Genomic DNA, 54,843 nt, shown 5'->3' on the forward strand with positions numbered 1-54,843 from the left:
CCTGCTGGGCTGCGGCGTGACCACGGGCCTGGGCGCCGTGAAGAACACCGCCAAGGTGCAAGAGGGCGACACCGTGGCCGTGTTTGGCCTCGGCGGCATTGGCCTGGCCGTGATCCAGGGCGCCAAGCTGGCCAAGGCCGGGCGCATCATCGCCATCGACACCAATCCGTCCAAGTTCGACCTGGCCAAGGTGTTCGGCGCCACCGACTGCGTGAACCCCAAGGACTTCGACAAGCCGATCCAGCAAGTCATCGTGGAGATGACGACATGGGGCGTGGACCACAGCTTCGAGTGCATCGGCAACGTGAACGTGATGCGCGCGGCACTGGAATGCGCGCACCGCGGCTGGGGCCAGAGCGTGATCATTGGCGTGGCGGGCGCGGGCCAGGAGATCAGCACCCGCCCCTTCCAGCTTGTCACCGGCCGCAAGTGGCTGGGCACGGCGTTTGGCGGCGTCAAGGGCCGCAGCGAGCTGCCCGGCATGGTCGAAGACGCCATGGCCGGCAAGATCCAGCTCGCGCCGTTTGTCACGCACACCATGGGCCTCAAGGACATCAACGAGGCGTTTGACCTGATGCACGAAGGCAAGTCGATCCGCTCGGTTGTCAAATACGCCGCCTGAGCCGCAGTGAAGAGCGTTTGAGGCCAAATTGGCCTCCAGCGCTTATCCATCAAGCGCCAACAGCTACTATTTTCAGAGCACCACCATGACCATCTCCCTGGATCTGCTCAGCAGCCACACCTGCTTTGGCGGCGAGCAGCGCTTTTACCAGCACGCCTCGGCCGAGATCGGCCTGCCAATGAAGTTCTCGGTGTACCTGCCGCCCCAGGCCGCACAAGGCCCGGTGCCTGCGGTGCTGTACCTGGCGGGCCTGACCTGTAACGAAGAAACCTTCATGACCAAGGCCGGTGCCCAGCGCATGGCGGCCGAACTGGGCCTGGCCCTGGTTGCGCCCGACACCAGCCCGCGCGGCCCGCAGGTGGAGTCGCTGCCCGGCGCCACCGCCAGCTGGGATTTCGGCATCGGCGCGGGCTTTTACCTCGACGCCACGCAGGAGCCCTGGCGCACCCACTGGCGCATGGAGAGCTACATCGTGCGCGAGCTGCTGCCGCTGCTCGCACAGCACCTGCCCGTGGACGGCGAGCGCATCGGCATCTTCGGCCACTCGATGGGCGGGCACGGCGCGCTCACGCTGGCCCTGCGCCACCCAGGGCAGTTCAAGACCGTGTCGGCCTTGGCCCCCATCTGCGCGCCCACCCAGTGCCCGTGGGGCGAGAAAGCCTTCACCGGCTACCTGGGCGCAGACCGCACCGCCTGGCAGGAGCATGACACCACCGTGCTCATGCAAAACCAGCCCATCGCGCCCTATCCCGCCGGCATCCTCATCGACCAGGGCATGAGCGACAAATTCCTGGCCGAGCAGCTGCACCCGCACCTGCTGGAAGAAGCCTGCGCCGCCATCGGCCAGCCACTCACCCTGCGCCGCCACGCGGGGTACGACCACGGCTACTACTTTGTGCAGACCTTCATGGCCGAGCACCTTCAGCACCACGCCCGGGGGCTTTTGCAGCAGCGCTGATGTACGCCGGATGCCCGCCACCGGGCAGGCCCGTGAAGCGTGGAGCGGGGTGTTAATGCAGGCTTAAGTCTGGGCCGCCACAGTACGCCCATGCCTATGATCCTGCAGCGGCTGCTGCTCCCCCGCCTTGCCCCGGGCACCCAGCCCTCCCCCGCCTCCGCCGCTAAGCGCCACATCCACCCCCTGTGGGTGGTGGTGTTCATCAGCACCTGGCTGGCCACAGCCTGCAACGTGCCGCTGTGGCGTGAAGTGGCACAACTGCCCGGCCAGGGCAGCCTGCGCGGGTGGGGCTTTGCCATCGCGTTTGCGTTCATCGTGGCGGCAGGCAACGCCGCACTGCTGAGCCTGCTGGCCTGGCGCTGGACGCTCAAGCCCGCCGCCGCCTTGCTGGTGGTGATGGCTGCGTTCGGCGCTTATTTCATGCTGGCCTACGGCGTGGCCATTGATGCCAGCATGCTGACGAACGTGCTGCAGACCGATGTGAAGGAAGCGGGCGACCTGCTCAACTGGCGCATGCTGGCCACCGTGCTCGCGCTGGCCGTGCCGCCGCTGTGGTGGCTGCTGCGCCGCCCCGTTTTACGGCTGAGCCTGCTGCGCCACGCGGCGCACAACGGGCTGCTGCTGGCAGGTGCCATCGCCGTCATCGTGGTGTGCCTGCTGCTGGTGTTCCAGGACTTTGCCTCCACCATGCGCAACCACACCAAGCTGCGTTACCTCATCAACCCACTCAACAGCGTGTACGCCTTGGGCAACATCGCCACCAAGCCGCTGCGCATGGACACCAGCAAGCTGCTGCCCGTCGGCCGCGATGCGCAACTGGGCGCCAGCTACGCAGGCCAGGCCAAGCCCCCGCTGCTGGTGCTGGTGCTGGGCGAAACCGGCCGCAGCGACAACTTCGGCATCAACGGCTATGAGCGCAACACCACACCGTTGCTCGCTGCCCGCACCGACCTGGTCAGCGCCCGCAATGCGTGGTCGTGCGGCACCAGCACCGCCGCATCGGTGCCCTGCATGTTCTCGCACCTGGGCCGCACGGGCTACGACGCACGCGCCGCGAACTTCGAAAGCCTGATCGACGTGCTGCACCACGCAGGCCTGGCCGTGCTATGGGTGGACAACCAGTCCGGCTGCAAAGGCGTGTGCGACCGCGTTGGCGAGACCCTCACCAGCGCGCAAAAAAGCCCGGCGCCAGACCGAGCCCTGTGCACCGGCAGCGAGTGCCTGGACCGCGTGATGCTGCAAGACCTGGACACCCGCATCGCCGCCCTGCCCGCCGAGCAGCGCCAGCGCGGCACCGTGGTGGTGCTGCACCAGATGGGTAGCCACGGCCCCGCGTACTACAAACGCTCGGCGCCCGACAACAAGAAGTTTGGCCCCGAATGCACGTCCACGTCCTTGCAGGAATGCGATCGCCAGCAGGTCGTCAACGCCTACGACAACAGCATCGTCGAGACCGACCAGTTTCTCGATTCAGTGCTTAAATGGCTTGCAACGCAAGACAGACAAGCGCAGACAGCTATGGTTTACGTAGCAGATCATGGTGAATCACTGGGCGAGAACAACCTCTACCTGCACGGTCTGCCGTACTCCATGGCCCCCGACGTGCAAAAGCATGTGCCATGGATCACCTGGCTCTCGCCCGCCATGCAGGCGCGCACCCAGGTGGCCACCGGCTGCCTGCAGCACGATCTGGCCGAGCGGCGCATCACGCACGACAACTACTTTCACTCGGTGCTAGGCTTGCTGGACGTAAAGACCGGCGCCTACAACCCCGACCTGGACATGTACGCGGCGTGCAGGCACGCGTCAGCGGCCAAGCCAAAAGCTGCGGGCTGACGCGGGTCGCATGGGGGGTTTGCCGCGCACGCGCAGTCACATACCGGCACAGGCGCGAGCGGCGCGTGGCGCCATACTCAGGCACCCTCCCACCTGCCTGATCCGCAAAGCCATGCCGCACACCATCCAGCACCACGACGACGGCGCGCAAGGCGCCTTCTACCTTGAAGAAAATGGACAGCGCCTCGCCGAGATGACCTACAGCCGCACCAACGCGACGACGGTCATCGTGGACCACACCGAAGTGGACCCGTCGCTCGGCGGCCAGGGCGTGGGCCGCGAACTGCTGGGCGCGCTGGTGCAATGGGCGCGCGCAACGCACACCAAGGTGGTCCCGCAATGCCCCTATGTGAAAGCACAGCTGGACAAGGTGGCGGCTTACCGCGACGTGCTGGCTCTCAGTGCACGCTGAAGTCGATCACGATCGCGCCGGGCTCACGCTGCTGGTACTCCACACCAATACGTCCTCCGTAGCGCTGCGCAATCTGTGCCAGCAGCGGCAAAGGGTCGTGGTCATTGGCAAAGCGCATGGTTTCACCCGGCTGCAGGCTGTCCAGCGCGCCAAAGATGGCAGCGTGCCGAAACCGCTTTGCCACGCCACGCGCGTCGAATGGGTAGATGGTGGCGGCAGACAGGCCGGGATGGGGTTGCGTCATGCAAGCTCCTTGGTTGAAGTTTGAAAAACCTGGCGCTGAGCGTCAGGCACAGGCAATCGGCCCGGCCGCGCGAACGGCGGGCCCTGGTGCCTCGTCACCACAAGGCACCTGCGCGTTGCGCTTTGCCACGCTGGCGGGCTTGCGAAGACTTTGCGGAAACATCACCGGAGCCTCCCCGGGGAGCATGGCGGGACCGGTGGCCGCAAGGTCGATGGGCTCTGTGATATCGGCCAGGGTCATTGCATCGAGCTCGTCGAAGTAGGCCTGGAGCGCGGCGCCGAAGAGCCCCTTGAGGCGGCACGTCAACGACAACGTGCACTGGTTGGAGTCGGGGTCAAAACACTCGACCAACCGGAAATCGGTTTCACAGGCGCGCACCACATCCCCGATGCGCAGCTCGGCCGGGGTCTTCAGCAACCGCAGACCACCGCCCCGCCCGCGCGTGGTGGCCAGCACACCCTGCCGGGCCAGATCGTTGACGATTTTCATCAAATGGTTTCTGGACACCGCGTGGTGCACGGCCAGCTCGCTGATGGTCACCAGCTGCTGCGGGCGCGCCGCGCAGTACATCAGAACGCGCAGTGTGTAGTCGGTGTACTCAGCAAGTCGCATGGATGTCCCTAAAGATGCATGAACTATATTCTTTTAAAGATGCTTTGGATATAAGATTCATATCACGTGCCTATTAAAAGGTTTTTGCAAGGTCCCTCCAACCTGCATTGCCCAACCATCATGTCCAGCCTGCCCTTGCACACCTCGCCCGCCGAGCCCACCGCAGCGCCACAGCTTTCGGGCTGGCCGCTGCTGAGACTGGGCTTCAGGCCCTTCTACGTGGGGGCAGCGGCTTTCGCGCTGCTCTCGATTCCGCTGTGGGTGGCCGTGTACCTGGGCCAATGGAATCTGGCCATGGCGCTGCCACCGCTGCTGTGGCACGCGCACGAAATGCTGTTCGGCTTTGCGGTCGCGGTGATCCTGGGTTTTCTGCTCACTGCGGTCAAAGCCTGGACAGGGCTGGCCACGCCGCGCGGCGCTGCTTTGGGCGCTCTTGCACTGCTGTGGCTCGCGGCGCGGGTAGCGGCCGTGACGGGGCCCTACACGTTGTATGCCGCGCTGGACCTGGCGTTGCTGCCCCTGGTGGCGGCGATGCTCACGCGCCTGCTTCTGCGCGCGCGCAACCGGCGCAACCTGCCGCTCGCCGCGATGCTGATGCTGCTCGCCTTGGCCAACGGTGTTTTTCACCTCGGTCTGATTGGCGTTCTGGATGTCTCCCCGCTGGCCCCTCTGTATGCGGCCCTCGCCCTGATCGTGATGATCGAATGCGTGATTGCAGGCCGGGTGATCCCGGCGTTCTCCATGAGCGCAACCCCGGGTCTGAAGCTCAAGGTGCGCGCGCCCGTGGAACGGGCCGCGCTGGCGCTGACCGCGCTGGCCTTGCTGCTATGGGTGTTTGCTCCGGCAGAGGCAGGCTGGAACATGTTGGGTGGTTTTACATTGGTGCTTGCAGCACTGGCCCAGGTCGGGCGGCTGCTGCAATGGCAGCCTGCCATCACACGCCATCGCCCGATCCTGTGGATCCTGCACCTGTCGTATGCGTGGATTCCCGTGGGTCTGGCCTTGCTCGCAGCGGCCCGTTTCGGCGTGCTGAGCATGTCGGCGGGCGTGCATGCCCTGGCCATCGGCGCCACCGGTGGACTCATCATCGGCATGATGACCCGCACCGCCCGTGGCCACACAGGGCGCGCACTGCAGGTTTCGCGCGCGGAGATTGCAGCGTATGTGCTGGTCATGCTGGCAGCAGCCCTGCGCGTGCTGCTGCCGCTGGCCATGCCGCTCTGGCTGCCACTGGCCCTGGTGCTGTCTGCAACGGGCTGGGCGGCGGCCTTTGCAATCTACCTCTTCATCTACACCCCCTGGCTGCTCAAGACACGCTTTGACGGCAAGGATGGCTGAGCCCGTTTCTCATCCCGCTCGGCTTTCGAGCCGAATCCTTTACCCCCCAACCCCAGGACATTTCAATGAACACGCCCCAAACTCCATCTGCTACCGTGGATCTGCGCAGCGTCGCGCCGCACAACGGCCATTCGCTGGTGTTCACCACGTTCAAAGCCCTGCCACCCGGCGCGGCGCTGGAAATCATCAACGACCACAACCCGCTGCCGCTGCGCGGTCAGTTCGACAGCGGTCTTTTCGGCGCCTTCAGCTGGACCGCGCTAGAGAATGGGCCGGAGCAATGGCGCGTGGAGATCGTCAAACCCGCAGACAGCAAGCCCGTGCACGGGGTGGACTCCTGCTGCGGCGCCTGCGGCGGCTGACCGGGACGCATTGCCATGACCTTCGTGGTCACCGAAGCCTGCATCCGTTGCAAGTACACCGACTGCGTGGACGTTTGCCCGGTGGACGCATTTTGCGAAGGGCCGAACTTTCTGGTGATCAACCCCGACGAGTGCATCGACTGCGCAGTCTGCGTTCCCGAATGCCCGGTGGCGGCGATCTACGCCGAGGAAGACGTGCCGAAAGACCAGCGGGACTTCATCCCGCTCAACGCCGAACTGGCGCGGACGTGGAAACCAATCACCCGCACCCAGCCCGCGCTGCCCGACGCAGACGCCTGGAGCAAGGTGCAGGACAAGCGCGACCGGCTCGAACGCTGAAACTTCAACCGCGCCGGGCCCTTTACAGCCCTAGCGACAACAATGCCCCTTCAGACATCCGGGACCGGTCCCAGGGTGGATCGAACACAAACTCCAGATCCACCTGCGCCACGCGGGGCAATGCCAGCAGTTTCTCGTGGATCTCCTCCACCAGCAGGTCCCCCATGCCGCAGCCGGGCGCTGTCAGGGTCATCTCGATAGACACCCTGAAATCATCACTGCCCTCAAGCGGCAGCACCTCGCACACATAGACCAGGCCCAGCTCCACGATGTCCACTGGAATCTCGGGGTCGTAGCAGGTCTTGAGCGTTTGCCAGACCTGCGTCCGCACACCCTCTGCGTCTTTCGCCTGCGCCAGCACCGGAACCACCGGCACCGGCTTGCCGATGGCGTCGGCGTCCGCGCCGGCCAGGCGCATCAGCTGGCCCTCGACCAGCAAGGTGAACGATGCACCCAGCGCCTGTGTGATCTGCACCAGCGTACCGGCGGGCAGTTCTGCCGGGGTTCCGTCGGGCACGCAAGCCACCTCAACATCGCGGCGGACGATCACCCGCTCGCGCCGGGCGCTCATGGTGTGACCTCCAGCGCGGAGCTGTCGCTCTTGACCTCGGCGGCCAGGGCATGCATCAGGGCATGCCAGCCCAGCAGGGCGCACTTGATGCGGCCGGGGTAGTGGCGTACGCCCGCCAGGCTGACCAGCTTGCCCAGGTGGGCTTCTTCGGCGGGCATCTGGCCAGTCAGCACAGCCCGAAAACGCGCCTGCAGGGCCTGTGCCCATGCCACCTCCTGCCCCAGCACCGCGTCGGTCATCATGGAGGCCGATGCGATGCAGATCGCGCAGCCTTGGCCGTGGAATCGGATGTCGCTCACCCGCCCGTCCCCCACCACCAGGTCCACCTCCAGGTCGTCCCCACATTGCGGGTTGTGGCCACGCGCCTGGTGGGTCGGCGCGGCCAGCGCGCCGAAATGGCGCGGCGCGCGTTTGTGGTCCATCACCACCTCCTGATAGAGGTCGAGTTCGGCGGCAGTTTCTGACGTCATTGCAGTACCTTGAGGGCATGTGCCACGCCGGCGAGCAGGCGCTCCACCTCGGCGTGCGTGTTGTAGAGCGCAAACGAAGCGCGCGTGGTGGGCCCCAGGCCCAGGTGTTCGAGCAGCGGTTGGGCACAGTGGTGGCCGGTGCGCACCGCGATGCCGCGCTGGTCCAGCAGGGTGCCGATGTCGTGCGGGTGCACGCCCTCGGCCACAAACGAGACGATGGCCGATGCGCGGCTGTGCGCCGCCAGCACCGTGACGCCGGGCATCGCGGCCAGGCCCTCCACGGCGTGTTCGCGCAGGGCGCTCAGTTGGGCATGGATGCGGCCACGCCCGATCTGCTCAATGAAGCCCGCCGCAGCGGCCATGCCGATCGCGCCAGCCACATGGGGGGTGCCGCCTTCCAGCCGCGCGGGCAATTCGGCAAAGCTGGCTTCTGTGGCGCTGACCCAGGCCACCATGTCACCGCCGTAGCGCAAAGGCTCCAGGCGTTCCAGCGCAGCACGCCGGCCCACCAGTGCGCCGGTGCCCATGGGGCCATACATCTTGTGGCCCGAGAAGGCCATGAAGTCGCAGGCCAGCGCAGACAGGTCGGGCGCACCGTGGGCCATGGCCTGTGCCGCGTCGAGCACGGTCAACGCACCCGCGTCGGCGGCCAGCTGGAGCAAGTCTTCATAGGGCGGTCGCTCGCCGGTGGCATTGGCACAGGCGGTGAGCGCCAGCACGCGGGTGCGGGCATTGAGCAGGGGGCGCAGGTCAGCGGCGTGCAGACGCCCTTCGCCGTCGGGCCGCAGCACGCGCAGCACGGCCCCGGTGCGCCGCGCAGCCTGCTGCCAGGGCACGAGGTTGGCATGGTGTTCCAGGCCGCTCACCACGATCTCGTCTCCGGCGCGCAGCCATGCGGACCGAATGCCGTTGGTGGAGAGCCCATGGGCCACCATGTTGAGCGCATCAGTAGTGCCCGAGGTGAACACCAGTTCGTGGTCTGCGCCCGCGCCGACAAAGCGCTTGAGCGTGCTGCGCGCGTGCTCGAACGCGTCGGTGGCGCGGTGGCTGAGCGCGTGCACGCCCCGGTGGATGTTCGCCCGGTCATGCTGCTCGAAGGCACGCATCGCATCCTGCACAGGCAGGGCCATCTGGGTCGTGGCGGCGTTGTCGAGGTAAGCCAGCTCCGCACCGTGGATTCGCTGCGCGAGCACCGGGAACTGCGCACGCACCGCATCGGGCGCCAGCGGGTCGATCAAAAAGGCGTCACCCATGTTCTGCCTCCTCTTGGGCAATGGGGGCTGCAGGACCGCCGCCCAGGTGCTGAGCCACCGCTTGGCGCAGCAGGGCCGTGAGGTCCAGCGAGTCGATCAACTGGGGATCGCCGAACGCCCGCGAGAGCAAGGCGCTGGCCATGCCTTCGATGATCAGCCCGCGCGCGCTGCGTTCGTCCAGGCCCCGCTGGCGCGCATAGAACAGCGCGTCCTCGGGCAAGGCGCCCCAGGTGGCGCCGTGGGCGGCCTGCACCTGGTCGTGGTGGATTTCCAGGTGCGGGCGCAGCACCAGGCGGGGCTGGCCGCCAGTGGGCACGCCCGTCAGCCGCTGCCGCACCTCGGCATCGGCTGCGTGCGGGGCAATGCGGGTGTGGGCGTTGACCACCGCGCGCGCCGCGCCGCTGGCCAGCGCCAGTGTCTCGATGGTGCTGTGCGTGCGCTCGCCGGTGTGCAGCATGCGCACCTGTTGTTCGACGTTGGCGCTGGCCGCCAGGAGCAGGCCACCGCTGCGGGCCTGGGCGCGGTCGCCCTCCAACTCAACCTCCTGGCGTTGCAGGTGGTAGCGGCTGCCAGTGGCGAGCAGGCCCTGCTCGTAGCGCGCGCCCTGCCCCAGCTGCAGTTGCAGGTGGTGGGCGACCTGATCGTAGGGCCCGGGGCGCACGCTGCGCAGGTGCTGCAGCGTGGCGCCCGCGCCCAGGCGGATGTGGGCGTGCAGGTTCTGCACCACCGGCTGCTCACAGGCATGAGGTTCACGGTGATGGGTTTCCACCAGCACACAGTGCACGCCGTCCTGCACGTCGATCACCAGCATCGGCGCCTCCACCGCGCTGCGCGGCTGGTGCTGCAGCTGTATCCACACGGTTTCGGCCGCACCGCGGTGGTGGGCCTGTTCACCGCCGATGTGCAGGCGCAAGCCGTGACGGCACAACGCGCGGTGCACCCAGGTGAACGGCGCGGCATCCTGCCGGGCCGTGTCGCCCGGGCGGCCTGCATTGTCCGTGCCGGTCGTCGGCCGCAGCCCGGCGAACAGTTCCTGGCGCTGGGCCGGGTCGGCGGCGTCCAGCCAGCGGGCATCCACGCGGCCTTGCGGCGTGTTGCCGATGGGGTGCAGGGCCCAGCCGGCGCCGCTGAGCGGGCGGGCGTCGCAGCGGGCGGTCACAGCCTCGGATGTCTCGCCCAGCCAGACGGCGGCCGGGGGTGGCGGCAGGTGGCGAAACGCGTCGGCGCTGCGGGGGATCCAGCCGGCGTCTTCCAAGCGGTGGCGGGCGGCCAGGATGTCGGCGCGTGCGGTGTCCATGCTCAGGCCTCCAGCTCGTCGGCCGCGCGCACGAACCCGGTCCGCTCGATCTCGCGGGCCAGCTCCAGGCCGCCGGTCTCGGCGATGCAGCCCTGGTCGAGCCGCAGCACTGCGTCGGGCTGCAGCGATTCGATCAGGTGCAGGTAGTGCGACACCACCACGAAGGCCGTGCCCTGGGCACGCAGCGACTGCACCAGTTCCACCACCGCGCGGGTGCCATCGACGTCCATGCCGGAGTCGATCTCGTCGAGCAGCGCCAGGCGCGGGCGCAGCAGGGCCAGCTGCAGCAGTTCGTTGCGCTTGCGCTCGCCGCCCGAAAAGCCGTCGTTGACGGGGCGCGCCAGCATCGCCTCAGGCAGGCCCAGGCGGGTGGCCGTGGCCCGCGCATCGCCCAGGAAGTCGAAAGCGTCGAGCGGTGCCTCGCCACGCGCCTCGCGCACGGCATTGAGGGCCGTGCGGATGAACAGGTTGTTCTTCACGCCGGGGATCTCGGGCGGCGCCTGGAAGGAAACAAACAGCCCGGCACGGGCACGCGCCTCGGGGCTCAGGGCCAGCAGGTCCTGGCCGGCAAACCGGGCCTGGCCGCCCACCACGCTGTAGCGCGGATGCCCGGCCAGCGTCAGGCCCAGGGTGCTCTTGCCGCTGCCGTTGGCGCCCATGAGCACCACCAGCGCACCGGCCGGTACATCGAGCGAAATCGACTTCAGAACGTGGCGGCCGCCAACGTCAACGCGCAGATCGCGTACGTGCAACAGGGGTTCGGCATGGGTCATGGTGGGTCTCTCCTGGGAAATCGGGGGGTGGGCTCAGCCGACGGCACCTTCGAGCGAGACGGCCAGCAACGCCTTGGCTTCGAGCGCGAACTCCATCGGCAGCTCGTCCAGTACCGCTTGGCAGAAGCCGCCAACGATGAGGGCGGTGGCGTCCTGCGGGTGGATGCCGCGCTGCTGGCAATAGAACAGGCGTTCTTCGGAAATGCGGGTGGTGGTGGCTTCGTGTTCCACCATGGCGTCGTCGCGCGCGGCCTCGATGTAGGGGAAGGTGTGGGCCCCGCAGTCGGGACCGATGAGCAGCGAGTCGCACTGCGTGTGGTTGTGGGCGCCGGCCGCGGTGGGCGCCACGCGCACCAGGCCGCGGTAGCTGTTCTGCGCATGCCCCGCGCTGATGCCTTTGGAGACGATGCGGCTCTTGGTGTTGCGGCCCAGATGGATCATCTTGGTGCCGGTGTCGGCCTGCTGGAAGTGGTTGCTCACGGCAATCGAATGGAACTCTCCGCGCGAATCGTCGCCGCGCAGCACCACGCTGGGGTACTTCCAGGTGATGGCAGAGCCGGTCTCGATCTGCGTCCAGGCGATGTGCGAGCGCTGGCCCGCGCACAGGCCGCGCTTGGTGACAAAGTTGTAGATGCCGCCACGGCCCTGCTCGTCGCCGGGGTACCAGTTCTGCACTGTCGAATACTTGATGTGGGCGTCGTCGTGGGCAACGAGCTCAACCACCGCCGCATGCAGCTGGTGTTCGTCGCGCTGCGGCGCGGTGCAGCCTTCGAGGTAGCTCACATGGCTGCCTTCCTCGGCAATGATCAGCGTGCGCTCGAACTGGCCGGTGTTGGCTGCGTTGATGCGGAAGTAGGACGATAGCTCCATCGGACAACGAACACCTTTTGGGATGTAGACAAAGGAGCCGTCGGAGAACACCGCCGAATTCAACGCCGCGTAGAAGTTGTCGCCCGGCGTCACCACCGTGCCGAGGTAACGCTCGATCAGTTCGGGGTGGTGTTGCACTGCATGCGAGAACGAGCAGAAGATCACGCCGACTTCGGCCAGTTGCTCACGGAAGGTGGTGCCCACCGACACCGAGTCGAACACCGCATCCACCGCCACCCCGGCCAGCCGGGCGCGTTCGTGCAGCGGCACACCGAGCTTTTCGTAGGTCTCCAGCAACTTGGGGTCCACCTCGGCCAAACTCTTGGGGCCGTCCTTGTGCGACCTGGGCGCCGAGTAGTAGCTCAGCGCCTGAAAGTCCACCGGCTCGATGCGAAATTGGCCCCAGTGCGGATGCGCCATGGACTGCCAGCGCTCCAGTGCCGCAAGACGCCACTGCAGCAGGAAATCGGGCTCCCGCTTGCGCCGCGAGATGGCCCGCACGGTGTCGGCATCCAGCCCGGGCGGCAGCGAATCGCTTTCCACGTCGGTCGTGAACCCGTGCCGGTAGGACTGCTGCAAAGCCCGGGTCAGCGGCGGTGCTTGTTCAACGGTGGTCATGGCGTCAATCCTTGAACGATGGGTGGCAGGCCCGACGCCACCGAACGGATTCAATGCCACGGACCTTAAAGATTCATTAATTATGCATCTTTAAACCGCGCGCACAACCTTCGACTCTTGCCCGCTTGCCTTCCAGGGTCATTGGCACCCAGTCGCGGGGCCCTTCAGCCCCCTTCTGCGCCCGTCTATCCCTGAGCGCGCACGTTGCCGTGGGCGAGTGGCGCGTGAACCTCCATGAGTTCGACCACCCAGTCGATGAAAACGCGCAGCCGGGCGCTCATGTGGCGGTTGGGGGGAAAGGCCAGATACAGCGGCATCGGCTCGATGGACCAATCCTCCAGCAGCGGTACGAGCTCACCACTCGCCAGATGCGGCGCAGCCATGTAGTGCGGCAGCCAGAGCGCGCCCAGGCCTGCCACACCGGCTGCCAGATAGGCGTTGCCATCGTCCATCGCAATGGCGTACCGGCCCAGCACCTGCACACATTCGATCCCGCGCCGGAACGTGCAGGGCAGGATGCGGCCGCTTGCCGACCGCAGGAAGCCCACGATGTGGTGGGGCGCAGACTCCAGCGCACCGGGGTGGGACGGTTTTCCCACATCAGCGAGGTACGCAGGCGCTGCATACAGCCCGATGGCCAGGTCACCCACATGCCGCGCCGCCAGTGCGAGATCACCCGGGTCACCGCCGCGCACCACGCAATCGACGTTCTCATCGATCAGATCGACCATCCGGTCGCTCACGCCCATGTGCACCTGGATGTCGGGGTAGCGCGCATGAAAGGCAGCAAACGCTGGCGCCAGGATCATGCGTGCGAGCGGGCTGGGCACATCCACCCGCAAGCGGCCGCGCGGTGCGCTGGAAGCGCGGGTCACGCTGCTCTCGGCATCGTCCATGTCGGCCAGCAGGCGCACGACGCGCTCGTAATAGGCGGCGCCGTCGGCCGTCACGTTCACCCGGCGGGTGGTGCGGTTCAGCAGCTTGACGCGCAGGCGCGCTTCCAGTTGCTGCACCAGCTGGGTCACGGTGGTCTTGCTCATGTGCAGCGTCTGCGCTGCCTGGGTGAAGCTGCGGGTCTCCACCACACGTGCAAACGCCAGCATGGCATCGAAACGGTCCATGGCGGTCCTGCGGATGGGTTCAATTGTTTGAATTATGCAAACAGTCTTGGCAAGACTTTCCTGTTTATCCAAACGATTGGATTTCCTACAGTGCCCTTCTCCAATCCAACAAAGGCATGTGATGACCCCACGCGATGTTGTTTTTCCTGCGGGCCCGCAGGCTCTCTACGAAAAGAACCACTACTCACCGGCCGTCCGGTCCAACGGCTTTCTCTTTGTGTCGGGCCAAGTCGGCAGCCGCGATGACGGCTCCCCCGAGCCGGAGCTGGAGGCCCAGGTGCGGCGCGCTTTCGACAACCTGAATGCCGTGCTGGCTGCTGCCGGCTGCACCTTCGATGACGTGGTCGATGTGACCGTGTTCGTGGTCGATCCGGAGAAGAACCTGGCCCGCATCTGGCAGGTGGTGCCTGAGTACTGGGGCAGCGCTCCGTACCCGGCACTGACCGGCATCGGCGTCACCTGGCTCTCGGGATTTCAGTTCGAAATCAAGGTGATCGCCAGGTTGCCGGGCTGAGCCACCCGGCCTTATGCAGGGCCCATCCACCCCTCCACCTGGCCCATCAGATGCCCGCGGAACACCTCGGCAATGGGTGACAGCTGCTTGCCCCTGGGCCAGACCAGGTGCCATTGCGACCGGATGGGAAAGCCTTGCACGTTGAGCACGGCCAGGCCCTCGTGGTGCGCACCCAGCGCATGGCGCGAAACGATGGACACGCCCAGCTGCCCCTCCACCGACTCCTTGATCGCCTCGTTGCTGCCCAGCTCCAGCACCGCACCGGGGGCAAAGCCCAGCTGGCGCAGATGTGCGTCGGTGGCCATGCGGGTGCCGGAGCCTCTTTCGCGCAGGATGAAGCGCTCTGCCTGCAGCTGGTCGAGCCTGATGCGCTTTTTGAGCGCCAGCGGATGCCCGGCGGGGGCGATGACCACGAGCGGGTTGGGCATGAGGATCTGGTCCTCCAGCGGCAGGTCGGCCGGGGGCATGGACATCACGTAAAGGTCGTCCAGGTTGCTGCGCAGCCGGTGGATGACGTGGTCGCGGTTGAGCACCTCCAGCGAAATGTCGATCTGCGGGTGCAGCTTGCAGAAGCTGCCCAGCAGGCGCGGCACAAAGTACTTGGCCGTGCTGACCACCGCCACCTTCAGGCGGCCGCTGGTGAGGCCCTTGGCTCCCGACACCCGCTGCTCGAACGCATCCCACTCGCCCGCAATCGCGCGCGCGGTGCGGGCCAGGGCCTGGCCGGCCTCGGTAAGGTGCACGCGGCGCGAGATGACTTCATACAGCGGCAGGCCCACGGCCTGCGTCACCTCGCGCAGCTGCATGGACGCGGTGGGCTGGGTGACGTGCATGACGCGGGCCGCCGCGCTGACACTGCCGGTTTCTGCCAGCGCCAGGAAAAGCCGCAACTGCCGGAAGGTGATATTCATAGGTTTCTATCTATAGATAGCCGCGTTCGAATCGATTTTACTTTGCACCTTGCCCTGCCTACCATCGCTGCAAAAGGAGTGAATGATGCAAAGCCTGTTGGACCCTGCGATCCTGTTTTTTGCCCTGGGGGTGTTTGCGGGCCTTGTCCGATCGAACCTGGAGATGCCTGCGGCCATCTCGAAGTTTCTGTCGATCTACCTGCTGATGGCGCTGGGTCTCAAGGGCGGTTTTGCCCTGGCGGCCTCGGGCCTGACGCCGAGCGTGGTGAGCAGCCTGGGCCTGGCCATGCTGCTAGCGGTGGTGGTGCCGCTGGTGGGCTATGTGCTGCTGCGGCGGGTGCTGTCGGGCTTCAACGCGGCGGCGGTGGCGGCCACGTACGGCTCGGTGAGCGCGGTGACCTTTGTGACCGCCACCCAGTTTCTTGAATCGCAATCGGTGCCCTACGGCGGCTACATGGCGGCCGCGATGGCGCTGATGGAGTCGCCCGCCATCATCCTGGCGGTGATGCTGGCCAATGCGCAGCGCCAGCGGCTGGCTGCTGCGGCCAGCACGCCGGCTTCGCTGCGTGCGGTTCACGGCCAGCCGGTGCTGGCCATGGCAGCGACGGGTGGGGGTGGTCTGGCTGCTGGCGCGCCACGCGCGGGCCATGGCGGGCCGGGCCTGTCGATGGGCAAGATCCTGCACGAATCGTTCACCGACGGCACGCAGCTGCTGCTGCTCGGGGCCATGGTGATCGGGCTGGTGACCGGCGATGCTGGCAAGGCGGCCATGCAGCCGTTCTCGGGCGATCTGTTCAAGGGCATGCTGTGCCTGTTCCTGCTGGACATGGGGCTTGCCACGGCGCGCAACCTGCCCGCCGTGCGGCATCAGTCCCCCTGGCTGCTGGCCTATGCCGTGCTGGGGCCCCTGGTGCACGCCACCCTGGCGCTGGCACTGGCCTGGGTGGCCAAGGTGCCCGCGGGCGACGCTGTGCTGCTGATGGTGCTGGCGGCCAGTGCGTCATACATCGCGGTGCCTGCGGTGGTGCGGTTTGCCATCCCCGAGGCAGACCCCTCGCTCTACGTGAGCCTGTCGCTGGGGCTGACGTTTCCGCTCAACATCGTGCTGGGGATTCCGCTGTACACGCAGGTCGTGCTGGGCCTGTGGGGGGCGTGACGCCCAGCGCAGCGGCGCACTACTGTATTGATAGCTGCACGCGCTTTATGGATAAGCGCCGGCGGCCAATTTGGTTCAAAATTTCCAGCGAAATCCGTCAGAACAGGCTGGCCTGCCCTTGCAGAAGCCCGGGCCGGAACTGCGTCAGATCGAGCTCCACCCGCTCCCGGTTCAGCCCCAGCTTTCGGCAGGTGGCGGCAAACCGCTGGCGCAGCAGGTCGGCCCACAGGCCGCTGCCTTTCATGCGCGATACGTAATCACTGTTGTAGGTTTTGCCGGCGCCGCGCTGGGCGTCCGAGAGGTTGTGCAGGTCTTGCACCCGCGCCATCACGCGGGCTGCGCGCTGCGGGTAGTGCACCCCAAGCCATTCGCGGAACAGCGCATCCAGCTCCCAGGGCAGACGCAGCACGGTGTAGAAGGCGCTGCGGGCCCCGGCGTCGTACGCGGCCTCCAGTACCTGTTCCATGTCTTCGGTGATGAACGGGATCTGTGGCGCCACGCTCACCCCCACGGGCACGCCCGCATCGGCCAGCGCCCGGATGGTGCGCAGGCGCCGGTGGGGCGCAGCGGCGCGGGGCTCCATGCGGCGCGCCAGGGTGGCGTCGAGCGTGGTGATGGTGATGTACACGGCGGCCAGCCGCTGGGCGGCCAGCGGGGCCAGCAGGTCCAGATCGCGCTCGACCCCGCTCGATTTGGTGATGAGCGAAAACGGGTGGCGCGCGTCGCGCATCACTTCGATGAGGCTGCGGGTGAGCTTGAGTTCGCGCTCCACGGGCTGGTAGCAGTCGGTGGCCGAGCCGATGTTGAGCAAGCGCGGTACATAGCGTGGCGCGCACAGCTCGGCGCGCAGCAGCGCGGCTATGTTCTCTTTGGCGACGATCTGCGTTTCAAAGTCCAGCCCGGGTGAAAAGTTGAGATAACTGTGCGTGGGCCTGGCGTAGCAGTAAATGCACCCGTGCTCACAACCACGATACGGGTTGACAGACAACTCGAAGAAGATGTCCGGCGAGTCGTTGGCGCAGATGGCGCTGCGGGCGGTTTCCAGGTGCACACGGGTGGCCAGCGCGGGGGCGGCGCCTTCGTCTTCTGCTTCCTGCCAGGGTGGGTGGCCCCAGCCATCGTCCACCACCTCGCGCGCGTCGCGCACAAACCGGTGCACCATGGCCGTGGCCGCACCCCGGCCGCGAATGGCTTGCAGGGGAATATGCACCGCTTCGGGAGCGGGCGGCACGTCAGACAGATCGGTGGTGGGGCGTGGCATGGCAACCCGCATCGTACCAAGACTACTGATTATTTACACAGTATTTTGATCCCTATTCCCACAACATCCTTTGAGCACAAGCCCTGCACGGCACCACCAGGGCCTGTCTGGCGCAAGCTTCACACCCTGCACAATGCCCGCGCAGGGCAGTGCGAGATTCGCCATGGTCTACAGTCCCGACCTTTGCAACCAACCACCGAGGTACCGCCATGGCGCGCAAGCCCCAGATCATCCTGTCGTCCCTGGACGTGGACCGCATAGAGGCCCTGCTGGCCGCTATTCCGGCCAGTGTTTTCCCGGGCAAGGCAGAGCTGCAGGCCGAGCTGGACCGCGCCGACGTGGTGGCGCCCGAGGAGATTCCGCCCCATGTGGTGACGATGAACTCCACAGTGCAGTTCTCCATCGTGGAAACGGGCAAGGAGTTCTGCCTGACGCTGGTGTACCCCCGCGACATGGACGGCAGCACCGACCGCATATCCATATTTGCGCCCGTGGGCAGCGCGCTTCTGGGTCTGTCGGTGGGTGACGAGCTGGCCTGGCCGGGCCCGGGCGGCAAATCCATGACGGTGAAGGTGAAGGCCATCCTGTACCAGCCCGAAAGCTCGGGCGAAATGCACCGCTGAGCCGGCCCCTGCCCACATCGCCAGCAGCCGATGGGCCGCTTGGCGCGAAACGGCGGTGCGGCGACAATCGCTGCGCCATGACCACCGAGCAGCCATCCAACCCGGCCCCGGACCCTGCGCTGATTGCCGCAGAGCCGTTCGACCCCGACTCCACGCTCGCCTTTCAGCGCAAGATGGAGTACGCGCCACTGTGGTTCTGCTCCTTTCTCGCCGGCAACAGCCGCGAAAAAAGCCGCCTGAAGCGCGAGATGGCAACGGTGAAAGGCTCGGTGGTGTGGATGGTGCAGCAGCGCCGCCAGGGCCACTGGACCGCCGCCGAGCGCGCCCACCTGCGCGATGTGATGCGCTCGGCATCCTCTGTCAGCCCTTACCTCTTCGTGTGGGTGATTCCCGGCTCCATGCTCATCCTGCCCTTCATGGCGTGGTTTCTGGACCGGCAGCGCAAGCGCCGCGCGCGCAAGCTGCAGCGCCCCTAGGCGAGTGCACTCCGGTGCATGCATGCGCGCACACAATCGCCACCAATTGCTACTGAAATAATAGCTACCAGCGCTTTACCACCAAGCGCCAGGGCCGCTTTTTAATCACAAACCATGCAAGCCGACGACATCCTGCACTTCTGGTTCGAAGAACTCAGCCCCGAACAGCACTTCGCCCAGGAGGACGCCATCGACGCCATGATCCGTGTCCGCTTCGGGGCCACGCTGCAGGCGGCGCGGCAGTGCGAGCTGTGGGGCTGGCGCAGCACGCCCCAGGGGCGGCTGGCGGAAATCCTGGTGCTGGACCAGTTCTCGCGCAACATCCACCGGGGCTCGCCGCTGGCCTTTGCGCAGGATGCCCAGGCACTGGCCCTGGCGCAGGAGCTGGTGGCCGGGCGGCACGACCAGGCGCTGGCCCCTGCCCAGCGCGCATTTGCCTACATGCCCTACATGCACAGCGAGTCGCTGGTGGTGCACGCCCAGGCGATGGTGCTGTTTGACCAGCCGGGGCTGGAGAACAACCTCAAGTTCGAGGTGGCGCACCGCGACATCATTGCGCGCTTCGGGCGCTACCCACACCGCAACGCCGTCCTGGGCCGCACCTCCACCGCGCAGGAGCTGGCCTTCCTCGCCCAGCCCGGCTCGTCCTTCTGAGCGGGCCGGGCGCGGCCCGTCAGAGCGGGCGGGTCAGGTACACCGCCTCGCGGCCCTCGATGGGCTCGCGCGTGGGCATCATCACCGTGCAGTCATCGCACAGCGCGCGGATTTCGTGCGGGCCGTCGGTGGCAATGAGCTCACCCCGGGCAAACACCTCAAAGCCCAGCAAGGGCCGTGCAAAGCGGAAGTCCGGCGTGCGCACCATGCAGGTCTCCAGCAGCTCATAGCGGTGCTGCGGCCCCAGTGCGGGGCGGCCCTCCACAGATTCGATCAGGCCAAAGTGCGCCAGAAAATCCAGCGCAGCGGCCGTCGCCACGTCTGCGGCCGATTGGCGAAAGTGCTGGCCACACTCCACCACCAGCGCCACGCCCTCACTCTCGGCCAGGCCATGGCGGCCATGCTGGATGAGCGGTGTGCCCGAACCCAGCCCGCTGGGCATCACCAGGTGTACGGGCGGGCGGCCGATGGCCTGCGCCACATCCGCATTGCGCTGGTAACCGGGGTACACCCAGAAGGGCTGCACGTCCTGGCTGGTGGAGTGGATGTCCAGGATGTGGTCGGCCGCGGCCACCACCGGGCGCAGCACCCGCGCGCGGTCCAGCTCGGGGCTTGCAGCCGTGCCGTCCAGCTCACCGGCCGACCAGATGCGGTTGAGGTTGTGCACCAGCTGGCGGCTCTCGAACGGGCGGGCCTGGTCAAACGATTCGTAGGCGGCCACGTTGGCAAAGCTGATGGTCAGCGTGCCGATGCGGGGGCGCACCCCCGTATCCAGCAGGTGCGTGGCCGCCACCATGCCGCAGATCTCGTTGCCGTGCGTGAGCGCATTGATGAGCACATGCGGGCCAGGCTTGCCCGACTCGAAGCGGTGCACATAGTCGATGCCGATATTGCCCTCGCGGTAGGCAGACAGGTCGCGGGGAAGGACTTCGAAAACGGGGGCGTTTTGCGTCATGGGCAGGCAATTGATAAGACAACACATCATTCTCTGCGCAAAACAGAAACCCCGGGGCCTGCGGTGTACGATGCCCCGCCCCTGGACCCACCACTCTGTTGCCCCATGCCCACTGCCCGACTTTGCCCGCTGGCCGATGTGGCCGCCCGACTGCCCGCCGACAGCTGGATCGCCCAGCGCCTGGCAGGGGCCACGGATGCACTGGCCACGGACACCGTGCTCTGCATCACCGGTAATGTGCATGTGCCCGAGCTGCACCTGGATGCGCCCCTGGCCAGCGGCGGCCCGCTGCGGGCGCTGCTGCAAGGTGGCATTGACGCCCCAGCCCCCACAGGCCCACCCTTTCTGGTGCTGATCGAAGGTCATCTGCAGATCGACGGCGCGCTCACCTGCGACGACACCGATGGCGCCACCCACCTCATCGTTCTGGGCGACGCGCGCCTGCACAACGCCGTGGTAGGCGGCCAGCTGCTGTATGTGCAGGGCACGCTGCAAGTGGTCGACCTGCTGTGGGGCCACGGCCCCCATGGCGGGCTCACCGTAAGGGGTGGCCTCACGGCGCGGGTGGCGCTGTTCACCGGCGAATACACCGTGGACATCGCCGGGCCCGAGCAGGCGGAGTTCCTCATGGACGAGGTGCGCGGCGTGCCGCACCTGGCGGAGTTCGCCAGCGAGATCGCGGGCATCGTGTTCACACCCGAGTTCCATGACGGCATCGACGATGGCGAGCACGGCATCAGCAGCATGCTCAGCCGCCCCCGCGTGGTGGCCGCCGTGCGCGCGGGCGACAACGCCACGCGCAGCAGCGCCGAGATCCAAGCGTTGATGCCCCAGGAGGCTGGGCTGTTTGCCGACGAGGCCATCAGCGTGCGCAACATCCTGGCCGCCGTGCACACGCCGGTGATGGGCCCCAAGGAGCACACGGCCACCGGCTGGTTTCAGCAGACCGATTTTTCGCTGTGCCAGCGGCATGTGGACGCCGATGGCGACCCGCGCGATGACAGCGTTTTCATCACCGTCTGGAAGACCTGGGACTTCTATCTGGCGGTATCGCAAGAGCCCGAGCGCCAAGGATTGCTGGCGCGCCTGGCCGCCGCCGTGCAGGGCCGCAAGGTGCCCACCACCGCACAGCTCACGCTGGTGCACCGCGCCTACCAGGGCGGCCAACCCGGCGAGTGGCTGCCCCTGGCGCCTGACACCGCTCCCGAAGCCTGGCAGGCCTGTACGCTGGCCTGGCGCGGCGTGCTGGACTACCTGCGCAAGGCCGTAGGCCAGCACCGCGCCCGCTACCCGCTGTACCAGCGCCTGCGGGCCGAGCTGACCGCAGAGCGCATCGAGGACTTCACCAGCCTGCCCGTGTTCACCGAGCGCTACAACGACTGGTGGGACAGCGACAAGAACGGCTGGTGGGAAGGCGACGTGTGGGTGGGTGCGCGCCAGCCCTGCATGCACGAAGGCGAGCCCTGGGGCCGCGCCCTCAAGCTCAGCTGGGAAAACGGCGACGAAGCCCCCGGCGATGACGATGACAACGCCCACAGCGCCTACCAGATCAACATCGAACCTGCACTGGCCGGGCCTGCGGCGGTGGAGTTCACCTGTGCGCAGCGCCAGAGCGATGCCCGCACCCCCCTGCCCCGCAGCGCCGCCGACCACATTGCGCGGCTGCTGCGTTTTTACGTTGCGGTCGAGGGACGCGTGCGCGCCCAGCACGAACACGAGCAGGCCCGCCAGGCCGAGGCGCGGCGCATTGAAGCCGCCGTGCACCTGCTGGCCACGCCCCCGCTGGCGCCCGACCTGCCCGATGCAGCGGTCTTCCCCGTGGAGCTGATGACGCTGTCCGACCAATGGCAGGCCGACGGGCAAAGCTATGTGGCCGCCATCCGTGCGCGCCAGCTAGCCCTGGATGCGGCCGGGGCGCACCAAGGCAACGGCGATGCCGAGGAAAAACAGGAAGAACAGGAAGAAGAACACGACGACAGCGACCCGCCCGCCGACCCGCGCAAGGCCGTTGCCGCGACCGTGCTGCAGCTGGCCCGCGTGGTCAACACCCACGCCGACGAAGACCTGGCCGACCGCTTTCGCCAGCGCTTTGCATTTGCCCCCGACGCCTTCGTGCGGCACGCCGCCAATGCAGGCCGCTTCATCGGCCCAGTGTTCGCTTTGGACGACGGCCGCGTGCTGGCGCGCATCGGAGCCCCCTATGACGACACCACCCATTGGGTGGAGCTGCAGGGCCTGCGGCACATCCCCCTGCCTGCACTGCGCGGCCTGGGCCGCTCGCCTAACCGGCGCTGCTTTGCGCAAAGCGACGGCCAGCACATCACCACACACGACGGTTTTGCTGGCCCCGTGATGGCCCGATTTGCACTGCCCCAGGGCAACGAAGCACTGCCACCCCACGTGCAGGTGTCGCCCGGCCCGCTGGGCCAGCGCTGCGACGAGCTGATCCCCTTCAACGATGGCCAGCGTGTGCTGTTGCGCAACCCCACCGGCATCTACCTCTTGAGCAGCCAGGGCAACCACGGTGTGCAGCGCCTGCACCCCCAGACATTTGACGACGACGGCCCCTACACCTGGCCCAAGAACCAGCAGGATGAAACGGTGAATGGCACCGAAATCACGATGCTCGCGCTCGACATGCTGCACATGGCCCTGTCACCGGACGAGCGCCACATCGCCGTGGGCGACCAGGACAGCAATCACATCCTGCTGGACGCGAATGGCAAGCGGGTGGCTGAATACGAAGCGCTGTCCTCCTACCCGCACCACGCCACCTTCTCGCACGACGGCACGCGCCTGTTCGCCAACTCCTGCCATCTGTATGGGGGCAACACCCGTGCGATTCCCGTGGGCTGCGCGCTGCACGATGTAGCGGACGAAGACGCCCCGCCGCTCGACGAACGCTGCCGCGTGTATGCCTCTGCCACCCTGCCCGGCATGGTGGTGCTGGGCGATGCCGACGGCTACCTGCACGCCCTCAGCGACGACGGGCGCCCGCTGTGGCGCCACCACATTGGCAGCACCCTCAGCGCACTGGAGATGTCGCCCGACGGCAGCACACTGTGGGCGGCCAGTTACGGCGGCTACCTGGTGCACCTGGAGCGCGTGGAGACGGGGATGGACCCGTATTCCATAGGCAGTTCGCCGTATGCGGAAGTGCGGCGGTGGATATTCTGGACGGATGAGGCGGCCGCATTGCGCTGGTAGGCGGCGCCTCTGAAACCCTGCTGTCAACGGAGTTCACCAGCGTCAAAACAAACCGTACCCCCATTCGTCGAACGGGTCAGGCAAGGATGGCTCCCTGCGGCGGCCCGGCACTCCTGGGCAAGGGCTCCATGGCATGCTCGCAGAACCTGCGGCCACACCGGCAGTACCCGCACGACGGCACAGAGCCCACCGGTTTGTGACGTACCATCCCGGAACGGTCCCATCCCGAGACCTTTCAAGGAGGCCCCATGGCCAAAGGACAGATGCACAACAACAAGATGGCGAAGAAGCCCAAAAAGGACACTTCGCCCCCGAAGGAAAGTGGCGGCTCTGACCGCCCGATGCCACCGGTGACCGCCGTCATTCCGCGTGGCAAGGACAAGAACAAGTAACGGCACCGTGCAGCGGCGCTCGTGCGCCAACCCATCGTTTGCTATGCTTTATATAGCTGCCAGCGCTTTACCCATAAGCGCTGGCAGCTGTTTTTATGTAAATTTCAGACACCCTACCCGGCAAGCGCGGGGTGCGTCTCCGCTGCACGGGCCAGCCAGTCGGCATCGGGCTCGGGCCACCCGAAGAGGTAGCCCTGGTACACGATGTCGGGGGCGCGCCGGCTCAAAAAATCAGCCTGCTCGCGGGTCTCCACCCCCTCGGCCACCACGCGCAGGCCAAAGTGGCGGGCCACCGACAGGATGCCCTCCACCAGCACGCCGTCGTCGGCATTGGTGGGCGCATCGTGCACAAAAGAGCGGTCGATCTTGATCTCCTGGATCGGCAGGCGCTTCAGATACGCCAGCGACGAATACCCGGTGCCAAAGTCGTCCAGCGAGATGTCCACCCCCAGCGCCGCCAGCTCGCTCATCTTGGCCACCGCATCTTCGAAGTCGTCGATCACCAGGCCTTCGGTGACTTCCAGCGTCAGCAGGCGCGGGTCGGCACCGCTGGCCGCGAGCAGGGCGCGCAGCTGCGGCACAAACCCCGCCTGCCGGAACTGCCGCGCGCTCAGGTTGACCGACAGCCGCAGGCGCCGCTCGTGAAACACGGGCTGGGCCAGCAGCGCACAGGCATGGGTCAGCACCCAGCCGCCCAGGCTCACGATGAGATCCGACTCTTCGGCCACAGGGATGAACACCGCCGGGGCCACCAGTCCGTCGCGCGGGTGCTGCCAGCGTACCAGCACCTCAGCTCCCGTAAGCTGGCCCAACACGTCCACCTGCGACTGCAGGTACAGCCGCAGCTCACCCGCGCCGATGGCCTGGCGCAGCTCGCGCTCCACCCGAAAGCGCTGCTCGGCCGCCTCGCCCATGCCCTGCTCGAAGAAGGCCGCGCGCCCGCCACCGGCTTGCTTGGCGCGGTGCAGTGCGGTGCCCGCGCGGCGCAGGGCGTCGTGCGCCACATCGTTGGCGCTTTGCGGGTAGAGCGTGATGCCCACGCTCGCGCCGAGCTGGGCTTGTTCGGTGTCGTTGTCTTGAAGGTGCAAGGGCCGCAGCAACGCCATCTGCAGTATTTCGGCAAAGGCCAGCGCACGCCGGCCCGCCAGCGAGGCGTCTGCGCCCAGGCCGTGCAGCACCACGGCAAATTCGTCGCCCGCCACGCGCACCAGCAGGCCCTGCGGCGGCAGTATCTCGGACAGGCGCAGCGCCACGGCGCACAGCAGGCGGTCACCCATTTCGCTTCCGCGCGCATCGTTGAAGGTGGTGAAGCGGTCCAGGTCCAGCAGCAGCAGGGCGTGCTGCGCCGCTCGCGCGCGCCCGCCGCGTACCTGCAGCGCCGTCAGCCGCTCCACCAGCGTGAAGCGGTTGGGCAGACCCGTGAGGCTGTCGAAATGCGCCAGACGGTGGATCTCCTGCGCCGCGCGTTTGCGCTCGGTGATGTCCTGCTTGAGCTCTACAAAGTGGCTGATGCGACCGTCGGGCTGGCGGATGGGGGCCACCACGACCGACTCGGTCACCGCCTGCCCGTCCTTGCGGAAATTGACCTGTTCGCCCGCCCAGCTGTCGCCCCGCGCCAGGGTGGCACGCAGGCCGTCTCGCTGCGCGGGCGCCAGGCCATTGCTGGAGTACGCGGCCGATGCCTTGCCCATCACCTCGTCGCGCGCATAGCCCGTGCGGCGCACGAAGGCCTCGTTCACGTACTCGATGTCTTCCTTCAGATCGGTGATGACAATGCTCTCGGGGCTTTGCTCGACCGCGCGCAGCAGCTTGCGCAATTCGGCCTCGCTCGCAGCCAGGTGGGCAGCGGTCTGCTGCGCCTCGCGCACACGGCTGAGGTAACTGCGGCGCGACAGCAGCGTGGCGGCGGCCGTGAGCACCAGAATACCGGCCAGGTACACCGCGCCGGCCACCCGGTTGGCCACCTGCACCGGCTTGAACATGCCCTCGATATCGGCCCAGATGAACCCCAGAAACAGCAGCCCCGTGAGGCCCACCAGCGTCAGGGTGGCCCGGGAACCCAGCAGCCATCCGGCCAGCACGATGAGTACCGGGTAGTTGAGCAGGTTGGGGCCATTGACCCCGCCATTGCGTGCCGCCACCAGCGACACCGACACCCACACGCCCCACACCAGCAGGTGGGCCGCCTGCGTCCACCGCCGCTGGCGCGCCAGCCACAGCGCCACGGCGCCCACCGTGGCCGCCACCAGGTTCAGCGCAATGCGCATTGGCTGCACGGGGTCGTCAAACATCAGCAACACGCCAATGGTGCCGCCGAGCAGCATCACGGCCCACCCTGCCACACGCACCAGATGGCGTGTGGTGGCGTCTTCGTGGTCGGGCAGCGGAACAGCAGCGGTGGCTTCGGCCATGGCAACGTGGGTGCGGTAGGGGGAAAGCCATCCTAACCGCAGCCTTGCGGTTCGCCTACCTGCAAAACGCCCGCAGCGGCCGGCACGCAACGCAGGCTCTCGGGCGCCGCACGCCCGCCGGCGCGGGACGCGGTCAGTCCGCGCCGTCGTTGCTGCCGGGCGCGGGCTCGCGCACCCCCGAGCCTTTGCCCTTGGCCTTGGTGCGCGCATCCTTTTTCGCCTGGCGCTTGGCATCTTCGGCCAGGCCCGCAGCGCGCCAGGCTTCAAACTCGGCGGGCGTCTCCAGCGTGATGCGGCCAAGGATGGCGGTGCGAAAGTCCGTCATCACGATCTCGGCCGTCTTTTGCAGGTTGACCTTGCCGCCGCCCAGCATGGCGCCGCGCTTGCGGCCAATGGCTTCGAGCAGCTCTTCGTCGTGCATCGTGGCGACAGCACCCGCAGGCAGGCCCAGCTTGTAGCGCGCTTCCAGCAAGGGCGCATAGTTTTTCTGCAGGCGGCGCAGCAGCTCCAGCGCCACCAGTTCCTCGTCGTACGCATTGCGGCCTACGGCACCGCTGGCGGCCAGGTTGTAGCCGCTTTCGGGCACCACAATGCGTGGCCACAGCATGCCGGGCGTGTCCCACAGATAAAAGTCGTCGGCCAGCGTGATGCGCTGCTCCAGCTTGGTAATGCCGGCCTCGTCACCCGTCTTGGCCTGGCGCTTGTTGCTGAGGGTATTGATCAGCGTGGACTTGCCCACGTTGGGCACGCCGCAGATCAGCACGCGCATGGGCTTGGCCATGCCGCCCCGGTTGGGCGACAGCAGGTGGCACGCGTCAATCAGCTTGCGCGTGGGGGCCGGGTCAGATGCATCGAGCGGCAAGGCGCGCGTGTCGCTCTGGGCGTTGTACCAGTCCACCCACAGCGCCGTGCGCTCGGGGTCGGCCACGTCCTGCTTGTTGAGCACCTTGAGCGTGGGCTTGTGGCCTGTGATCTCGGCCAGCAGCGGGTTGGCGCTGGAGCCGGGCAGGCGCGCGTCCAGCACCTCGATCACCACGTCAATGTCCTTGATGCGTTCGGTGATGGCTTTGCGGGTCAGGTGCATGTGACCGGGGAACCACTGGATGGCCATGCGGGGGGTACTTTCTTCTGTGTTCTAAGGGTGGCAAGGATAATCGCGGTCTTCCTTCTGCCCACGCCCCGGCGTTTTTATCTGCATGCCTGCACCTCTCGACACCCCGCGCAAGCCCAACGCCACCAAGGCCGACAAGGAGCTGCTGTTCAAGAGCGTGACCCTGGCCCTGATTGGCCTGGTCATCTTGCTGGCGCCTCATGTGGCCCGCTCCGCCAGCGTGCGCGATCTGATGAGCCAGGCGGCCCTGGTGGGCTGGTTTGCGCTGGTGCTGGGCATCGCGTTTGGCGTGCAATACGGCCTGCGCCGCGCCAAGGCGGGGCGCCGCCAGCCGTGACAGCGCCTGAACTGATAGACCCAGCCCCGGCGGTGGACGGCGCCACTGCGCAAGCCATGTTCGCGGCGCTGCAGCAGCGCGCGGCTGCTCTGGGCATCACGCTGCGCAACCCGCCGCCCGAGCCCACGACCTGCTGCGGGCGCGGCTGCAACGGCTGCGTGTGGGAAGGGTTTCTGAGCGCCGCCGAATACTGGCGGCAAGAGGCCTTGCTGCAGCTGCAAGACTGACTTTGAAGCGTTTTGGGCTGGTAGCGCCAGTGCAATATGCCTGAGCAGCTATCAATTCAATAGCAGATCAATCGGATCCCGCCCCGCGACCGCGAACTCAGCCCAGCTGCTCCACCGCTATGGACTGCTGGCGCGCAAAGGCTTCAAGGCGGTGCTGGTGGCTTTGCACGTGCTGCACAGCACGCGGACTGACGGTGTGAGTTCAGGTGTGACCGTCAGTGCACAGGCATCTGCGCACTTCGACGTTTTTCCCCAGCACACGAAGACTGCCCAAAGCCGACAGTCTTGCATCCATGCGCTGCACACAATGACCTGAAGGACGCAAGCCCCACCGTCAAAGTCAGGAGAAAAAATGCTTTCACCCCGCCAGGTTTCTGATCCCGCAACCGGCACTGCCCAGCGTTATGACGTGGTCATTGTGGGGGCCGGCATCTCCGGCATCTGCAGCGCCACCCTGCTGCGCAAGCATTGCCCGCAATTGAGCTTTCTCATCGTGGATGCCATGGAGGCCCCCGGGGGCACCTGGCTGATTCACAAATACCCGGGCGCACGCTCGGACAGCGACCTCTTCACTTTTGGCTATGACTTCAAGCCCTGGAAGGGCAAGCCCATTGCCTCGCGCGAGGAGATCCTGGACTACCTTGCATCGACCATCGAGGACGAACAGCTGGGGCCGCACATCCGCTACCGGCATCGCGTGCAGTCGGCCTCGTGGTCCAGTGCGTCCAGCACCTGGACGCTGGACCTTGCCATGGGCGACGCCCGGGAACCGGCGCAGATCCAGGCGGGCTTTCTCTGGATGTGCCAGGGCTACTACCGGCATGGCAAGGGGTATACACCCTCCTGGCCGGGGCTTGAGCAGTTCAAGGGTGAGGTTGTGCATCCGCAGCATTGGCCCGATTCGATCGATCTCGCCGGCAAGCGCGTGACCGTGATCGGCTCCGGGGCGACGGCGGCGACCCTCATACCGGCGCTGGCCGACCGTTGTGCGCACGTCACCATGCTGCAGCGCACGCCCACGTATTTCGCCACCGGCCGCAATGCCGATGCATTGGCCGACGAGTTGCGCAAGCTGGAAGTCGACGAGGCATGGATCCACGAGATCATGCGCCGCAAGGTTGTGCGGGATCGGGCCGACCTGATCGAGCGCGCGCGAACCCACCCGGACGCCCTCAACCAGCAGCTCATCGCCGGCGTCAAGGCCTGCCTGCCCGAGGGCTACGACGTGGAGCGGCATTTCACCCCCCCGTACAAACCGCTTCAGCAGCGCGTGGCCTTTGTGCCCGACGGTGACCTGTTCAAGGCCATCAGCGCAGGCAAGGCGTCCGTGGTCACCGATCAGATTGCGCAGTTCGACGAAAAGGGCATTCAGCTGCAGTCCGGGGAACGCATCGACTGTGACGTGGTCGTCACCGCCACGGGCTTCGAGTTGTCGGTCATGGGCGACATACCGTTCTCGGTGGACGGGCGTGCGGTGGACTTTTCCCAGACGGTGAGCTATCGCGGAATGATGTTCTCCGGCGTGCCCAACATGGCCTGGGTGTACGGCTATGGGCGCTACAGCTGGACGCTGCGGGCCGAGCTCGTGGGCCAGTTCGTTTGCAGGCTGCTGCAGCACATGCAGACCCGCAAGGCCCGGCACGTGACCCCCACGACGCGCCCTGAGGATGCCGGCATGGCGCTTGGCACCTGGGTCGATACGGAGGACCTGAACGCCGGGTACATGTTGCGCGGCCTGCATCGCCTTCCCCGGCGCGGCGACAAGCCCGAGTGGCAACACAGCCAGGACTATCTCTATGAACGCAAGGCGCTGCCCAGCGTGGATCTGACGGATCCGCTGTTCTCCTACGCAGACTGACAACGCAACCTCCACGGTGCAAGGCACCACACAACCAAGGAAATTCACCATGAAGACATTCAATGGCCGTGTCGCAGTCATCACCGGCGGCGGTTCGGGTCTCGGCAAGGCATTTGCCATGGCGGCTGCCCAGCGCGGCATGAAGCTGGTGCTCGCCGACATCCAGGCAGACGTTCTGGAGCAGACCGTCCAGGCCCTGCAATCACAGGGAACGGAAGCGGTCGGCGTGGTGGTCGATGTGTCCGATTCCGCGGCGGTGCAAAGGCTGGCCGATCAAGCGCAGCAGTCGTTTGGCCCTGTGCATGTGGTGTTCAACAACGCGGGCGTCACGGCAGGCGGCCTGGTCTGGGAGCACTCGGAAAAGGACTGGGAGTGGCTGCTCGGCGTCAACCTCAAGGGCGTCATCAACGGGGTTCGCTGCTTCGCGCCGCAAATGCTGGCCGCTGCCGCGGCAGACCCCGCCTATGAAGGCTGCATTGTCAACACGGCGTCCATGGCGGGCTTGCTCACCTCCCCCGGAATGGGCATCTACAGCGTGTCCAAGCATGCCGTGGTGGCGCTCTCCGAATGCCTGCGCCACGACCTGGAGATGGTGACGCCGCAGGTGCACGCCGCACTTCTGTGCCCGTCGTATGTATCCACCGACATTGGCCAGTCGGAGCGCAACCGGCCCGCCCATCTCTTGGATGAAGGCGGCCTGACGAAATCCCAGCTCGCAGCCCGCAAAGCCTCGCAGCAGGCGGTGATGAATGGCGCCATCTCTGCGCAAGCGGTGGCCGAGATCACCTTCCAGGCGATCGAGCAAGACCGCTTCTACGTTTTCCCCAGCCCGGAAGCACTCCCGCTGGTCAAGTCCCGCATGGACCACGTTCTGGATCAGACCAACCCTGATCTGCCGTACGAAATGGTCCCCGCCCTGAAAGCCCGGCGCGATCGGCTGATGGCCGCCATTACGCACTGAGCAACATTTCCCCCCACCCACAACATAACGACTGTTTGGAGACAACACCATGAAGATGATTCGACGCGCATTCCCCGCTGCCACGTTGGTCCTCCTGACCTGCAGCCCATGGGCGCTCTCCTCCGCGCTGGCGCAACCCGCCTACCCCAGCGCCCCCATCAAAATCATCGTTCCGTACCCCGCCGGAGGTGCGTCGGACGCCGTGGCACGAATGATCGGCGAGAAGCTGCAACAGGCCTGGGGACAACCCGTTTACATCGACAACAAGCCGGGAGCCTCGGGAATCATCGGCACGCAGGCCACCATCAAGTCCCCGGCAGATGGCTACACGCTGCTGGCCCACAACGTCGTGCTGATTCAGCAACCCGCGGTGATGGAGAAACTGTCCTTCAATGCCTTCAAGGACCTGCTCCCGGTGGTCATGACGATTCGCACGACCAACCTGTTCGTCGTGCCCAATGACTCGCCGGTGAAATCCGTGGCAGAGTTCGTGTCCCAGGCCAAGGCCAACCCCAACAAGTTCAGCTACGGCAGCTACGGCATCGCCAGCGGCGCCCATTTCCAGGGCGAACTGCTCAAAATGCAGGCGGGTATCGATCTGGCGCATGTGCCATTCCAGGGGTCGGCACCCATGATCACCAACATCGTGGGCGGCCAGCTGCCGAGCGCGTTCATTGATGTTCCGTCTGCGCTTCCGCACATCAAGTCGATGAGGCCGCTGGCGGTCGGTGGCCCGCAGCGCCTTCAGGAACTGCCGAACGTGCCCACCTTCGCTGAACTGGGCTACAAGTCGTTCGAACCCATGGGATGGCACGGCCTGTTCCTTCCGGCGGGGGCGCCTCCTGCCGTTGCGCAAAAGATTGCCAACGAGGTCAGCAACATCCTGCGCATGCCCGATGTGCTGGCAAAGCTCAAGACGCTCGGCGTCATCGCCGGCGGCGGGACCCCCGAGGAATTTGCACAACAGATCAAGGCCGACGCACCCGTCTATGCGGAGATCGCCAAGGCGGCCAACATCCGGCTGACGCAGTGAGGCATGCGCAAATGTCCCCCGCAGCGATCGACAAGGCAGCCCCCATGGCAGCGCAGGCCGATGAACGTGAATGCTCCCGCGAAGCGGTCATGGACCATGAAGGCGGGCTGCTGCGCATCCACTACACGGACACGGGGGGCAGCGCGCCCCATGCACCGGCGGTTGCGCTGTTGCATGGCTCGGGGCCCGGCACGACGGGGTGGAGCGCATTTGCCCTGCAGCGCCCGGCCCTGCGGGATGCGGGATTTCGCCTGATCACGCCGGACCTGCCGGGCTGGGGCCGCAGCGACGGCGTGGTTTGCAAGGAGGATCGTTCGCAATTCAACGCCCGGGCACTGCATGCGGTGCTGGACGCCGCCGGCGTCCACGAGCCTGTGCATCTGGTGGGCACTTCCATGGGCGCCCACAGCGCAGTGGCGTTTGCGCTGCAGTGGCCGGGGCGTGCCGCACGCATGGTGCTGGCATCGGGCGGCACGGGGGGCCGCAGCAATTTCCATCCTGTCTTGCCCGAGGGCGTGCGGTCCATGCTGGACTTCTACCAAGAACCCACTGCGGCCCGCATGCGCAGCTTCCTGGAATGCGTTGTCTTTGACTCCAGCGCCCTCACCCCGGAGATGGTGCAACAGAAGCTGGCGGCGGCCATGGCCTGCCCCCAGCACCTGGAGAACTTTGTGGAAAGCCTTCGCCAGTACCCCACCCAGTTTGGCGACGTCACCCACAGGCTGGCAGAGATCACGTTGCCCACGCTGGTGATCTGGGGCAGCGAGGACCGGGTGGTACCGCTGGACATTGGCCTGCAGATCGCGCAGCGCATCCCGGGAGCCGACCTGCACATGCTGGGCCGTTGCGGCCATGTACCCCACCTGGAGCGGCCCCACGACTTCATCCATCTGTTGACGCGGTTTCTTGCATGAGCGGAGTGTGTCAACCTGAAAACGGCTGCAGCACGCGCCCGCCGGAGCAGTGACTCAGCAGTCACCACGCCTCAGGAGACACGCCGCAGAGCCTCCGGATCCAGTAGCGTGACCCCTCCGTACACCAGGCGCAGCAGGCCCTTAGACTCCCATTCCTTGAGCTGCCTGTTGACGCTTTGCCGCGAGGCGCCCAGCCGCTGCGCAAGCCCTTCCTGGGACAGGCGAAGCTCGGGCTGCTGCGCGGCACCCTCGCGCATCGCCATTTCCCGCTCGGCGAGCAGGCGCTGGGCCAGCCGCACGGACAGCGGCTGCAGGATGCTGGCATCGATCCGCTCAATGGCCCATTTGTACCGGTAACACACCACGCGGAGGAACTCGCGAAGGTAGTCGGCATTGTTGTCCACCACCTCGTGAAGACGCCGGGCCGGCACCACGAGCAGCTCGGTTTTCACCAGCGCCTTGGCGTCATGGACCCGGGGAGCATTGATGAACAGGGTCAGCTCACCAAACCATCGCCCCTGTTCAGCCACGCCCAGCACCGCTTCCCTGCCGTTGACTGAAGTGGCGCTCAGTTGAACGGCACCTGATTCGACGCAGAACACCGAGTCAGGCGCCGAGCCCCGCGTGTAGAGGACCTCGTTTCTCGACAGGTGCCGCCGGCGGGCGCCGACCCGCAACAGCCGCTCCAGCTCGGGAGACAGTCTGTCTGGAGCAATGCCAGAAGGGGTTTCCGGGGGTTGATTTCGCATCCGACGGTTTCCAAAAATGAGGCTTTCACGGACGCCGAATAGTCACTGACCACCAACACACCGCTGAGGGGAGACGGTGGTCCGGCGGGTGTCTTCCCTGCACAAAGCCGCTGCGGCGTGCCATGGGGGACCAGCATCCCCTTTGCTTCAATAAATATAGCTGCCAGCGCTTATACAGAAAGCGCAAGCCCCTAAAAATTACCCCAATTCACCCACTGCCATGTACTGCTCGCGCCATTCCTCAAACGGCAGCGTGTCTGCCGCCTCGATGGCCTTTTGCGCAGCGATCGATTCATCGGCCATCGCCAGGTAGCGCGCCTGCTGCTCAGGCGTCCAGGGCAGGCCCAGCAGCGCATCGCGCGCAGCCATGGACTGCTGGCGCGCAAAGGCTTCAAAGCTGTGCTGGTGACTCTGCACGATGCTGTCGAGAACGCGGGCCGATGGTGTGCGCTCGGGCGCAGCCATCAGGGCGCGGGCGTCGCGCAGCGCGGCGCTGTAGTCATCGGTGCCATGGGTGGCATCCAGCGCGGCAGCCAGCGGCTCGCAGGCGGCCAGCACCTCGGCACCCCATTCGGTCAGCAGCACGCTCTGGCCGTTGCGCGACAGGTGCAGGCCGGGCTCGCGGCCCCGCTCTGCGGTGAGGTGCTGGTTCTGCTTGAGTTCGGCAATCTCGGCCGGCGTGTCGGGCGGGCTGTCGGACAGCAGGCAGTGCAGCAGGAACACGTCGAGCAGGCGCATGGTGGGCGCGGTGATGCCCACGGGCACGAACGGGTCCAGGTCCATCAGGCGCACTTCCACGTATTCCACACCCCGCTCGCGCAGCGCGTGCAGCGGGCGCTCGCCGGTGCGCACGGTGCGCTTGGGGCGGATGGTGCCGTAGAACTCGTTTTCGATCTGCAGCAGGCTGGTGCCCAGCTGGTTGTAGTCGCCGCCGGGGTTGCGCACGCCCACGGTTTCGTAGGCTGGGTATGGCTTGGTCAGCGCCTCGTGCAGCGAGTTGGCGTAGCCGGCGAGGCCGTTGTAGCTCACGGCCAGCGTGGCCTGCGCGTCGCTCTGGTAGCCCAGGCGGCCCATGCGCAGCGACGTGGCGTGCGGCAGGTACAGCGCGCTGCCACCTTCCATGCGCTGCAGGCGGTGTTCGCGCCCTTCCACAAAACAGGGGCACAAGGCGGGCGATGCGCCAAACAGGTACAGCAGCACAAACGCGTGTCGGCGGAAGTTGCGGATGAGCGAAAAGTATTGTTCGCTCGTTACGCCCGGCAGCGACCAGTTGTAGTGAATGCCCGAAATGGTCTGCATGCGGCGGCCATAGCGGTGGCCCAGGCCCATGCGGTACACGCTTTTGGCGCGGCCGATGTTGGAGCTGCCATAACGCGCCAGCGGTATGGTTTCGTCGGTGGGCAGGCCGCAGGGCATGCTGGAGGCCCAGAGCAGCTCGCCACCACTGTCCTTCAAGGTGTGGTGCACGAACTGGTGCACCTCGGTCAACTCGTCCAGGCACTGCTGCACGCCCTTGTGGGCGCCGGTGATCAGCTCCAGCTGCGACTCGCTGTAATCCGTGGTGATCAGGGGGTGTGTAAGGGCTGAGCCCAGGGCCAGCGGGTGTGGCGTGAGGGCCAGGCCGCCGGTGGGCAGCACGCGCAGCCCTTCCTTTTCAATGCCGCGGCGAATCCCCCCCAGGGCGTCCGCCGGGCAGGCGGCCAGTCTCTCGTGCAATGTGCTCATGGTTTTTTACCGATCCAACTTCTGTCGGCCCGGAACTTAGCACGCCGAGCGCTGACCCGCCTGAACGGGCATCAAGCCCTTGCCGCCAAAGCGCGTCCAACTTCGTTGGTGCCCTGCGCTGCGCCGCTTTGTGGTACTTGCTCGCCTGCGCGCTCCGTCACCTCGGCCAGGCGGGCGGCCAGTTGCTCGGGCACTTCGGCGCCGATGCCCAGATGGATGCCCTGGGTGAGCGTGATGTGAGCCGCTTCAAACGTGCCCGCGCCCGCACACAGGATGGTGCGCGTGGGCGCGCTCTCGTGCGCCAGCACCAGCATGGCGGGCACCACGGCCTCGGGCTTCAGGGCGTCCAGCACTTCCTGGGGCATCAGGCCCTCGGTCATGCGCGTGGCGGCCGTGGGGGCCAGGGCGTTGACGTGGATGTTGTACTTGGCGCCTTCGATTGCCAGCGTCTGCATCAGCCCCACCTGGGCCAGCTTGGCCGCGCCGTAGTTGGCTTGCCCAAAGTTGCCATACAGGCCGGTGGACGAGGTGGTCATGACGATGCGGCCATATTGCTGGGCCACCATGTGTGGCCACACGGCCTTGCAGCAGTTGGCAGCGCCCATCAGGTGCACATCCACCACCAGGCGGAAATCATCCATGCTCATCTTGGCAAACGACTTGTCGCGCAGGATGCCCGCGTTGTTGACCAGGACGTCCACCCGGCCCCAGGCATCGATGGCCTGCTGCACCATGGCCTCGACGGCGGCAAAGTCGGTGACCGACGCGCCATTGGCCAGCGCCTCACCGCCTGCGGCACGGATCTCATCGACCACGGCCTGCGCAGCCGTCACCGTGCCGCCGCTGCCGTCCACTGCGCCGCCCAGATCGTTGACCAGCACCTTGGCGCCCCGCCTGGCCAGCGCCAGCGCATGCTGGCGGCCCAGGCCGCCACCGGCGCCTGTGACGATGGCCACACGGCCTTTGAAATCAATAACCATGGTGAAGGTTCTCCTGTTGTCTCAATGGGTCGATGAATGAATGACTGAACGAAGCGAAAAAACCTGGCACCTGCTTGAAGGCGTTGGCGCCGCGCGCTGCACTGTAAGCCACGCGCGGGGGGCAGCCGGTTGCGCAGGCGACTGAATCACACGCCCGAAGACCCCGCGTTGCCACGGGCACGTGCACAGCCGCGGCGCATTGGGAATAATCGGCCTCGCAAACCCATTCCCGGGGGCGCACCTGCGGCGGCACCGTATCACTCACAATTTCATAGCTATCAGCGCTTACCTATCAAGCGCTAGAGGCCATTTTTATCAAGGATTTCCCATGAAAGCAGTCTGGAACGGCGTCGTGGTTGCCGAGAGCGACGACACCGTGGTGGTCGAAGGCAATCACTACTTCCCCGAAAGCGCACTCAAGCGCGAACACTTCACCTTCAGCAACCACAAGACCACCTGCGCCTGGAAGGGCCAGGCCAGTTACCTGTCGCTGCTGGTCAACGGCGAAATGAACACCGATGCGGCCTGGTTCTACGCCGACCCCAAGCCCGAAGCCGAAGAAATCAAAGGCCGCGTGGCGTTCTGGAAGGGCGTGACAGTGACCCCCTGAATGTCTGCCAGCAGGTTATCCCTGCCAGCGCTGGACAATCATGTGGATAAGTTTTGACAAGCGCTGTATGACGGCGCCAAGTGCTTGATTTGTAAAGAAACACACCGCATTGCCTCATTTTTAGGCAATACAAGACGCCCTTGGGATGGGTTATCCCTCCCATCACTGGACAATGGTGTGGATAAGTTTGAACAAGCCTTGTATGAGCGTTTTAAGTGCTTGATTTAAAAGGACTATCCTTGGTCCGCACAAAAAACAGGCAATTGCCAGACCCTTTCCAGCCCTACGTTGGTCACCCTTTGCAAGGCCAGAAAACACCCGGTTATCCCTGTCCACACTGGACAATCTTGTGGATAACTCTGAACAAGCCTTGTATGACAGACATAAGTCGTTGATTTGCAAGCCAACTTCTTGTCTCGCCCAAAAAACAGGCAGTGCCACCCGGGTAAAGCGTCTGCGGTACAGTGCACAGCGGCGCACCATAAAACGCTCATAATTTCATAGCTGCCAGCGCTTTATGGATAAGCGCCAGCAGCCAAGAACTCCATATTCTCAGTGTCTCCCACACCCCTTCAGCACAGCCCCGCCGCCGAGCGCAACCAGACGCCTATCCTGGCGCAACTCCTGGCCGTGCTGCCCCCCAACGGCGCCGCGCTGGAGATCGCCAGCGGTACCGGCCAGCACGCGGCGCACTTTGCCGCCGCCCTGCCCGGCTGGACCTGGCAGCCCACCGACCTGCAGGACACGCACTTCGCCTCCATCACCGGCTGGGCAGCGCAGGCTGGTGCCCGCCACGTGCGGGCGCCGCTCAGGCTGGATGTGCTGCAGACTCCGTGGCCCAGCGAGGGCCCCGCTTTCGGCGCCGCCGCGTTCAACCTGATCTACTCTGCCAACATGCTGCACATTGCCCCCTGGGCCTGCTGCACGGGGCTGATGCAGGGGGCCGCGCGGCACCTGGCACCGGGCGGCCGCCTGGTCACCTACGGCCCCTACCTGGAAGACGGCGTGCCCACAGCCCCCGGCAACCTGGCCTTTGATGCCAGCCTGCGTGCACAAGACGCCGCCTGGGGCATCCGCCGCCTCGAAGACGTGGCCGCTGTGGCCGCCCAGGCCGGCTTGCACCTGGCCGCACGGCACGCCCTGCCCGCCAACAACCTGCTGCTGGTGTGGACCCACGCCACACGCAACGCTTGAACAAAACGCCCCCATGAGCACACCCGACACCGCCCCCTTCTTCACCGCCAGGATCGAGCCCGACGGCGCCCAGTGCGACGCCTGGCCCGAACAGCCCCTGCTGCTGTCGATGGAGCAGGGCGGCATCGACTGGCCCAGCTCCTGCCGCAACGGCACCTGCCGCACCTGCCTTGGCCAGCTGGTCGAGGGCACGGTGCGCTACGCCATCGAATGGCCGGGCCTGAGCGCCGAAGAACAGGCCGAAGGCTGCGTGCTGCCCTGTGTGGCCTACCCCGCGTCGGATGTGGTGCTGCAGGGCAGCGCCATCTGATCTGCGTCAGGCGCCGGACCTTTCAGAAGCCAAGCAGGCCCCGGTGCACTAAAATCCGGGGCTTCGGGGGCAAGGGAGCCTCTGCATGAATGACGCGGCGTGTGCGCTGCGGATCGGGATGGGTTGCAAGGCGCAAAGCACAGCAATAGCGGGGCTATTGCGAGCATTTGCAACGCAGCAGTCCGCCCGAGACCGCAGATGCACGCGGTGCGATGATTCATGTAGAGGCTCCCCAGCTCCTTTGACGTGCGGCAGCGCCGCATCGCATGTTCTTTGGGGCGGTTTCTTGGGGGCACACCGTGGCCCCCGGCCACAGGAACCTGTGCTGCAGCACACCGCCAGCTGGCAAGTCGCCAGCGGCTCCACAGAAAGCCCCAGCCTTCCATGAACACCCCCCTCACCCCCGTGCCGATCTCGCCCGTCGAGGACATCGTGGCCGAGATGCGCGCCGGGCGCATCGTCATCCTGGTGGATGAAGAAGACCGCGAAAACGAAGGCGACCTCGTCCTGGCCGCCGACCACGTGACGCCCGAGGCCATCAACTTCATGGCCCGCTTCGGCCGGGGCCTGATCTGCCTGACGCTCACGCGCGAGCGTTGCGAGTTCCTCAAGCTGCCGCCCATGGCCGCACGCAACGGCACGGTGTACAGCACGGCGTTCACCGTCTCCATCGAGGCGGCAGAAGGCGTGACCACCGGCATCTCGGCAGCTGACCGCGCCCGCACCGTGCAGGTGGCTGTGGATCGCAACAGTCAGCCCAGCGACCTGGTGCAGCCCGGCCACATCTTCCCGCTGCAGGCGGTGGACGGCGGCGTGCTGATGCGCGCAGGGCACACCGAAGCCGGGTGTGATCTGGCCGCCATGGCAGGCTGCAGCCCCGCATCGGTGATCTGCGAGATCATGAAGGACGACGGCACCATGGCCCGCCTGCCCGATCTGCAGCTGTTTGCGGCCGAGCACGGCATCAAGATCGGCACCATCGCCGACCTTATCGAACACCGCAGCCGCAACGAGTCATTGGTAGAAAAAGTCGGCACCCGCACGCTGCAGACGGCGTATGGCGAGTTCACCGCCCACGCCTTCCGCGACAAGCCCAGCCAGGCCGTGCATCTGGCGCTGGTCAAGGGCCAGTGGAGCGCCGACGACGTGGTGCCCGTGCGTGTGCACGAGCCGCTGTCGGTGCTCGATGCGCTCGAAGTCAACCGCTCCATGCACTCCTGGGGCCTGGACACCAGCCTGCAATACCTGGCCAAACAAGGCAAGGGCGTTGCCGTGCTGCTCAACTGCGGCGAAAGCGCCACCCAGCTGCTGGCCCAGTTTGAAGGCACCGCGCGCTCGGCCCAGGCACCCGAGCGCGGCCGCATGGACCTGCGCACCTACGGCGTGGGCGCGCAGATCCTGCGCGAATGTGGCGTGCAAAAGATGGCCCTCATGGGCCAGCCGCGCCGCATGCCCAGCATGGCGGGCTACGGCCTCGAAATCACCGGTTTCATCCCCAAAGAATAGAGACAGGAACAGGATCACTATGTTTGGCGCAGACAAAGGCACCGCAGACAAACTGGACGGCAAGAAGCTGCACATCGGCATCGTGCAGGCCCGTTTCAACGAGAGCATCACCAACACCCTGGCCGCTGCCTGCCGCACCGAGCTGCAGGCCCTGGGCGTGCAGGAAAAGCACATCAAGCATGTGCTGGTGCCTGGCGCACTCGAAGTACCCGTGGCCCTGCAGGCCATGGCCGAGAGCGATGAATACGACGCGCTGATCGCGCTGGGCTGCATCATCCGTGGCGAGACCTACCACTTTGAACTGGTGGCCAATGAATCCGGCGCGGGCGTCACGCGCCTGTCGCTGGACTACCAGATACCGATTGCCAACGCCATCATCACCACCGAGAACATGGAACAAGCCATCGCCCGCCAGACCGAAAAGGGCGTGGACGCGGCCCGCGTGGCGGTGGAAATGGCCAACCTGCTGGACGAGCTGTCATGAGCGAACACACCCCCACGCCGTCGTCGGCACGCCCACCCAAGCAAACCCGCACCGGTCTCACGAGCACGGGGGCGCGCAAGGCAGCCTCCAAGTCCAACCGCAGCCGCGCGCGCGAGTTTGCGCTGCAGGCGCTGTACCAGCACCTGGTGGGTGGCAACGACGCCACGGCCATCGACGCGTTCACGCGCGACCTGGCGGGTTTTCACAAGGCCGACTCGGCGCACTACGACGCCCTGCTGCATGGCTGCATCGAAAGCGCTGCCGACCTGGACGCCCTGATCACCCCGCTGCTGGACCGCAAGATGGCGGAAATCTCGCCCATCGAGCACGCCTGCATGTGGATCGGCGTGTACGAGTTCCAGCACTGCCTGGATGTGCCCTGGCGCGTGGTGCTCAACGAATGTATTGAGCTGGCCAAGGAGTTTGGCGGCACCGACGGCCACAAGTATGTGAACGCCGTGCTCAACGGCCTGGCCCCCAAGCTGCGCGCACAGGAGGTGGCCGCCGACAAGGCCTCTGGCGCCACACCGCCCGCGCCCGCCGACGAAGCCTGAGCGGGCCCCATCCGCCCGCCCTGCTGTGTAGCGCTTTCTGCGGCCACGCACAGGGCGCCCCCCTGATCTCCCCACCCCCCGATCCGCTCGGGCAGGACACCGTCCCATGAAGTTTTCCACGCGCGCCGAGCGCATCGAACCGTTCTACGTGATGGAAGTGGCCAAGGCTGCGCAGGCTCTGGCCCGCGAGGTGGCGGGCACGCGCGAGCCGATGATTTTTCTGAACATCGGCGAGCCCGACTTCACCGCGCCCCCGCTGGTGCAGGAAGCTGCACTGCGCGCCGTGCACAGCGGCACCACGCAGTACACCAACGCCCTGGGCCTGGAGCCCCTGCGCGAACGCATCAGCGGCTGGTACCAGAGCCGCTTTGGCGTGAACGTGCCAGCACGCCGCATCGTGGTCACGGCGGGGGCATCGGCCGCACTGCAGCTGGCGTGTCTGGCGCTCATCGAGTCGGGCGACGAAATTTTGATGCCCGACCCCAGCTACCCCTGCAACCGCCACTTTGTGAGCGCCGCCGAGGGCAAGGCCGTGCTGCTGCCCACCACCGCAGCCGAGCGCTACCAGCTGAGCGCGGACAAGGTGCGTGCCGCCTGGGGCGAAAAAACGCGGGGCGTTTTGCTGGCCTCGCCGTCAAACCCCACCGGCACGTCGATTGCGCCCGACGAGCTGCGGCGCATCCACGACGTGGTGCGCGCGCACGACGGCATCACCATGATCGACGAGATCTACCTGGGCCTGTCGTACGAGGAAGAGTTTGGCCACACGGCCCTTGCCATCGACGACAACATCGTCAGCATCAACAGCTTCAGCAAATACTTCAACATGACCGGCTGGCGCCTGGGCTGGATGGTGGTGCCCGAGGCCATGGTGCCGGTGGTCGAGCGCCTGGCGCAGAACCTGTTCATCTGCGCCAGCACCGTGTCGCAGCATGCAGCGCTGGCCTGCTTCGAGCCTGAGAGCATTGCCGAGTACGAACGCCGCCGCGCCGAGTTCAAGGCGCGGCGCGACTTCTTCATCCCCGCACTGCAGTCGCTGGGCCTGAATGTGCCCGTGATGCCCGATGGCGCTTTTTATGCCTGGGCCGATTGCACGCAGGCCGCGCAGCAGCTCGGCGTGACCGGCAGCTGGGATTTTGCGTTCGAGCTGATGCGCCGCGCGCACATTGCCGTCACACCGGGCCGCGACTTTGGCACGGCCGAACCCGAACGTTTCGTGCGCTTTTCCACGGCCAATTCGATGGCGCAGCTGCAGGAGTCGGTGGCGCGCCTGCGCAGTGTGCTGGGGTAAGGCGCCATGGCGTTCGAGTTTCCCATCCGTGTGTACTGGGAGGACACCGATGCCGGCGGCATCGTGTTCTACGCCAACTACCTCAAGTTTTTTGAGCGCGCGCGCACCGAATGGCTGCGCTCGATGGGTGTGGGCCAGCAGCAGTTGCGGGAACAAACCGGGGGCATGTTTGTCGTAACGGATGCCCAGCTGCGCTACCACCGGCCGGCACGGCTGGACGACGAACTCATTGTTACCGCCGCCTTGCAGGCTGCAGGCCGCGCATCGTTGACAATAGTGCAGAGTGCGCTCCTGAAACCAGAGCAGATGACCGAAAAGACCCCGTTGTTGCTGAGCGAAGGCACCATCCGCATCGGATGGGTGGATGCCGCCACCCTGCGCCCCGCACGAATCCCGAACTCCCTTCTGGAACAACTCACACCATGAACTCCCAAGACATGTCCATCATCAACCTGGTGCTGCACGCCAGCTGGGTGGTGCAACTCGTCATGCTGTTGCTGCTGATCGTCTCGGTGGCCAGCTGGGCCGCCATCTTCCGCAAGCTGTTTGCGCTCAAGCGCGTGAAGACACTGAACGAAGACTTCGAGCGCGAGTTCTGGTCGGGCACCAGCCTGAATGACCTGTACGCCGCCGCCGCGCAAAACGCCAAGCAGGCCGGGCCCATGGAACGCATTTTTGCCAGTGGCATGCGCGAATACCAGAAGCTGCGCGAACGCCGCATTGCGGACACCGGTACGTTGCTCGACGGCGCACGCCGCGCCATGCGCGCCAGCTTCCAGCGCGAAATGGACGTGGTGGAGTCGAGCCTTTCATTCCTGGCATCGGTGGGCTCGGTGTCGCCATACGTGGGCCTGTTCGGCACGGTGTGGGGCATCATGCATGCGTTCACCGGCTTTGCAGGCATGGAGCAGGTCACGCTCGCTACCGTGGCACCCGGTATTGCCGAGGCGCTGGTCGCCACGGCCCTGGGCCTGTTTGCCGCCATACCGGCCGTGATCGCCTACAACCGCTTCGCGCGCGACATTGACCGCGTGGCCACGCACCAGGAAACCTTCATTGAAGAGTTCTCCAACATTCTTCAGCGAAACCTGGGCGCCCAGCCCGCCCCCGCAGGCCATACGGCCTCGGGCCACTGAGGGATACGCCCATGCCCGCCATGGCATCCCGCGGCCGCGGCCGCCGCACCATCAACGAGATCAACATGGTGCCCTTCATCGACGTGATGCTGGTGCTGCTCATCATCTTCATGGTGACTGCGCCCATGCTGACGCCCGGCATGATGGATGTGCCCACAGTGGGTGCGAGCAACAAGCCCCCAAAGGTGTTTGCCACTGTTTTGATCACCAAAGACGGCACACTCCAGTTCAAAACGTCGGAAGCGACTCGCACCCTCAACCAACGCGAGATTGGCGAGGCAGCGAGCCGTTGGCAAAAGGCCCAGACCGGCGACAGCGCAGTCGTCATCAGTGCCGACAAGGGCGTGCAATACGAAACCGTGGTGAAGGCCATGGACGCCTTGCAAAAGGCGGGCGTGCAGCGCGTCGGCTTGTCCGTCAAACAGGGCGGCTGAGCCGGTCACGCGAATCCGCTGTTCCATGCACGCCCACAACGACCTCGACCAGTTTGCCCCACCCAGGCCCCCGGCACGCCTGCGCGCCGTGTCGCTTGCGGTGCTGGTGCATGTGGTGCTGATCGGTGCGCTCACCTGGGGCGTGAACTGGAAGAACAGCGCCGATCAACCCGCCGTAGAAGCCGAACTCTGGGCCGCGGTGCCCCAGCAGGCGGCCCCACGTGCCGCAGAACCCCCACCCCCACCTCCCACCCCCGAGATAAGGCAGCCAGCCCCCGCCCCTGCACCGCCCCCACGCGCCGTTGAGCCCCCCGACACGCGGGAGGCAGACATCGCCATCGAGCGCGAAAAGAAGCGCCTGGAGCAGGAGAAGAAAGCGCGCGAGCAGCAACTGGAGCGCGAGAAGCGCGAACGCGAGCGCAAGGAAGCCGAGCGCCGCGAGCGCCTGGAGCAAGAGAAAAAAGAGCAGCGCGAGAAACAGCTGGCCGTGCAGAAGAAGGCCGAACAGGAAAAGCAGAAGAAGCTGGCAGAGGAAAAGCGCAAGGAAGAGCAGCAGACCCGGCAACTGGCCGAGCAGCGCGAAGCAAACCTTCGCCGCATTCAAGGCCTGGCAGGCGCGACCGGCAGCGAGACCGCAACGGGCACCGCGCAACGCAGTGCAGGCCCTTCGGGCGGCTATGGCGGCAGGGTGGCTGCCAAGGTCCGGCCCAACATCGTGTACCCCGACCTCATTTCCGGCAATCCGCGCGCGGAAGTGGAAGTGCGGCTGTCGCCCGACGGCACCATCGTGGGCAAGCGGCTGGTGCAGTCCAGCGGAAACAAGGCCTGGGATGACGCGGTGCTGCGCGCCCTCGATAAAACCGAAACCCTGCCGCGCGATGTGGATGGGCGGGTGCCCGCCTCGCTGACCATCGGATTCCGGCCGCAGGACTGAGATCCGTCAGCTCCATGGGCCGATATGGCTGGGCTCATGCCCAGTTGTTCAGCCCCGCGACCAGCATGCCCGTGCCCACCAAACCCACTTGCCATCTGAGGGCTGTGGACCACGATGGCACATGCTGCTCTACCCGCACATACAGCTGTCGCCCGGCGGCCAGCGACAGGACAAACGCCAGCACCATGCCCAGCATGTTGGGCACCGGCGCCTCGGGCCACTGCCGGCCCACCACGGTGTTGACCACCAGACACACTGCAAAGTGCACCAGAAAGATCGAGTACGACATCTGGCCCAGGCGCACCAGCGGCGCAAGGCCACACCAGGCGCGCAAAGGTCCGGTTCGCAAGGCGCCCACCAGGCACACTGTGGTGACCAGTGCCACCACGATGCGCCCCCGGAAATCCAGCACCAATCCGATCCCGCCCAGCGCCACGATGAGGCCCACCCAGACGAGCGGGCGAGGGGACTGCACGGCCCAATACGCCAGCATGCCCAGGCCATAGGCACCCAGAAAGTAGGTGGCCCACATGTCCAGCTCGGCCATGCGGTTGAACACCCACAGCGATGCAGCCACGCCCACCACCACGCCAGCCTGACCCAGGCGGGCGCCGTGGCGCCTCGCCCACTCGCCCGGCAAGGCGCGCACGCCCGTCAACAAAAGCACGCTGCACACAAACAGCTGGAAATCAATGGCGACGTACCAGACACCCGCCGACAGGGCGTCTTCGCCCACGATGTCCTGCAGCAGCAGCGCATGGGCCAGAAGCTGGGCCAGCGTGGGCTCGTCGGGAACGGCCGGATGGTCCGTAACCCCGCGCACCGCTGCAGCAGCTACCACCGCCAGCAGCACCGCCACCGCATAGGGCACCACCAGCCGCACAAACCGCCTGGCCACGGCATGTCCTGCATGGTCGAAACGCGCCACCCCGTGGGGCGCAAGGCTTGCAGCCGCCAGATACCCGCCCAGTACCAGAAACACCTGTACCGCCATGCGACCGTAGTCATACAGCCATGCCATCAACGCAGGCGCCAAAGGCTGGGCAATATCCGACATGGGCCCGTAGAACGCCAGGTGGTGCCAGATGATGGTGATGCAGGCCAGCCCCTTGACCATGTCGATCAGGGGCGTGCGGGAGCTGGGGGAGGACATGCGAAGCTAGCCAAAAACCGGCCCCATCTTCCCGCGCCGTCCGCGTGAGGCCCAGGCGCTATTGTCGCCGGTCAGGATGGGCGGCTTTCCACCCTGCTGTCTGCACCGCCGCGCCGGGCCTCATCGCACAACCCTCCGCGGAGATGATTCAGTAGCGCAGACTGCCCTCTGCATCCACGATGGCCAGTTCCACATACGTCGAGCCATTGCGGCTCTTGGGGGAGTACTTCACGTTGAAACGGCCGAACGAGATTTCGCCCGCATCTTCCATGGCCTTGATGAAGCTCTCGGTGGTCAGGTTGCGTCCCGTGCGGCGCAGTCCCTCGACCAGCAGCCGCGCGTGCACAAACCCGTCAAACTGCGCTGCCGACGGCTGGGCGCCAGGTGATTTGGCGCGCAGCAGGTTGAGGTAGTCGGCCACCACCGGGATGGTGGTGTTGCGCAGCGACGGCATGATCTGCGCCAGGATGATGCCGCGCGCTTTTTCCTTGAGCTCGCGGTTGATAACGTCCAGGCTCATGACCGAGAAACCATAGTAGGCGGGCCGCGCACTGGTGGTCTGCACCTCCTTGATGTAGTTGGTGAAGGAGGCGCCCCCCGTCGCCACGATCACGGCTTGCGGCTGGGCTTTGTCCGTGGCCGCCGCCGCTGCAGCGAAGTCCGGCTTCTGCGGATCGACCTTGAACTCCGCCATGAAGGGCAGCTGCAGTGCCTCCGACGCCTTGCGCAGCTCTGCCACGAGGGCCTTGCCCAGGCCATCGTCCAGATAAAGAACCGCCACGCGGGTGATGCCCTGGCGCTGCAGCTGTGAGACGATCTTCTGCGCTTCGCTCGCGTAGCCCGCGCGCACGTGGAACACCAGGGGGTTGAAGGTTTCGCGCAGCGCAGAGGCGCCGGTGACGGGCCCGAACAGCAAGGTGCGGTGCTCATTGACCAGGGGCAGGATAGCAGCGGTCTGCGCCGTGCCCGTGCTGTGGTAGATCATGAAAACCTTGTCCGCTTCGAGCAGCTGGCGCGTGTTGGCCACGGCCTTCTGGGCGTCGAAGCCGTCGTCCAGCGTGGTGTAGCGGATCTGGCGGCCGTGCACTCCACCCTTGGCATTGACGGACTCGAACAGCAGCCGCGAGCCTTCGGTGTACTGCACCGTCTGCGGCCCCAAAGGCCCTGAAAGCACGACCGACGCGCCCAGGTGGATTTCGGTGTCGGTCACCCCTTCGTTGCGGGCATGGCCCGCTCCGGCCATGCCCAGCGCCAACACCAGCATCATCATGAAATTGCGCAAAATCTCTCCCTCCTTGTTCGACAACACGGGGGTGCAACCGCGCAAGTCATCCGGCGGAACGCACCCTGTATACCGTCAGCGGCCATGCAGCGGCGCTGCATGGCCATCGGCATTTAGTTACTTAGTATCACCATTTTCCCCGCAACCTCCAAAGTATTGATGGGGGTTTGCCCTTGTGCATGCCGCCCAAAAGCACTTCGCCCGCCCAGCGCGGATGCACAGGGCGGGCGAAATGAAGACAGCGGTGTCTACGGGCGTTGCAAGTTGCAGGGCAGACCCATCACAACCCCCAGCCGATTCGAGCGTTAGAGCATTACAACTTCAGGCGCGCGCGGGCGGCCTCGTATTCGCTGCGCAGGCGGGCCACCAGCTCGGCCGTGCTGGTCACGGCGTTGATGGCGCCAATGCCCTGGCCGCAGCCCCAGATGTCTTTCCAGGCCTTCTTGGCGTCGCCGCCAAAGTTCATCTTGCTGGGGTCGGACTCGGGCAGGTTGTCGGGGTCCATGCCCGCAGCGCGGATCGACGGGGCCAGGTAGTTGCCGTGAACACCGGTGAACAGGTTGCTGTAGACGATGTCGTCGGAGCTGCCGTCCACGATGGCCTGCTTGTAGGCATCGCTGGCGCGGGCTTCGTGCGTGGCGATGAAGGCCGAGCCGATGTAGCCAAAGTCTGCGCCCATGGCCTGCGCTGCCAGCACTGCATCACCGCTGGCGATGGAACCACTGAGCGCTACGGGGCCGTCGAACCACTGGCGGATTTCCTGGATCAAGGCGAAGGGGCTTTTCACGCCCGCATGGCCGCCCGCACCCGCGGCCACGGCGATCAGGCCGTCAGCGCCCTTCTCGATCGCCTTGTGCGCAAACTTGTTGTTGATGATGTCGTGCAGCACCACGCCGCCCCAGGCATGCACGGCCTGGTTGACATCCTCGCGCGCGCCCAGGCTGGTAATGATGATCGGCACCTTGTACTTGGCGCACACCTGCATGTCGTGCTCCAGCCGGTCGTTGCTCTTGTGCACGATCTGGTTGATGGCAAAAGGCGCGGCGGGCTTGTCGGGGTTGGCCTTGTTGTAGGCAGCCAGGGTTTCGGTGATCTCGGCCAGCCATTCGTCGAGCAGTTCGGCGGGGCGGGCATTGAGCGCAGGCATGGAGCCCACCACGCCGGCCTTGCACTGCTCGATCACGAGCTTGGGGTTGCTGATGATGAACAGCGGCGAGCCGATGACGGGCAGCGAGAGGTTTTGCAGCGCGGCGGGCAGTTTGGACATGGCAACAACTTCCAGGACAGAAATTTATATGAAACAAGCCTCTAGCGCTTATCCATCAAGCGCCAACAGCTATCATTTTTATATCAACAAGCCCCATGAACGGGGCCGTCTCCTCACAACACGATCGAACTTCAGAACGCTTCCAGCGCGAGTTCGGTCACGCTGGCTGCGCCTTCCACGATGCTGTCGCGCAGGCCCGGCGCCTTCACCAGAATGTGATCAGCGTAGAACTGGGCCGTAGTGATTTTTGCGCGCATGAACGCTTCATCCTGTCCCTTGTGCAACAGGTCTTGCGCCACCAGCAGGCTGCGCGCCAGCTGCCAGCCAGCCACCACATTGCCCGCCAGCATCAGGTAGGGCACGCTCCCCGCGAACACGGCGTTGGGCTGGGCCTTGGTGCCGCCGGCTACGAAGTCAATCACATCGAGCAGCGCCTTGCGCGCAGCCGTGAGGCGCTTGGCCACGGCCAATGCAGCGGGGGTGCCGCTGGCCAGCAGGTCGGCCTCGGTCTTCTCGATCTGCGCAGCGATGCCCTTGGCCGTCTGGCCGCCGTCGCGCGCCGTCTTGCGGCCCACGAGGTCGTTGGCCTGGATGGCCGTGGTGCCTTCGTAGATGGTCAGGATCTTGGCGTCGCGGTAGTACTGCGCCGCGCCGGTTTCTTCAATGAACCCCATGCCGCCGTGCACCTGCACGCCCAGGCTGGTCACTTCCAGGCTGGTCTCGGTGCTGTAGCCCTTGACCAGCGGCACCATGAATTCATAGAACGCCTGGTTCTGCTTGCGCGTGTCGGCATCGGGGTGGTGGTGGGCCGCATCGAACGCTGCTGCGGCCACCGTGGCCATGGCGCGGCAGCCTTCCACGGTGGCGCGCATGGTCATGAGCATGCGCTTCACATCGGGATGGTGAATGATGGCGGCGCTGGCGTTGATGCTGCCGTCCACGGGGCGGCTCTGCACGCGGTCTTTGGCGTACTGCACGGCCTTCTGGTAGGCGCGCTCGGAGATCGCAATGCCCTGCATGCCCACGGCATAGCGGGCGGCGTTCATCATGATGAACATGTATTCAAGGCCGCGGTTTTCCTGGCCCACCAGGTAACCCACAGCGCCGCCGTGGTCGCCAAACTGCAGCACGGCGGTGGGCGATGCCTTGATGCCCAGCTTGTGCTCGATGCTCACGCAATGCGCGTCGTTCCGCGCGCCCAGCGTGCCGTCCTTGTTGACCATGAACTTGGGCACCACGAACAGGCTGATGCCCTTGACGCCCTCGGGCGCGCCCTGCACACGGGCCAGCACCAGGTGGATGATGTTCTCAGCCATGTCGTGCTCACCGTAGGTGATGAAGATCTTGGTGCCGAAGATCTTGTAGGTGCCGTCGGGCTGGGGTTCGGCGCGCGTGCGCACCAGGGCCAGGTCCGAGCCTGCCTGGGGTTCGGTCAGGTTCATGGTGCCGGTCCATTGGCCGGTCACCAGCTTTTCGAGGTACGTGGCCTTGAGTTCGTCACTGCCTGCGGTGAGCAGCGCCTCGATGGCGCCGTCGGTCAGCAGCGGGCACAGCGCAAAGCTCATGTTGGCGCTGTTGGTCATCTCGATGCACGCCGCGCCAATCGTCTTGGGCAGGCCCTGGCCGCCAAAGTCGGCGGGGTGCTGCAGGCCCTGCCAGCCACCGTCAGCGTACTGGCGGAAGGCCTCCTTGAAGCCGGGGGTGGTGGTGACCACGCCGTCCTTCCAGCTCGACGGGTTCTTGTCGCCTTCCCAGTTGAGCGGCGACAGCACCCCTTCATTGAACTTGGCGCACTCTTCCAGCACGGCAGCCGCCGTGTCCAGGCCGGCGTCTTCAAAGCCGGGGATCTGCGCGATCTGTTCAATGTTGGCCAGGTGCTCGATGGCGAACAACATGTCCTTGACGGGGGCGGTGTAGCTCATGGGTGTCTCCGGGAAAGCGAAATTTCGTCAAAAAAAAGGCATCGCAAGCGATGCCTTTGTGCGCACAGCGGCGTTCTTACAGGGCCTTGACCAGTTCTGGCACAGCCGTGAACAGATCAGCCTCCAGCCCATAGTCGGCCACGCTGAAGATCGGTGCTTCGGGGTCCTTGTTGATCGCCACGATCACCTTGGAGTCCTTCATACCGGCCAGATGCTGAATAGCACCTGAGATGCCCGCTGCGATGTACAGCTGCGGCGCCACGATCTTGCCGGTCTGGCCCACTTGCCAGTCGTTGGGGGCGTAGCCCGCGTCCACCGCGGCACGGCTGGCGCCCAGGGCGGCACCCAGCTTGTCGGCCAGCGGAGTCATGATTTCGTCGAACTTTTCCTTGCTGCCCAGCGCCCGGCCACCGGAGACGATGATCTTGGCGGCGGTCAACTCGGGCCGGTCGCTCTTGGCGATTTCGCTGCCGACGAAGGTGCTCTTGCCTGCATCAGCCGTGGCTGCTGCAGTTTCGACAGCGGCGGAACCACCCGTAGCGGCTGCGGCGTCAAAGCCGGTGGTGCGCACGGTGATGATCTTGACGCTGTCTGCGCTTTGCACGGTGGCGATGGCATTGCCAGCGTAGATGGGGCGTTCGAAGGTATCGGCGGAGATCACCTTGGTGATGTCACTGACCTGGGCCACATCGAGCTTGGCCGCCACGCGGGGGGCGATGTTGCGGCCGCTGGCCGTGGCGGGGAACAGGATGTGGCTGTAGCTGGAGGCGATGGCGAGCACCTGCGCGGCCACGTTTTCGGCCAGGCCGTGTTCCAGGCCGGGGGCATCAGCGTGGATGACCTTGGCAACACCGGCGATCTGGCCGGCAGCAGCGGCAGCAGCGCCGGCATTGTGGCCGGCCACCAGCACGTGCACGTCGCCACCGCAGGCCACAGCGGCCGTCACGGTGTTCAGCGTGGCGCCCTTGATGGACGCGTTGTCGTGTTCAGCAATAACGAGTACCGACATTTAGATCACCTTCGCTTCGTTCTTGAGTTTTTCGACCAAGGCAGCAACGTCAGCCACCTTCACACCAGCACCGCGCTTGGCGGGCTCGGTCACCTTGAGGGTCTTCAGGCGAGGCGTCACGTCCACACCGAGGTCTTCGGGCTTGACGGTGTCGAGCTGCTTCTTCTTGGCCTTCATGATGTTGGGCAAGGTGACGTAGCGGGGCTCGTTCAGGCGCAGGTCAGTGGTGATGACGGCGGGCAGCGTGAGCTGCAGGGTTTCCAGGCCGCCGTCCACTTCGCGGGTCACGCTGACCTTGTCAGCAGCGAGTTCCACCTTGCTGGCAAACGTGGCCTGGGGCAGGTCGGCCAAGGCCGCCAGCATCTGGCCGGTCTGGTTGGCGTCGTCGTCGATCGCTTGCTTGCCCAGGATCACCAGCGAAGGTTGTTCCTTGTCCACCAGGGCCTTCAGGAGCTTGGCCACTGCCAGGGGCTGCAGTTCCACGTCGGTCTCGACCAGGATGGCACGGTCGGCACCAATGGCCATGGCGGTGCGCAGGGTTTCCTGGCACTGGGCCACGCCGCAGGAGACTGCGATGACTTCGGTCACCAGGCCTTTTTCTTTCAGGCGCACGGCCTCTTCAACGGCGATTTCGTCAAAGGGGTTCATGCTCATCTTCACGTTGGCGATGTCCACACCCGTGTTGTCCGACTTCACGCGGACCTTCACGTTGTAGTCCACCACGCGCTTGACAGGGACCAAGACCTTCATTGCTGCGGCTCCTAGAGTTGGTTGAATTGACGTTTACGTAAACTGGATCATTCTATGTCGCACTGCAGCGAAATCGCTACGGAGCCGGGACATAGACCACGCGATCAAAAAAGAACGATCGTGCTTTTTCAGAATTATAGGCGACGCAGCGGGCGCGCTGTCTAGAGTTTGCTGTCGCCTGGGTGAACAACATGCTCAGCGCTGCCGTGGGGGCTGGTCGGCACGCGATGCCACCTGTTCCACCACGGCCCCCGCCACCGGAACTGGCCCCTCCACCTGCACATGCATGACCCGCTGCGGATAAGGGATTTCGATCTTGTGGGCGCGCAGGGCCGCGAGGATGGCCCGGTTGATGTCCGAGCGCAGCCCCAGCGACCCGTTCTCGGGGTCGGCGATCCAGAAGCCCACGGTGAACTCCAGGCCGTCTGCCCCAAATGCCGACAGGGCCACGCTGGGGGCCGGATCGCGCAGCACCCGGGGGTTAACAAGTGCTGACTCGCCCAGCAGCCGGGTGACCAGGTCCACATCGCTGTCGTACCCCACGCTGACCACGGTGGACAACCACACCCGCGGGTCTGCCAGCGACAGGTTCTCCACCCGCTGGATGATCAGCATCTCGTTGGGCACGATGGACTCGCGGCCTGCCGGCGAACGCACCACGGTGTAGCGCGCGTTGATGCCGGTGATGCGCCCCTCGAAGTTGTCCACCCGCACGTTGTCGCCAATGCGCATGCTGCGTTCGGCCAGAATCACAAAGCCACTCACATAGTTGGACGCCAGCTTCTGCAGGCCAAAGCCAATGCCCACACCCACGGCACCGCCCAGCACCGACAGCGCGGTCAGGTCAATGCCCACGGCCGACAGCGCCATGATCAGCCCGACGAAAATCAGCAGCGCGCGCACGGCATTGCTCACCGCCTTGCGCAGCGACAGCTCTGCGCCGGTGGCCGAGCGCAGCAGGCGCGCCTCGATGGCGGCAGATATCCACAGTGCAATGAGCAGCACCGCCCCGGCGGTCAGCGCGCCCTCGATCAGCGTTCGCACCGACAGGGTGGCGCCCCCCACTTTCCACTGGATCTTGTCGAGCTCGTCCAGCACGAGCGGCAGCAGCCCTGTCACCCACAGCACCATGCCCAGCCATGCCAGCCAGGAGATCGATCGCTCCATCGGGCGCACCCAGGCCGCATCCGGGTAAGCCACCTGCAGGACCTTGACGCCAATGCGGATCACCACCAGCGACACCAGCACCGGCACAGCCACCTTGAAAACGGCCAGGGGAAACCACAGCACCAGCAAGGTGCGCGACACATAGGCCAGGCCCAGCAGGGCGAGCGGGAACAGCGCACCGTCCACGATCCGCGCGCCAAACAGAATGGAACGGGGATCCCCCCGGTGAAGCCCGCGCTGAAGCGCGGACACCAGCAACCAAGCCAGGCCGACACACGCAGCCAGCGTTGCCAGCTCGATCAGCACGGTGGGCCGAACAAACCCCTCGGCCCAGCGGCCCAGGTCTTGCAGCATGGGCAGGTCGGTCGCAGCCATGGGGTTCAGCGCTTCCAGGCGGGCTGGCGCTTTTCAGCAAAGGCGAGCGCGCCCTCCTGCGCGGCCGCATCCATCATGTTGGCAGCCATGGTGGGGCCTGCCAGCTGATAGGCGGCATCGATGCCCAGCTCACGCTGCTGGTACACCAGCGCCTTGCCCATGGCAACCGCCACGCGGGGCTTTTGCACGATGGATTGCACCAGCTTCTCCACCTCCGCATCCAGCCCGTCGGCGGGCACCACACGGTTCACCAGCCCTTGCGCGAGCGCGGTAGGGGCATCGATGAAATCCCCTGTCAGCAGCATTTCCATCGCCCGCTTGGCGGGCACGTTGCGCACCAGCGGCACGCTGGGCGTGGCGCAGAACAGGCCGTAGTGGATGCCGCTGGTGGCAAAGCTGGCCGAGTCGGCCGCCACCGCCAGGTCACATTGCGCGACCAGCTGGCAGCCTGCTGCGGTGGCCATGCCCTGCACCCGCGCAATGACAGGCACGCTGAGCTTGTGGATGGTGAGCATCATGCGGCTGCACTGCGCAAAAAGCTGCTGGTAGTAAGCCAGCTCCGGGTTCGCAGCCATCTCCTTGAGGTTGTGGCCCGCGCAAAACGCCTTGCCGGCTGCGGCCAGCACCACCACGCGCACCGATTCGTCGCGGCCCGCATCGTCCAGCGCCTGCTGCAGCGCAGAGAGCATTTCAGCGCCCAAGGCATTGAAACGCGCAGGGTCGTTCAAAGTGAGGGTGACCACACCGCGCGCATCACGTGTGATCTGCAGCAGATCGTCTGAATTTGGAATCGTCATGTTGCATCTCCTGTGCTCGGCAATGCGAGCGGCGATTGAGTCAGGCGCGCATGAGGCCAGTGGCACCGTAGAACCGGCCATGACAGGCCCCCTAGCGTTTCCCACCTGGTGCGCCGCGGCAGGCAGCACAGCGCGCATCAAAGATCCGCAAGAACGCGCAAGTGCGCCTCCACACTGCGCGCCAGCGGGCCCATCACGTAGCCGCCTTCCAGGCACGACACAATGCGGCCCTTGGAGAAGCGGCGGGCGACATCCTTCACGCGCTGGGTGATCCAGGCGTAGTCCTGCTCCGTCAGGCCCAGCTGGCCCATGTCGTCCTCGCGGTGGCCGTCAAAGCCTGCACTGACAAAGATCATCTCGGGCTTGAAGGCTTCCAGCCGGGGCATCCACATCACCTCGATGATCTCGCGGATATCCATGCCCCGCGTGTACGCCGCTACGGGCACGTTCACCATGTTGGGTGCCGGGTCGTGGTCACCGCTGTAGGGGTAGAACGGGTGCTGAAAGATGCTGACCA

Annotated in this window: 57 protein-coding genes (2 of these 57 only partly in view); 31 read left to right on the forward strand and 26 right to left on the reverse strand. The window is 65.8% G+C overall.

From position 1 onward, the window contains the following. The 4 genes from AAFF19_RS16435 to AAFF19_RS16450 all read left to right on the forward strand — a co-directional run. Window positions 1-622 carry the 3' portion of an S-(hydroxymethyl)glutathione dehydrogenase/class III alcohol dehydrogenase gene (locus AAFF19_RS16435; RefSeq protein ID WP_008906051.1) on the forward strand. Its footprint begins 494 nt before the window's first position, so the window shows 622 of its 1,116 coding nt (coding positions 495-1,116); the start codon falls outside the window, past its left edge; its stop codon occupies window positions 620-622. Window positions 623-707: 85 nt separating this feature from the next. After that, on the forward strand, window positions 708-1,580 hold the full coding sequence (fghA, locus tag AAFF19_RS16440; RefSeq protein WP_182119817.1) for an S-formylglutathione hydrolase: 873 nt from the start codon (window positions 708-710) through the stop codon (window positions 1,578-1,580). Window positions 1,581-1,670: 90 nt separating this feature from the next. Continuing rightward, a complete protein-coding gene (locus AAFF19_RS16445) occupies window positions 1,671-3,416 on the forward strand; it encodes a phosphoethanolamine--lipid A transferase (protein ID WP_182119818.1) in 1,746 nt (581 codons plus the stop codon). Window positions 3,417-3,528: 112 nt separating this feature from the next. Next, complete coding sequence (locus tag AAFF19_RS16450; RefSeq protein WP_008906054.1) at window positions 3,529-3,828, forward strand: GNAT family N-acetyltransferase; 300 nt, start codon at window positions 3,529-3,531, stop codon at window positions 3,826-3,828. Here the strand turns inward: AAFF19_RS16450 and AAFF19_RS16455 are convergent. Both AAFF19_RS16455 and AAFF19_RS16460 read right to left on the reverse strand, forming a co-directional pair. Then, on the reverse strand, window positions 3,815-4,072 hold the full coding sequence (locus AAFF19_RS16455) for a DUF2249 domain-containing protein (protein WP_085942601.1): 258 nt from the start codon (window positions 4,070-4,072) through the stop codon (window positions 3,815-3,817). The two genes, AAFF19_RS16450 and AAFF19_RS16455, sit on opposite strands and share 14 nt — an antisense overlap. 42 nt (window positions 4,073-4,114) lie before the next feature. Further along, on the reverse strand, window positions 4,115-4,684 hold the full coding sequence (locus AAFF19_RS16460; protein WP_182119819.1) for an Rrf2 family transcriptional regulator: 570 nt from the start codon (window positions 4,682-4,684) through the stop codon (window positions 4,115-4,117). Window positions 4,685-4,804: 120 nt separating this feature from the next. On the opposite strand from AAFF19_RS16460, the gene AAFF19_RS16465 reads away from it, so the two are divergent. The 3 genes from AAFF19_RS16465 (at window position 4,805) to fdxA (ending at window position 6,723) form a co-directional block, all read left to right on the forward strand. Then, complete coding sequence (locus tag AAFF19_RS16465) at window positions 4,805-6,022, forward strand: NnrS family protein (RefSeq protein ID WP_182119820.1); 1,218 nt, start codon at window positions 4,805-4,807, stop codon at window positions 6,020-6,022. Window positions 6,023-6,087: 65 nt separating this feature from the next. Further along, window positions 6,088-6,384, forward strand: a complete 297-nt coding sequence (locus AAFF19_RS16470) for a DUF2249 domain-containing protein (protein ID WP_182119821.1) — start codon at window positions 6,088-6,090, stop codon at window positions 6,382-6,384. A 15-nt stretch (window positions 6,385-6,399) separates the two neighbouring features. After that, window positions 6,400-6,723, forward strand: coding sequence for a ferredoxin FdxA (gene fdxA, locus AAFF19_RS16475; protein ID WP_182119822.1), 324 nt, complete (start codon window positions 6,400-6,402; stop codon window positions 6,721-6,723). Window positions 6,724-6,745: 22 nt separating this feature from the next. On the opposite strand, the gene sufT is transcribed toward fdxA, so the two are convergent. The 7 genes from sufT to AAFF19_RS16510 form a co-directional block, all read right to left on the reverse strand. Next, window positions 6,746-7,294: a putative Fe-S cluster assembly protein SufT gene (gene sufT / locus AAFF19_RS16480; protein ID WP_182119823.1), complete on the reverse strand. Its 549-nt coding sequence runs from the start codon at window positions 7,292-7,294 to the stop codon at window positions 6,746-6,748. Then, a complete protein-coding gene (gene sufU, locus AAFF19_RS16485) occupies window positions 7,291-7,764 on the reverse strand; it encodes a Fe-S cluster assembly sulfur transfer protein SufU (RefSeq protein ID WP_008906061.1) in 474 nt (157 codons plus the stop codon). Before sufU ends, sufT begins: the two co-directional genes overlap by 4 nt. Beyond that, entirely contained in the window at window positions 7,761-9,017 is a 1,257-nt protein-coding gene (locus AAFF19_RS16490; protein ID WP_182119824.1) for a SufS family cysteine desulfurase, read from the reverse strand. The genes sufU and AAFF19_RS16490 overlap by 4 nt, the downstream gene beginning before the upstream one ends. Next, a complete protein-coding gene (locus AAFF19_RS16495; protein ID WP_182119825.1) occupies window positions 9,010-10,314 on the reverse strand; it encodes a SufD family Fe-S cluster assembly protein in 1,305 nt (434 codons plus the stop codon). Before AAFF19_RS16495 ends, AAFF19_RS16490 begins: the two co-directional genes overlap by 8 nt. A gap of 2 nt (window positions 10,315-10,316) precedes the next feature. Continuing rightward, on the reverse strand, window positions 10,317-11,087 hold the full coding sequence (gene sufC, locus AAFF19_RS16500; RefSeq protein WP_182119826.1) for a Fe-S cluster assembly ATPase SufC: 771 nt from the start codon (window positions 11,085-11,087) through the stop codon (window positions 10,317-10,319). A gap of 33 nt (window positions 11,088-11,120) precedes the next feature. Continuing rightward, a complete protein-coding gene (sufB, locus tag AAFF19_RS16505; RefSeq protein WP_182119827.1) occupies window positions 11,121-12,575 on the reverse strand; it encodes a Fe-S cluster assembly protein SufB in 1,455 nt (484 codons plus the stop codon). 185 nt (window positions 12,576-12,760) lie between these two features. Then, complete coding sequence (locus AAFF19_RS16510; RefSeq protein WP_182119828.1) at window positions 12,761-13,696, reverse strand: LysR family transcriptional regulator; 936 nt, start codon at window positions 13,694-13,696, stop codon at window positions 12,761-12,763. Window positions 13,697-13,817: 121 nt separating this feature from the next. Between AAFF19_RS16510 and AAFF19_RS16515 the strand changes: the two genes are divergently transcribed. Next, window positions 13,818-14,210 (forward strand): Rid family hydrolase, encoded by a 393-nt coding sequence (locus AAFF19_RS16515; protein WP_182119829.1) that lies wholly within the window; start codon window positions 13,818-13,820, stop codon window positions 14,208-14,210. 11 nt (window positions 14,211-14,221) lie between these two features. Here AAFF19_RS16515 and AAFF19_RS16520 read toward each other — a convergent pair whose 3' ends face one another. Then, on the reverse strand, window positions 14,222-15,121 hold the full coding sequence (locus AAFF19_RS16520; RefSeq protein ID WP_182119830.1) for a LysR family transcriptional regulator: 900 nt from the start codon (window positions 15,119-15,121) through the stop codon (window positions 14,222-14,224). 85 nt (window positions 15,122-15,206) lie between these two features. Here AAFF19_RS16520 and AAFF19_RS16525 point away from each other — a divergent pair, with 85 nt between their 5' ends. After that, window positions 15,207-16,277 (forward strand): sodium-dependent bicarbonate transport family permease, encoded by a 1,071-nt coding sequence (locus AAFF19_RS16525; protein WP_182119831.1) that lies wholly within the window; start codon window positions 15,207-15,209, stop codon window positions 16,275-16,277. 97 nt (window positions 16,278-16,374) lie between these two features. Here the strand turns inward: AAFF19_RS16525 and AAFF19_RS16530 are convergent, their stop codons facing one another. Further along, on the reverse strand, window positions 16,375-17,538 hold the full coding sequence (locus AAFF19_RS16530; RefSeq protein WP_342720570.1) for a PA0069 family radical SAM protein: 1,164 nt from the start codon (window positions 17,536-17,538) through the stop codon (window positions 16,375-16,377). 209 nt (window positions 17,539-17,747) lie between these two features. On the opposite strand from AAFF19_RS16530, the gene rnk reads away from it, so the two are divergent. The 3 genes from rnk to AAFF19_RS16545 all read left to right on the forward strand — a co-directional run bounded on the left by rnk (window position 17,748) and on the right by AAFF19_RS16545 (window position 19,291). Then, window positions 17,748-18,161 carry a nucleoside diphosphate kinase regulator gene (rnk, locus tag AAFF19_RS16535; RefSeq protein WP_008906071.1) on the forward strand — a complete coding sequence of 138 codons (414 nt, stop codon included), beginning with the start codon at window positions 17,748-17,750 and terminating at the stop codon, window positions 18,159-18,161. Between the two features lie 77 nt (window positions 18,162-18,238). Beyond that, window positions 18,239-18,637, forward strand: a complete 399-nt coding sequence (locus tag AAFF19_RS16540; RefSeq protein ID WP_342720572.1) for a hypothetical protein — start codon at window positions 18,239-18,241, stop codon at window positions 18,635-18,637. A 114-nt stretch (window positions 18,638-18,751) separates the two neighbouring features. Further along, window positions 18,752-19,291, forward strand: a complete 540-nt coding sequence (locus AAFF19_RS16545) for a DUF924 family protein (RefSeq protein WP_342720573.1) — start codon at window positions 18,752-18,754, stop codon at window positions 19,289-19,291. A gap of 19 nt (window positions 19,292-19,310) precedes the next feature. Here AAFF19_RS16545 and AAFF19_RS16550 read toward each other — a convergent pair whose 3' ends face one another. After that, window positions 19,311-20,246: a succinylglutamate desuccinylase/aspartoacylase family protein gene (locus AAFF19_RS16550; RefSeq protein ID WP_342720574.1), complete on the reverse strand. Its 936-nt coding sequence runs from the start codon at window positions 20,244-20,246 to the stop codon at window positions 19,311-19,313. 105 nt (window positions 20,247-20,351) lie between these two features. Here AAFF19_RS16550 and AAFF19_RS16555 point away from each other — a divergent pair, with 105 nt between their 5' ends. Both AAFF19_RS16555 and AAFF19_RS16560 read left to right on the forward strand, forming a co-directional pair. Next, on the forward strand, window positions 20,352-23,453 hold the full coding sequence (locus tag AAFF19_RS16555) for a WD40 repeat domain-containing protein (protein WP_342720575.1): 3,102 nt from the start codon (window positions 20,352-20,354) through the stop codon (window positions 23,451-23,453). A 248-nt stretch (window positions 23,454-23,701) separates the two neighbouring features. After that, entirely contained in the window at window positions 23,702-23,845 is a 144-nt protein-coding gene (locus AAFF19_RS16560; RefSeq protein ID WP_182119835.1) for a hypothetical protein, read from the forward strand. A gap of 113 nt (window positions 23,846-23,958) precedes the next feature. Here the strand turns inward: AAFF19_RS16560 and AAFF19_RS16565 are convergent, their stop codons facing one another. Beyond that, window positions 23,959-26,256: an EAL domain-containing protein gene (locus AAFF19_RS16565; RefSeq protein WP_182119836.1), complete on the reverse strand. Its 2,298-nt coding sequence runs from the start codon at window positions 26,254-26,256 to the stop codon at window positions 23,959-23,961. A gap of 133 nt (window positions 26,257-26,389) precedes the next feature. Continuing rightward, the gene (gene ylqF, locus AAFF19_RS16570) at window positions 26,390-27,367 is read right to left on the reverse strand and encodes a ribosome biogenesis GTPase YlqF (RefSeq protein WP_008906078.1); all 978 of its coding nucleotides are present in this window, start codon (window positions 27,365-27,367) and stop codon (window positions 26,390-26,392) included. 85 nt (window positions 27,368-27,452) lie between these two features. Here ylqF and AAFF19_RS16575 point away from each other — a divergent pair, with 85 nt between their 5' ends. From AAFF19_RS16575 to AAFF19_RS16600, 6 genes are all read left to right on the forward strand, one after another. Continuing rightward, complete coding sequence (locus AAFF19_RS16575) at window positions 27,453-27,704, forward strand: hypothetical protein (RefSeq protein ID WP_121419482.1); 252 nt, start codon at window positions 27,453-27,455, stop codon at window positions 27,702-27,704. 56 nt (window positions 27,705-27,760) lie between these two features. After that, window positions 27,761-27,931: an oxidoreductase-like domain-containing protein gene (locus tag AAFF19_RS16580; protein WP_121422635.1), complete on the forward strand. Its 171-nt coding sequence runs from the start codon at window positions 27,761-27,763 to the stop codon at window positions 27,929-27,931. A gap of 352 nt (window positions 27,932-28,283) precedes the next feature. Continuing rightward, entirely contained in the window at window positions 28,284-29,789 is a 1,506-nt protein-coding gene (locus AAFF19_RS16585) for an NAD(P)/FAD-dependent oxidoreductase (RefSeq protein ID WP_342720577.1), read from the forward strand. A 49-nt stretch (window positions 29,790-29,838) separates the two neighbouring features. Then, a complete protein-coding gene (locus AAFF19_RS16590) occupies window positions 29,839-30,750 on the forward strand; it encodes an SDR family oxidoreductase (RefSeq protein ID WP_342720578.1) in 912 nt (303 codons plus the stop codon). Between the two features lie 49 nt (window positions 30,751-30,799). Continuing rightward, entirely contained in the window at window positions 30,800-31,783 is a 984-nt protein-coding gene (locus AAFF19_RS16595) for a tripartite tricarboxylate transporter substrate binding protein (protein WP_342720579.1), read from the forward strand. Between the two features lie 11 nt (window positions 31,784-31,794). Then, a complete protein-coding gene (locus AAFF19_RS16600) occupies window positions 31,795-32,697 on the forward strand; it encodes an alpha/beta hydrolase (protein WP_342720580.1) in 903 nt (300 codons plus the stop codon). Between the two features lie 71 nt (window positions 32,698-32,768). On the opposite strand, the gene AAFF19_RS16605 is transcribed toward AAFF19_RS16600, so the two are convergent. The 3 genes from AAFF19_RS16605 to AAFF19_RS16615 form a co-directional block, all read right to left on the reverse strand. Beyond that, entirely contained in the window at window positions 32,769-33,446 is a 678-nt protein-coding gene (locus tag AAFF19_RS16605; protein WP_182119840.1) for a Crp/Fnr family transcriptional regulator, read from the reverse strand. A 198-nt stretch (window positions 33,447-33,644) separates the two neighbouring features. Next, window positions 33,645-35,171 carry a glutamate--cysteine ligase gene (gshA, locus tag AAFF19_RS16610; protein WP_182119841.1) on the reverse strand — a complete coding sequence of 509 codons (1,527 nt, stop codon included), beginning with the start codon at window positions 35,169-35,171 and terminating at the stop codon, window positions 33,645-33,647. A 71-nt stretch (window positions 35,172-35,242) separates the two neighbouring features. Further along, a complete protein-coding gene (locus AAFF19_RS16615) occupies window positions 35,243-36,151 on the reverse strand; it encodes an SDR family oxidoreductase (RefSeq protein WP_342720581.1) in 909 nt (302 codons plus the stop codon). A gap of 328 nt (window positions 36,152-36,479) precedes the next feature. Here AAFF19_RS16615 and AAFF19_RS16620 point away from each other — a divergent pair, with 328 nt between their 5' ends. From AAFF19_RS16620 to tolA, 11 genes are all read left to right on the forward strand, one after another. Next, window positions 36,480-36,761: a DUF427 domain-containing protein gene (locus AAFF19_RS16620; protein ID WP_008906083.1), complete on the forward strand. Its 282-nt coding sequence runs from the start codon at window positions 36,480-36,482 to the stop codon at window positions 36,759-36,761. Between the two features lie 555 nt (window positions 36,762-37,316). Further along, on the forward strand, window positions 37,317-37,955 hold the full coding sequence (locus AAFF19_RS16625) for a DUF938 domain-containing protein (protein ID WP_342720582.1): 639 nt from the start codon (window positions 37,317-37,319) through the stop codon (window positions 37,953-37,955). Window positions 37,956-37,968: 13 nt separating this feature from the next. Further along, window positions 37,969-38,265 (forward strand): 2Fe-2S iron-sulfur cluster-binding protein, encoded by a 297-nt coding sequence (locus AAFF19_RS16630; protein ID WP_008906085.1) that lies wholly within the window; start codon window positions 37,969-37,971, stop codon window positions 38,263-38,265. A gap of 384 nt (window positions 38,266-38,649) precedes the next feature. Further along, on the forward strand, window positions 38,650-39,771 hold the full coding sequence (ribBA, locus tag AAFF19_RS16635; RefSeq protein ID WP_182119844.1) for a bifunctional 3,4-dihydroxy-2-butanone-4-phosphate synthase/GTP cyclohydrolase II: 1,122 nt from the start codon (window positions 38,650-38,652) through the stop codon (window positions 39,769-39,771). Between the two features lie 19 nt (window positions 39,772-39,790). Then, the gene (gene ribH / locus AAFF19_RS16640) at window positions 39,791-40,255 is read left to right on the forward strand and encodes a 6,7-dimethyl-8-ribityllumazine synthase (RefSeq protein ID WP_182119845.1); all 465 of its coding nucleotides are present in this window, start codon (window positions 39,791-39,793) and stop codon (window positions 40,253-40,255) included. Beyond that, window positions 40,252-40,809 (forward strand): transcription antitermination factor NusB, encoded by a 558-nt coding sequence (gene nusB, locus AAFF19_RS16645; RefSeq protein WP_182119846.1) that lies wholly within the window; start codon window positions 40,252-40,254, stop codon window positions 40,807-40,809. Before ribH ends, nusB begins: the two co-directional genes overlap by 4 nt. A gap of 106 nt (window positions 40,810-40,915) precedes the next feature. Beyond that, complete coding sequence (locus AAFF19_RS16650) at window positions 40,916-42,100, forward strand: pyridoxal phosphate-dependent aminotransferase (RefSeq protein ID WP_182119847.1); 1,185 nt, start codon at window positions 40,916-40,918, stop codon at window positions 42,098-42,100. Between the two features lie 6 nt (window positions 42,101-42,106). Next, the gene (gene ybgC, locus AAFF19_RS16655) at window positions 42,107-42,526 is read left to right on the forward strand and encodes a tol-pal system-associated acyl-CoA thioesterase (protein WP_182119848.1); all 420 of its coding nucleotides are present in this window, start codon (window positions 42,107-42,109) and stop codon (window positions 42,524-42,526) included. After that, window positions 42,523-43,236 (forward strand): protein TolQ, encoded by a 714-nt coding sequence (tolQ, locus tag AAFF19_RS16660; protein WP_008906091.1) that lies wholly within the window; start codon window positions 42,523-42,525, stop codon window positions 43,234-43,236. Before ybgC ends, tolQ begins: the two co-directional genes overlap by 4 nt. 11 nt (window positions 43,237-43,247) lie before the next feature. Beyond that, on the forward strand, window positions 43,248-43,670 hold the full coding sequence (locus tag AAFF19_RS16665) for a biopolymer transporter ExbD (RefSeq protein ID WP_182119849.1): 423 nt from the start codon (window positions 43,248-43,250) through the stop codon (window positions 43,668-43,670). A 25-nt stretch (window positions 43,671-43,695) separates the two neighbouring features. Then, window positions 43,696-44,604, forward strand: a complete 909-nt coding sequence (gene tolA, locus AAFF19_RS16670; RefSeq protein ID WP_182119850.1) for a cell envelope integrity protein TolA — start codon at window positions 43,696-43,698, stop codon at window positions 44,602-44,604. A gap of 34 nt (window positions 44,605-44,638) precedes the next feature. On the opposite strand, the gene AAFF19_RS16675 is transcribed toward tolA, so the two are convergent. From AAFF19_RS16675 to AAFF19_RS16715, 9 genes are all read right to left on the reverse strand, one after another. Next, window positions 44,639-45,757 carry an acyltransferase gene (locus AAFF19_RS16675; protein WP_182119851.1) on the reverse strand — a complete coding sequence of 373 codons (1,119 nt, stop codon included), beginning with the start codon at window positions 45,755-45,757 and terminating at the stop codon, window positions 44,639-44,641. A 148-nt stretch (window positions 45,758-45,905) separates the two neighbouring features. After that, entirely contained in the window at window positions 45,906-47,039 is a 1,134-nt protein-coding gene (locus AAFF19_RS16680) for an ABC transporter substrate-binding protein (protein WP_342720583.1), read from the reverse strand. A 313-nt stretch (window positions 47,040-47,352) separates the two neighbouring features. Next, window positions 47,353-48,306 (reverse strand): nitronate monooxygenase family protein, encoded by a 954-nt coding sequence (locus AAFF19_RS16685; protein WP_008906096.1) that lies wholly within the window; start codon window positions 48,304-48,306, stop codon window positions 47,353-47,355. 131 nt (window positions 48,307-48,437) lie between these two features. After that, the gene (locus AAFF19_RS16690; RefSeq protein ID WP_342720584.1) at window positions 48,438-50,228 is read right to left on the reverse strand and encodes an acyl-CoA dehydrogenase; all 1,791 of its coding nucleotides are present in this window, start codon (window positions 50,226-50,228) and stop codon (window positions 48,438-48,440) included. A gap of 76 nt (window positions 50,229-50,304) precedes the next feature. Then, window positions 50,305-51,237 carry an FAD-binding protein gene (locus AAFF19_RS16695; protein ID WP_342720585.1) on the reverse strand — a complete coding sequence of 311 codons (933 nt, stop codon included), beginning with the start codon at window positions 51,235-51,237 and terminating at the stop codon, window positions 50,305-50,307. Beyond that, entirely contained in the window at window positions 51,238-51,987 is a 750-nt protein-coding gene (locus tag AAFF19_RS16700) for an electron transfer flavoprotein subunit beta/FixA family protein (protein WP_182119854.1), read from the reverse strand. Window positions 51,988-52,182: 195 nt separating this feature from the next. Continuing rightward, a complete protein-coding gene (locus AAFF19_RS16705; protein ID WP_342720586.1) occupies window positions 52,183-53,529 on the reverse strand; it encodes a mechanosensitive ion channel domain-containing protein in 1,347 nt (448 codons plus the stop codon). A gap of 5 nt (window positions 53,530-53,534) precedes the next feature. Then, entirely contained in the window at window positions 53,535-54,326 is a 792-nt protein-coding gene (locus AAFF19_RS16710; protein WP_342720587.1) for an enoyl-CoA hydratase, read from the reverse strand. A gap of 137 nt (window positions 54,327-54,463) precedes the next feature. Further along, window positions 54,464-54,843 carry the 3' portion of a histone deacetylase family protein gene (locus AAFF19_RS16715; RefSeq protein WP_008906102.1) on the reverse strand. The gene runs 574 nt beyond the window's last position, so only the last 380 of its 954 coding nucleotides appear in the window; its start codon lies off the right edge, out of view; it ends in the stop codon at window positions 54,464-54,466.

The organism is Acidovorax sp. FHTAMBA, assembly GCF_038958875.1.
GTDB lineage: Bacteria > Pseudomonadota > Gammaproteobacteria > Burkholderiales > Burkholderiaceae_C > Acidovorax.

Excerpts from the sequence above, each read along its gene's own strand:
- fghA (WP_182119817.1), top strand. The coding sequence starts at position 708 with ATGACCATCTCCCTGGATCTGCTCAGCAGCCACACCTGCTTTGGCGGC.
- AAFF19_RS16445 (WP_182119818.1), top strand. The coding sequence starts at position 1,671 with ATGCCTATGATCCTGCAGCGGCTGCTGCTCCCCCGCCTTGCCCCGGGC.
- AAFF19_RS16450 (WP_008906054.1), top strand. The coding sequence starts at position 3,529 with ATGCCGCACACCATCCAGCACCACGACGACGGCGCGCAAGGCGCCTTC.
- AAFF19_RS16455 (WP_085942601.1), bottom strand. The coding sequence starts at position 4,072 with ATGACGCAACCCCATCCCGGCCTGTCTGCCGCCACCATCTACCCATTC.
- AAFF19_RS16460 (WP_182119819.1), bottom strand. The coding sequence starts at position 4,684 with ATGCGACTTGCTGAGTACACCGACTACACACTGCGCGTTCTGATGTAC.
- AAFF19_RS16465 (WP_182119820.1), top strand. The coding sequence starts at position 4,805 with ATGTCCAGCCTGCCCTTGCACACCTCGCCCGCCGAGCCCACCGCAGCG.
- AAFF19_RS16470 (WP_182119821.1), top strand. The coding sequence starts at position 6,088 with ATGAACACGCCCCAAACTCCATCTGCTACCGTGGATCTGCGCAGCGTC.
- fdxA (WP_182119822.1), top strand. The coding sequence starts at position 6,400 with ATGACCTTCGTGGTCACCGAAGCCTGCATCCGTTGCAAGTACACCGAC.
- sufT (WP_182119823.1), bottom strand. The coding sequence starts at position 7,294 with ATGAGCGCCCGGCGCGAGCGGGTGATCGTCCGCCGCGATGTTGAGGTG.
- sufU (WP_008906061.1), bottom strand. The coding sequence starts at position 7,764 with ATGACGTCAGAAACTGCCGCCGAACTCGACCTCTATCAGGAGGTGGTG.
- AAFF19_RS16490 (WP_182119824.1), bottom strand. The coding sequence starts at position 9,017 with ATGGGTGACGCCTTTTTGATCGACCCGCTGGCGCCCGATGCGGTGCGT.
- AAFF19_RS16495 (WP_182119825.1), bottom strand. The coding sequence starts at position 10,314 with ATGGACACCGCACGCGCCGACATCCTGGCCGCCCGCCACCGCTTGGAA.
- sufC (WP_182119826.1), bottom strand. The coding sequence starts at position 11,087 with ATGACCCATGCCGAACCCCTGTTGCACGTACGCGATCTGCGCGTTGAC.
- sufB (WP_182119827.1), bottom strand. The coding sequence starts at position 12,575 with ATGACCACCGTTGAACAAGCACCGCCGCTGACCCGGGCTTTGCAGCAG.
- AAFF19_RS16510 (WP_182119828.1), bottom strand. The coding sequence starts at position 13,696 with ATGGACCGTTTCGATGCCATGCTGGCGTTTGCACGTGTGGTGGAGACC.
- AAFF19_RS16515 (WP_182119829.1), top strand. The coding sequence starts at position 13,818 with ATGACCCCACGCGATGTTGTTTTTCCTGCGGGCCCGCAGGCTCTCTAC.
- AAFF19_RS16520 (WP_182119830.1), bottom strand. The coding sequence starts at position 15,121 with ATGAATATCACCTTCCGGCAGTTGCGGCTTTTCCTGGCGCTGGCAGAA.
- AAFF19_RS16525 (WP_182119831.1), top strand. The coding sequence starts at position 15,207 with ATGCAAAGCCTGTTGGACCCTGCGATCCTGTTTTTTGCCCTGGGGGTG.
- AAFF19_RS16530 (WP_342720570.1), bottom strand. The coding sequence starts at position 17,538 with ATGCCACGCCCCACCACCGATCTGTCTGACGTGCCGCCCGCTCCCGAA.
- rnk (WP_008906071.1), top strand. The coding sequence starts at position 17,748 with ATGGCGCGCAAGCCCCAGATCATCCTGTCGTCCCTGGACGTGGACCGC.
- AAFF19_RS16540 (WP_342720572.1), top strand. The coding sequence starts at position 18,239 with ATGACCACCGAGCAGCCATCCAACCCGGCCCCGGACCCTGCGCTGATT.
- AAFF19_RS16545 (WP_342720573.1), top strand. The coding sequence starts at position 18,752 with ATGCAAGCCGACGACATCCTGCACTTCTGGTTCGAAGAACTCAGCCCC.
- AAFF19_RS16550 (WP_342720574.1), bottom strand. The coding sequence starts at position 20,246 with ATGACGCAAAACGCCCCCGTTTTCGAAGTCCTTCCCCGCGACCTGTCT.
- AAFF19_RS16555 (WP_342720575.1), top strand. The coding sequence starts at position 20,352 with ATGCCCACTGCCCGACTTTGCCCGCTGGCCGATGTGGCCGCCCGACTG.
- AAFF19_RS16560 (WP_182119835.1), top strand. The coding sequence starts at position 23,702 with ATGGCCAAAGGACAGATGCACAACAACAAGATGGCGAAGAAGCCCAAA.
- AAFF19_RS16565 (WP_182119836.1), bottom strand. The coding sequence starts at position 26,256 with ATGGCCGAAGCCACCGCTGCTGTTCCGCTGCCCGACCACGAAGACGCC.
- ylqF (WP_008906078.1), bottom strand. The coding sequence starts at position 27,367 with ATGGCCATCCAGTGGTTCCCCGGTCACATGCACCTGACCCGCAAAGCC.
- AAFF19_RS16575 (WP_121419482.1), top strand. The coding sequence starts at position 27,453 with ATGCCTGCACCTCTCGACACCCCGCGCAAGCCCAACGCCACCAAGGCC.
- AAFF19_RS16580 (WP_121422635.1), top strand. The coding sequence starts at position 27,761 with ATGTTCGCGGCGCTGCAGCAGCGCGCGGCTGCTCTGGGCATCACGCTG.
- AAFF19_RS16585 (WP_342720577.1), top strand. The coding sequence starts at position 28,284 with ATGCTTTCACCCCGCCAGGTTTCTGATCCCGCAACCGGCACTGCCCAG.
- AAFF19_RS16590 (WP_342720578.1), top strand. The coding sequence starts at position 29,839 with ATGAAGACATTCAATGGCCGTGTCGCAGTCATCACCGGCGGCGGTTCG.
- AAFF19_RS16595 (WP_342720579.1), top strand. The coding sequence starts at position 30,800 with ATGAAGATGATTCGACGCGCATTCCCCGCTGCCACGTTGGTCCTCCTG.
- AAFF19_RS16600 (WP_342720580.1), top strand. The coding sequence starts at position 31,795 with ATGTCCCCCGCAGCGATCGACAAGGCAGCCCCCATGGCAGCGCAGGCC.
- AAFF19_RS16605 (WP_182119840.1), bottom strand. The coding sequence starts at position 33,446 with ATGCGAAATCAACCCCCGGAAACCCCTTCTGGCATTGCTCCAGACAGA.
- gshA (WP_182119841.1), bottom strand. The coding sequence starts at position 35,171 with ATGAGCACATTGCACGAGAGACTGGCCGCCTGCCCGGCGGACGCCCTG.
- AAFF19_RS16615 (WP_342720581.1), bottom strand. The coding sequence starts at position 36,151 with ATGGTTATTGATTTCAAAGGCCGTGTGGCCATCGTCACAGGCGCCGGT.
- AAFF19_RS16620 (WP_008906083.1), top strand. The coding sequence starts at position 36,480 with ATGAAAGCAGTCTGGAACGGCGTCGTGGTTGCCGAGAGCGACGACACC.
- AAFF19_RS16630 (WP_008906085.1), top strand. The coding sequence starts at position 37,969 with ATGAGCACACCCGACACCGCCCCCTTCTTCACCGCCAGGATCGAGCCC.
- ribBA (WP_182119844.1), top strand. The coding sequence starts at position 38,650 with ATGAACACCCCCCTCACCCCCGTGCCGATCTCGCCCGTCGAGGACATC.
- ribH (WP_182119845.1), top strand. The coding sequence starts at position 39,791 with ATGTTTGGCGCAGACAAAGGCACCGCAGACAAACTGGACGGCAAGAAG.
- nusB (WP_182119846.1), top strand. The coding sequence starts at position 40,252 with ATGAGCGAACACACCCCCACGCCGTCGTCGGCACGCCCACCCAAGCAA.
- AAFF19_RS16650 (WP_182119847.1), top strand. The coding sequence starts at position 40,916 with ATGAAGTTTTCCACGCGCGCCGAGCGCATCGAACCGTTCTACGTGATG.
- ybgC (WP_182119848.1), top strand. The coding sequence starts at position 42,107 with ATGGCGTTCGAGTTTCCCATCCGTGTGTACTGGGAGGACACCGATGCC.
- tolQ (WP_008906091.1), top strand. The coding sequence starts at position 42,523 with ATGAACTCCCAAGACATGTCCATCATCAACCTGGTGCTGCACGCCAGC.
- AAFF19_RS16665 (WP_182119849.1), top strand. The coding sequence starts at position 43,248 with ATGCCCGCCATGGCATCCCGCGGCCGCGGCCGCCGCACCATCAACGAG.
- tolA (WP_182119850.1), top strand. The coding sequence starts at position 43,696 with ATGCACGCCCACAACGACCTCGACCAGTTTGCCCCACCCAGGCCCCCG.
- AAFF19_RS16675 (WP_182119851.1), bottom strand. The coding sequence starts at position 45,757 with ATGTCCTCCCCCAGCTCCCGCACGCCCCTGATCGACATGGTCAAGGGG.
- AAFF19_RS16685 (WP_008906096.1), bottom strand. The coding sequence starts at position 48,306 with ATGTCCAAACTGCCCGCCGCGCTGCAAAACCTCTCGCTGCCCGTCATC.
- AAFF19_RS16690 (WP_342720584.1), bottom strand. The coding sequence starts at position 50,228 with ATGAGCTACACCGCCCCCGTCAAGGACATGTTGTTCGCCATCGAGCAC.
- AAFF19_RS16695 (WP_342720585.1), bottom strand. The coding sequence starts at position 51,237 with ATGTCGGTACTCGTTATTGCTGAACACGACAACGCGTCCATCAAGGGC.
- AAFF19_RS16700 (WP_182119854.1), bottom strand. The coding sequence starts at position 51,987 with ATGAAGGTCTTGGTCCCTGTCAAGCGCGTGGTGGACTACAACGTGAAG.
- AAFF19_RS16705 (WP_342720586.1), bottom strand. The coding sequence starts at position 53,529 with ATGGCTGCGACCGACCTGCCCATGCTGCAAGACCTGGGCCGCTGGGCC.
- AAFF19_RS16710 (WP_342720587.1), bottom strand. The coding sequence starts at position 54,326 with ATGACGATTCCAAATTCAGACGATCTGCTGCAGATCACACGTGATGCG.